Here is a 44,090-nt window from a genome sequence, read left to right on the forward strand (position 1 = left end):
CCCCCCCCCCCCCCCCCCCCCCCCCCCCCCCCCCCCCCCCCCCCCCCCCCCCCCCCCCCCCCCCCCCCCCACTACCCCCAGGCTCAGGGATGGTCCAGCGGTTTCGGCGGCTGCACCCGGTTCAGGCGCTCGCGGTGCAGCAGATAAAGGCCCGAGGCCACGATGATTGCCGCGCCAGCCCAGGTATAGCCATCCGGCAGCTGGCCCCAGAAGGCCAGGTCCCAACCGATCACCCAGACCAGGCCGCTGTACTCCAGCGGCGCGATCATCGACGCCTCGCCCAGCTGGAAGGCGCGGGTCAGGGCGATCTGGCCGAGCGCGCCGGCCAGGCCCATGCCGGCGATCAGCGGCGCATGCGCCAGCTGCAGCGGCACCCAGCCCGGCAGCGCCAGCAGGCCGGCACCGATGGCCATGATGACCAGGAACCAGACCACCATCGACTGCGAGGTGTCGGTGCGGGTCAGCAGGCTGACCGTGATGGCGGCGATGGCGTAGGCGGTGGCGGCGGCCAGCACCATCAGGCCGGGAATGGAAATGAAGCCATCCACGCCGGGGCGCAGCACCACGATCACGCCCAGCAGGCCAACGCCGATGGCCACCCAGCGCCGCGGTCCGACCCGCTCGCCCAGCAGCGGCACCGACAGCGCCGCGATCAGCAGCGGGGCCACGAAGTAGATGCTGTAGGCGGTGGACAGCGGCAGGTCGCGCAATGCGTATACGAAGCAGCCGATCATCGCCATGCCCAGGCCGCCGCGCAGCAGGTGCAGGCCCCAGCGGCGCGGAATGAGCGAGCGCGGGCCGGCACTGGCCAGCACCCAGACCAGCACGAAGGGCAGCGAAGCCGCGCCACGCAGGAAGGTGACCTCCAGCGAGGGATAGCTGGCCGACAGCTGTTTCATGCCGGCGTCCATCAGCGAGAAGCAGGCCACGGCGGCGACCATCCAGGTCACCGCGCGCGAAGGGGAGCGTTGCGCGTTCATGGCCCATTATCGCCGACCGCGTGCCCCGCCGGGCGCCGGGCACGGGTGCCGCGATAGAATGGTGGCCACTGAATTCCGCGGAGCCACGCCCATGCCTTCCTTCGACGTCGTATCCGAAGTCGACACCCACGAACTGACCAACGCCATCGACCAGGCCAACCGCGAACTGGCCACCCGCTTCGACTTCAAGGGCGTGGAAGCCAAGTTCGAGCGCGAGGGCGATGTCATCAACCAGACCGCGCCGACCGAGTTCCAGCTCAAGCAGATGAACGACATCCTGCGTGCCCGCCTGGCCGCGCGCGGCATCGACGTGCTGAGCCTGGAGTTTGGCGACATCGAGACCAACCTGGCCCAGGCCCGGCAGAAGATTACCGTCAAGCAGGGCATCGAGCAGAAGATCGCCAAGAAGATCGCCGCTGCCCTGAAGGAAGCAAAGCTGAAGGTCGAAAGCCAGATCAACGGCGACAAGCTGCGCGTGCAGGGCAAGAAGCGCGACGACCTGCAGGACGCCATCGCGGTGCTGAAGGCCGGCAAGTTCGAGCTGCCGCTGCAGTTCAACAACTTCCGCGACTGATGGATGCCGCCGGGCATGGCCCGGCGCTACCGGGGTGTCGCGCGATGGATGACCGGCGCGCCCCGGGCTTTACGCTGCAGCGGTAGCGCCGGGCTATGCCCGGCGGACCGCCCGCCTAATCGCGCAGCAGCTTGTACAGCGTGGTGCGTGAGATACCCAGCTGGCGGGCGGCCAGGCTGAGATTGCCTTCGGCCGCCTGCGCCGCACGCCGTGCGGCTTCACGCTGCTGCTGGCGCAATGGAACGTCGGCCACGGTCATCGGTGCTGCCACCACCCGCGTGCGGGGCCCACGCGGTGCGCGCAGGTGCTGCAGGTAGACCGCACTGCCCTCGCCCAGCCGCACCCGGTGTGCAGGTCCCGGTTGCAGCAGCCGGCGCCGTTGCGCGGCACTGGCACCGGCAAACACCGTCTCCATCGACAGCAGAGGCAACGGCCCGCGGCGCGGCAGGCCCAGCAGGCGGCGTGCCACGCGGTTGGCGGCGCGCAGCTGCCCATCATCCTGCACCGCCAACAGCCCCTGCAGCGGCGTGGCCAGCCAGCGCGGATCGTGCTGCACGGCCAGCAGGTGCACATCGGCCAGCCCTTGGAACAAACGGTTCTCGCTGGCCAGCGCGGCCTGCCGGAAGTAGCCCTGCAGCAGCGCCGGATCACGCTCGCTCAGGCCGGTGATGTCGATCGCCCCGCAGACCTGGCCATCGAGGTCGTGCAGCGGTTCGCTGAGGCAGAACACCGGCGCGAAGCGCTGCAGGTAATGTTCGTTGCCACGCACCAGCGCGGGCATGTCATCGGCCAGGCTGACCGCTGGTGCCGTGGTGCCGATCTCGGCCTCGCCCAGCCGCCGCCCGACCTGGATCGGCCGCAGCAGTGGCGCATCCTCCAGGCCATGCGCCTGCTGCGCGATGACCAGGCCCTCACGGTTGGCGCAGAACATGGTCCAGCCACGCCCACCGAAGGCGGCCCACAGCTGTTCCAGTTCGGGCTGCACACAGCGCGCGAGGCGGCGGTCTTCGGGATCGCGCAGGCGCAGGCCATCGCCCTGCAGCGGCGGGTAGTAAGGCTCCTGACCCGGCTGCACCCCGGCCGCGCGCGAACGCTGCCAGGAGTGCTGCAGCGGCAGCGGCAACACCGCCAAGGACTGCACATCGCCTTCCGCGAACGCAGCACGCGCGGCGGCCAGCTGTTGTTGCCCGACTGTCGTGGCCATCATGGAAGCAGAGTACACCCGCGCATGCCATGCCCGCGTCACGTCCCGGCAACGGAGTGTTTCCGTTCAAAGACGTGTTCGAACAAGGGGTCGGAGCCGTTTTCCGGTGGAAAACGGATCCGACCCCATGCCGGCCAGGGGCCGGCACTACCGGGCGTTACGACGCGATCCGCAGAATCGGCTTCAGGGTGATCCCGCGCGTGCTGTCCTCGGCCGCCTGGTTGATCTGCTCCAGCGGATAGAACTTCACCAGCTTGTCGAACGGGAACCGTCCCTGCAGGAACAGCGTCACCAACCGTGGAATGAACACCTGCGGCACGCTGTCACCTTCGACGATGCCGCGGATGCTGCGCCCGCCCAGCAGCAGGTTGTTCACATCGAAACTGGCCGTGGTGCCCAGCTTCGGCGCACCCACCACGCCCATCATGCCCAGCCCGCCCAGCGCCTCGATGCCGGCCGACAGCACTTCCGGGCGACCGGTGGATTCCAGCGCGAAATCCGCGCCGCCACCGGTGATCGCACGCACCGCTTCCACCACATCGGTCTCGCGGCTGTTGACCACGTGGGTAGCCCCCAGCTCCAGTGCCAGCTCCAGGCGCGACGGCACCACATCGATGGCGATGATGGTGGTGGCACCGGCCACCTTGGCCGCCATTACCGCACTCAGCCCCACCGCACCGGCACCGTAGCTGGCAAAGCTGCTTCCCGAGCGCACATTCAGCGAATTGAGCACCGCTCCGGCACCGGTCTGGATGCCGCAGCCCAGCGGGCCCAGCAGTTCCAGCGGCGCATCGTCGGGCACCTTGATCGCGTTGATCTCGCGCGCGATGGCGAAGGTGGCGAAAGAGGACTGCGCGAAGAAGTGATCGTGCAGCGGCTGGCCCTGCGCATCGGTGATGGCGGTATGGCCGTGGCCATCGTCGCCGCCGAAGTTGAGCCCGAAGAAATCCTTGCAGTAGGCACCGTGGCCGCCGCGGCAGGGATTGCAGTGGCCACAGGCGCCGTAGGTCAGCACCACGTGGTCGCCCACCTTCAGGTCGCGCACGTTCGGGCCCACGGCCTCGACGATGCCGGCGCCTTCATGGCCGAGCACCGCCGGCAGCGGCACCGGGTAGTACTGGTCGCGCACGATCAGATCGGTGTGGCACAGGCCTGTGGCCACGACCTTCACCAGTACCTCGTCGTCCTGCGGGCCGCGCAGCTGCGCCTGCTCGATGACGAAAGGCTGTTCCTTGCCGCGGACCACGGCGGCGGTGATCTCACGCGTTGCGGTGTTGTCGTTCATCGTGATGGTTCCTTCGATCAGATCGGATAGGCGGGCGCTTCGCCCTTGACGGTCAGCCACTGCCACTGGGTGAACTCTTCCCAGTTCGCCGGGCCGCCGATGCTGGTGCCGTTGCCGGACGCACCGACGCCGCCGAACGGATTGATCACTTCGTCGTTCACCGTCTGGTCGTTGATGTGCAGCAAGCCGGTGCGCAGGCGTTCGCCGAGCTTCAGCGCGCGGCCGACGTTGCTGGACACGATGGCCATCGACAGGCCGTACTCGCTGTCATTGGCCAGCTGCACGGCCTGGTCGTCATCGTCGAACGGCACCACCACGGCCACCGGCGCAAAGATTTCCTCGTTGAACGCCGGGTTGTCGGCGGCCACGTTGCCGAGCACGGTGGGCGCGAAGAACAGGTCCTGGTGGGTGCCGCCGGCTTCCAGCGTGGCGCCGGCCTTGACCGCGTCGGCCACCACGCGGGCGGCATGATCGCGCTGGGTGGCGTTGATCAGCGGACCGATCGCCACGTCTTCGCGTGCCGGGTCGCCGACCTTCAGCGACTTGGCCTTGGCCACCAGCTTTTCCAGGAACGCGGCATGAATCTTCCTGTGCACCAGCACGCGGCCGGTGGCCATGCAGATCTGGCCCTGGTGCAGATACACGCCCCAGGCGGTGTTGGCCACGGCCAGGTCGAGGTCGGCATCGTCGAGGATGATCAGCGAATTCTTGCCACCCAGTTCCAGCGAGACCTTCTTCAGGTGCTTGCCGGCCGCTTCGCCGACCTTGCGGCCTGCGGCGGTGGAACCGGTGAACTGGATCATCGCCACGTGCGGATCGCTGGTCAGCGCGGCACCGGCGGCACCGTCACCGGGCAGCATGTGCAGCACGCCGGCCGGCAGCCCGGCCTGTTCGAACAGGCGGGCGATGACCGCGCCACCGCACACCGCGGTGCGCGGGTCGGGCTTGAGCACCACGGCATTGCCGAGCGCGATGGCCGGTGCCACCGCACGCATGGCCAGGTACAGCGGGAAATTGAACGGCGAGATAACCCCGACCACGCCCAGCGGACGGCGCCGCGCCAGGTTCAGGCGGCCCGGTTCGGATGGCAGGATTTCGCCGGTGCTGCGCGAAGGCAGCGCGGCGGCTTCGTGCAGCGCCTTGATGGTCACCTTGGCCTCGAAGCCGGCCTTGAGGCGGGTCGAGCCGCTTTCGCGCACCAGCCAGTCCACCAGGGTGTCCATGTTGTCTTCGGCCAGGCGCGCGGCCTGGCGCAGCACCTGCGCACGCTGTTCATAGGGGGCGGCGGCCCAGGCCTGCTGGGCCTGCGCGGCGGTGGCGGCCGAGGTGGCGACCTGGGCGGCGTCGGCCAGGCCGACCTCGCCGAGGGTCTGGCCGGTGGCCGGTTCGATCACCGGCTGGCGCTGGCCGGCGGCCTGCCACTGGCCGTCGAAGAAGGCACCGGACCAGAGTTCGTCCGGCAGCCACGGGGAAGATGCAGTCATGAGGTGTCCTCCTGTGTCGTGCGTCCATTGCACGCCTGGCCCGCCGCGCAGGCAATCAGCCATCGGTGCGATCTCGGCAAGGGCTTGAATGGATGGGACTTTCCAGCATCGCCACTGTCCAGTGCGTGGACAGTGAACGGCGCGACCGCGGGCGGCTGCCTGCAATAGCGGCCCCCGACAGCCGATGTGCCCGCCATGACCGATACCGAAACTAGAGCCACTTGGGTATCAAGGCGCACATCAGCGCAGAAGCGTTCTCGGGACTGGCGAGCGGCATCAATTGCACCGAAGTGGGCGACCTCATGGTGATCGTGTGCTACCGCGCTGCCAAGACGAGTAAAGTCACCGGTGTTATCGACGAAAGCGGCGCAGACAAGCGTGCAACGCTGTCCGATTACAAGGCGAAGCCTCCCAATGTTACCTAGCGCTCAAAGGTGAGAGTGATCGGCAACGCACGGAGGCGAACGGCGCCAAAAATCCAGCATCGGCAACGATTGTTCGCCCCCACCCAACGCTTGCTCTATGGCGCCGCGCTATGCCCCGGCTATCTTCCCGACCTGCTTCCAGGCCACTGCATCCCCTGGCCCGGGAACCCCTTGCCAAGTTACTGCATACCCGGAATAGCAGACCTCCCAGATCAATGGCCTTCCGTAAAGTACTTGCGCATCTCCGCAAGCTCCGCACCAGAATCCTGCCACCCATATATCGTTTTTATTACAGCCCCATCCTGAACCAGATGAAAAACCGGAGTTTCGAGAACATCCAGAGCACCCCACCCCACTGCTCCAGCTTGACTTCGCATTGGAAGAAGCTCATTCACCTCATTCCACTCACTGACACCGGGGTAAGGCCAGAACGGCGCCCGACGAACAACCAATCTAATGTTCGGTCTTATCCATGACCACTCAACCTCTTCTGAAATAGACTTCATCGCCACGCGAGAGAAGCCGCAGCTTGGACTAACATAGGCAATCACTTCGTAGCCCTTCCGATAAACCCAATGGCGCCACTCCAACCTGCCATCCTTCGATGTTTGGAGCACACCTTGCTTATCACTCCGTGCCCCGCTTATGACAGGAAGATCGGGAACCGACAAATTCTCTCGCTTTGCCAAAGCACTGGCGCGGTGGAATTCACGATTCTGGATAAGCGCTCCGTACATTGCCAGATGTTCGCTACGACCAGCTATGTTCCTTCCAACCATCTGCAGATAAATTTCTTCAAGATCAAGAAGTGATGATGTATCGCCGAGATATAGGGATACTCGCGCACCTGCCCGGAATGACTCGTGAAGAATGGCATCACTCAAGTGCGAGGAACTGTCCCCTGAAAGATTGCGTCTTTTCCATTCTCTGTATGTTGCAGCCAACTGCTCCGCACGGTCAGCAGCGCCTGCCGCGATCAAGGCGCGGTCCAGCTCAATGATGCGAGAATCTATCGGGTCTGCCGCCCGCAGGTTTACGGGCGACAGGACCAGAAACACCAGAAGTAATGCGCGAACCACCAAGTCAGCAGCTCGACATGCAAATACTATGCGGAGAAACAGTGCAAGTCGCTCGACGAACACAGGCAAATCCGGGGTAGTCGATAATATCATGCACAGGACCACCCTTCTTTGAAAATTCAGCATCCGAAAAATTCATGACTTCCCAGTCAGATGCAGACTCTATTTCCAAGCCCGGCAGCAATGAAAGAGTACGCTGAGCACCAAACAGTGAAAGAAGTCGATATGCCTGAGCAGCGGTCAGTTCAGATGTAATTGGCTCGTAGTCATAGCTAGCCAACCCCTGGCTACCAAACTGCAGCCCCGCCATGAATCTTTCTCTCGCACTTTGCGATAACGCCATCATTGGCGAATCGAGCGTCGGAGCATTCATATGATCATCAAGCTGCTCCAAAGAATTGATAGGAGCGTACGCGAGCACAACATTTTCAGGACCCACACCTTCGGAACGTCCTGACTGCATCGCAAATACTGAAATTGAATAACAACTCACGACCATCAGAATTACGAAAATAAGTTCCTCATCTCTTCAAATCCCATGCCGATGATTGATTGATCGAGCTAAAGATTTCTCATTGCTCGACACCACCCTATAACTCAGAAAAATTGCCGTCAATGAAAACCCCATCAGAATAATTGTATTTTTGGACGCCCTCGCCGCCAGCCTGCCCTAGCGCAGAGAGTGCTACGCACCATAGAGGGAGGGATGGCATTCAGCTCATCGCCCCTGTCCAGCGGCGCGACCGCGGGCGACTGCCTACAATGGCGGCCCCCGCCAGCCGAAGCGCCCGCCATGACCGACCCCGTCCTGCCCACCGACGATCCGATCGCCGCCACCCGCCTGTGGCTGGAGCGCATCGTGATCGGCCTGAACCTGTGCCCGTTCGCCAAGGCCGTGTACGTGAAGGACCAGGTCCGCTTCGTGCTCAGCGATGCGACCACGCCCGAGGCGCTGGTTGAACAGCTGGCCGAGGAACTGGTGCTGCTGCGCGACACCCCCACCGAGCAGATCGACACCACCCTGATCGTGCACCCGCAGGTGCTGACCGATTTCCTCGACTACAACGATTTCCTCGACAACGCCGACGCCGCCATCGAGGCACTGGACCTGCAGGGCATCCTGCAGGTGGCCAGCTTCCACCCGGACTACCAGTTCGATGGCGTGGCCGCCGACGATGCCAGCAACTACACCAACCGCGCGCCCTTCCCCACCCTGCACCTGCTGCGCGAGGAAAGTGTGGAACGCGCGGTGGACGCCTTCCCGGACCCGGACGTGATCGTCGAGCGCAACATCCAGACCCTGGACCGCATCGGCGTGGCCGGCTGGCACCGCCGCCTGCGCGGGGAAGACCTGTCGTGAGCGCGGCCCCGCCCATCGCTGCGTGGCCGGCGGCACCGCTGCAGGACAAGGTGGTGCTGGTCACCGGCGGGGCAAACGGCATCGGCCGCGGCGTGGCGCAGGCCGTGCTGGGCGCCGGTGGCCGCGTGCTGATCGGCGACCTGGACGTGGAAGCAGGCCAGGCCTGCCTGGACGAATGGCAGCGTGGCGACGATGCCGCGTTCCAGCGCCTGGACATCGCCGACGAAGCCAGCGTGCGCGACTTCATCGGCACGGCGCAGCAGCGTTTCGGCCGCATCGATGGCCTGGTCAACAACGCCGGTATCGCCGGCCCGCACGGCACCGTGCTGCAGGACATGGAATGGGACGAGTGGCAGCGACGGCTGTCCTCGCTGCATGGTGCGTTCCTGTGCAGCAAGCATGCGCTGCCGGCGCTGAAGGCCAGCGCGGCCGGTTCGATCATCAACGTGGCCTCCACCCGCGCGTGGCAGTCGGAAGCCAACAGCGAGGCCTATGCTGCGGCCAAGGGCGGGCTGGTGGCCTTCACCCACGCGCTGGCGATCAGTGCCGGCCCGGCGGTACGCGTGAACAGCATCAGCCCCGGTTGGATCACCACCACAGCCTGGCAGGCGCCCTCACGTCGGCATGCGCCGGAGCATTCGGCCACCGACCACGGCCAGCACCCCGTCGGCCGCGTGGGCGAACCCGAAGACATCGGCGCGCTGGCGGTGTATCTGCTGTCGTCGCTGTCCGGCTTCAGCACCGGCCAGGATTTCATCGTCGACGGCGGCATGACCCGGAAGATGATCTACGCCGAATGACCGCTGGGCGGTAGCGCCGGGCCACGCCCGGCGGCTCTTTTTGCCGCGCCGCGCTGCGCGCTCGCCGGGCATGGCCCGCCGCTACCGGGATGCACCGCCTGTTTTGGCAGGAGCATTGCAGTAGATCCACGCCATGCGTGGATGACGCCCCCGCGTTTACGCCATGCCCGAATGGCGCAGCAACGCGTCGATCTGCGGCGCGCGGCCGCGGAACGCCTTGAAGTTCTCCGCCGCCGGACGGCTGCCACCGCGCGAGAGGATTTCGTCGCGGAAGCGCGCACCGGTTTCAGCCAGCGCCTGCGGAGCTTCTTCGAATGCCGCATAGGCATCTGCGCTGAGCACCTCGGCCCACTTGTAGCTGTAGTAACCGGCCGCGTAACCACCCGCGAAGATGTGGCTGAACTGGTGCGGGAAGCGATTCCAGGCCGGCGGATGGTTCACCGCCACTTCGCTGCGCACGCGGTCCAGCAACGCCAGCACGCTGTCCTGCGCCGGTTCGAACTGGCTGTGGATCAGCATGTCGAACAGGCCGAATTCCAGCTGACGCACGGTGGCCATGCCGCTGTGGAAATTGCGCGCCGCCAGCATGCGCTCGTACAGCGCGCGCGGCAGCGGCTCGCCCGTGTCCACGTGTGCGGTCATGCCCTGCAGGTGGTCCCATTCCCAGCAGAAGTTCTCCATGAACTGGCTGGGCAGCTCCACCGCATCCCATTCCACGCCGTTGATGCCGGCCACGCCGAGTTCACCGATGCGGGTCAGCAGCTGGTGCAGGCCGTGGCCCATTTCATGGAACAGCGTGGTCACTTCGTTGTGGCTGAAGGTGGCCGGCTTGCCGTTGGCACCGCGGCCGAAGTTGCACACCAGGTAGACCAGCGGCGTCTGCACGCTGCCATCGGCACGCTCGCGACGGTTGCGGCAATCATCCATCCACGCGCCACCGCGCTTGCCTTCGCGCGCGTACAGGTCGAGGTAGAACTGGCCGACCAACGCACCCTGCGCATCGACCAGGCGGAAGAAGCGCACGTCCTCGTGCCACACCGGCGCGCTGTCTTCCTGCACACGCAGGCCATACAGCTGCTCGATCACCGAGAACAGGCCGCCGAGCACCTTCGGCTCGGTGAAGTACTGCTTCACTTCCTGCTCGGAATAGCTGTAGCGCGCCTGCTTCAGGCGGTCGGCGGCGAACGCCAGGTCCCAGGCCTGCAGGCTGTCGATGCCCAGCTGTTCACGGGCGAACTGTTCCAGCTCGGCGCGGTCCTTGCCGGCGAACGGCTTGGCACGGGCGGCCAGATCACGAAGGAAGGCCAGCACTTCGGCCGGGTCCTGCGCCATCTTGGTGGCCACCGAATAATCGGCGTAGGAGGCAAAGCCCAGCAGCGCGGCCAGTTCGGCGCGCAGGGCGAGGATGCGGTCGATGTTGCCGCCGTTGTCCAGCGCTTCATCGCCGAATTCGGACGCACGCTGTGCGCTGGCGCGGTACAGGATCTCGCGCAGGTCGCGGTCTTCGCCCCAGGTCTGCACCGGCAGGTAGCACGGCATCTGCAGCGTCAGTTTCCAGCCGGGCTTGCCGTCCTTCTCTGCGGCGGCGCGGGCAGCGGCCTTGACGTCGTCCGGCACGCCGGCCAGCCGCGCTTCGTCTTCCACGATCAGCGACCAGGCATCGGTGGCGTCGAGCACATTCTGCGAGAACTTGGCCGACAGCGCCGACAGCTCTTCCTTGATCGCGGCGAAACGCTGCTGGGCGTCGGCGTCGAGTTCGGCACCGCCCAAGCGGAAATCACGCAGGGTGTTGTCCAGCACCTTGCGCCGCGCCTCGTCGAAGCTGGCCGCTTCCGGGCTAGCGGCCAGCGCCTGGTACTGGCGGTACAGCGCCAGGTTCTGGCCCAGCGCGCTGGCGAAGCGGGTCATCCGCGGCAGGTTGCTGTTGTAGGCCTCGCGCAGCTCGGGGGTGTTGACCACGCCCTGCAGGTGGCCGACCAGGCCCCAGGCGCGCCACAGGCGTTCGGTGGCATCGTCGAGCGGGGTCACGAAGGTTTCCCAGCGCACCGGCTGCACCTGCTCGGCCGTTTTGACGGCGGCTTCGGCGTCGGCCAGCAGCACGTCCAGCGCCGGCGCCACATGCTCGGGGCGGATCGCCTCGAAGGGCGGCAGGCCGGAAGCAGCGAGCAGGGGGTTGGCAACGGTCACGGCAGATCTCCAGGAAACGGGCCCGGCAGGCGGGCATCCCGGTCCATATGGCGCTGGCCGGGCCGCCAGACAAGGGGTATCCCCGGTAGATCCACGCCATGCATGAATGGAGCTTTCCACGGAACCCCGGCATTCACGTCGGCCTTACGGGCCTGCGCCGAAGCTGGCACGGCGGGGGAGACCGCAGCGGTACGTCATGAGGAGGCCCACATGGAAGATCTGGCTCCAAGCTCCACCGCGTCATCCGCCCGTTCACTGGCGCTGACCGCCACCACGGACGAGCTGTCCTGGATCGCCGCGCTGTGCGATGTCGGCGACGATGCACCGCGCCACCTGGCCCAGCTGAGGGCCCTGCAACGCCAGGGGGGCCGGCTCAGCGAGACGCAGGAGTGGTACCCGTTCGAGGTGATTGAACGTGGTGCCAGCCGCCTGCAGCCGGGCCACGAGCGCGAGTTCGTGATCTGCGTGCTGCTGTGGCTGAAGGCGCTGGCCCAGGGCCGCGCCAGCGTGCTGGATCCGCACCTGCACCTGGACGACCGCGCGATGGACATCGAGGCGCTGCCCGATGCCCTGCGTGACACCCTGCTCGATGCATTCATGGATGCGGGGTATTGAGCGGCCCTTGAAACCCCGCTGCGCTCGCCGGGCATGGCCCGGCGCTACCTGGCCGGCATCCTGCCGCGTTACAACGCTTCCAGGCTGCACCACGGCAATGCGGGCAGGCCCTGCCCGGCCACGGCCGCGGCCAGCTGCGCGTCGGCGCCGTCCACGTCGATGCCCTGGCGGCCGTACCACGCGGGGTCGTAATAACTGTGCGCATAGCGCTCGCCGGCATCGCACAGGATGCTGACGATGCTGCCCTGGTGGCCAGCTTCGCGCATCCACTGCGCGGCCTGCAGCACGCCGATGAAGTTGGTGCCGGTGGAGCCGCCGACGCGACGCCCGATCTGGCGGCTGACGTGGCGCATCGCCGCCAAGCTGAGTGCGTCGGGCACCTTCACCATCGCATCGACGCTGGTCGGGATGAAGCTCGACTCCACCCGCGGCCGGCCGATGCCCTCCACGCGCGAACCGCCGCTGCAGGTCCGCCCGCGCCAGTCCGGCTCGCCTGCCACGGCGGCCTGGTAGCCATCGAAGAACACCGAGACTTCCGGGTCCGCACAGAGGATGCGGGTGTCATGCCGGCGGTAGCTGACATAGCGGCCGAGGGTGGCTGCGGTGCCGCCGGTGCCGGGGCTGCACACGATCCACTCGGGGATCGGGCTGGGCTCCTCGGCCATCTGCTTGAAGATGGATTCGGCGATGTTGTTGTTGGCGCGCCAGTCGGTGGCCCGCTCGGCGTAGGTGAACTGGTCCATGAAATGGCCGCCGGTCTCGCGGGCCAGCCGTTCCGAATCGCAGTTGAGGTCGCAGGCGCGCTCGACCAGGTGGCAGCGGCCGCCGTGGAATTCGATCGCGGCGATTTTTTCCGGCGAGGTCGTGGCCGGCATCACCGCGATGAACGGCAGGCCGAGCAGGCGCGCGAAGTAGGCTTCGGACACTGCGGTCGAGCCACTGGACGCCTCGATCACCGGCCGCCCCTCACGCAGCCAGCCATTGGCCAGCGCGTACAGGAACAGCGAGCGCGCCAGGCGGTGCTTGAGGCTGCCGGTGGGATGGCTCGATTCATCCTTGAGGTACACGTCGATGCCCTCGAACCCGGCCAGTGCCAGCGGGATCAGATGGGTATCGGCGGAACGGTTGAAATCGGCTTCGATCTTGCGGATGGCGGCGGCCACCCATTCACGCTGCGACATGGCGGGCAATCGTTGTCAGGACGGAACGGTGCGATCCGTCCATTGTACGTCGCAGTGCCGTCAGGTGGCGGCCAGTAGAATGACGCCATCCGGCCATCACGGCCCTGTCTGAAGGACCTTCCCCCATGACCCTTCCCGCCCTGCGCGATATTGCCGGCGTGGCTGCCCAGGCCCCGGCCGAAACCCACGGCTTCGTGTTCAACCACACCATGCTGCGGGTCAAGGACATCACCGCCTCGCTGGATTTCTACACCCGCGTGCTCGGCTACCAACTGATCGACAAGCGTGATTTCGCCGAAGCCCAGTTCAGCCTGTACTTCCTGGCCTACGTGCCGGCTGGCATGGCCGTGCCGGAAGACGATGCCACCCGCCGCGTGTGGATGGCCGGCCTGCCGGGCGTGCTGGAACTGACCCACAACCACGGCACCGAGACCCAGGATGGCCCGGTCTACCACGACGGCAACAGCGACCCGCGCGGCTTCGGCCACATCTGCGTGTCGGTGCCGGAACTGGAATCGGCCTGCCAGCGCTTCGAAGACCTCGGCGTGCCGTTCCAGAAGCGCCTGACCGATGGCCGCATGAAGAACATCGCCTTCATCAAGGACCCGGACGGCTACTGGGTCGAGATCATCGCCAATGCCTGACCGGCCGCGCCAGGCGCTCGCCGGGCATGGCCCGGCGCTACCAGAGCGGCCCCCTTCTGAAGAGGTACGCATGGAAACGATGGAACTGCATCGCGGGCGCCTGATCGACCACCTGCAGCTGGTGGTGCGTGACCTGGCCGCCAGCCGCCGCTTCTACCAGGCTGTGTTCGATGCCATCGGCATACCCATCGCCGGCGAAGGTCCGGATTATTTCTGGGCCGACGAGCTGTTCATTTCCACCGCCAGCAGCGAGGCAGCCGCCGGCCAGCTGACCGGACGCCATCACCTGGCGTTCCAGGCGCGTGATGCGGCCACGGTCGATGCCTTCCACGCTGCCGCACTGGCGGCAGGTGGCACCGACAACGGCGCGCCGGGCGAGCGGCCCTACCACCCGGGCTACTACGGCGCCTTCGTGCTCGACCCGGACGGCAACAACATCGAAGTGGTCTACCACGGCCCGGCGACCTACAGCGCCGACTCGGTGAAAGTCAGCTTCTGATTCCTGCGCTGCGCGCTCGCCGGGCATGGCCCGGCGCTACCAACGAAGAAGCCGGGCAATGCCCGGCTTCGTTCGTCCTGCATGGTCGCCTCAGTGGGCGGCCATGTAGATGTCCTGCAGCACGGCCTTTTCCAGCTCCAGCTCGCCAAGCAGGTTCTTCACGATATCGCCCAGGCTGAGGATGCCGACCAGCGTGTTGCCATCGGTGACCATCAGGTGGCGGCGACGCGAGTACGTCATCAGCGACATGGCCTGCTTGAGCGTGGCCTCCGGCGCAATGCCTTCCAGGCCGGTGGTCGGCACGGTGGAGATCACCCGGCGGCCGGCCTGCGGGCCATCGTCGGCCAGGCTGCGCACGATGTCCTTCTCGGAGATGATGCCGACCGGCACCCCGTCCTTGATCACCACCAGGGCAGCGATTTTATTCGCGCTCATCTTGTGGGCGGCGGCACCGATGGTGTCTTCCGAATCGATGGTGATGACAGCTTCTTTCTTGGATTGCAGGAGTTCGCGGACGTTCATTCTTGTTTCCTGGTGCAGGTCACTGAAGTCAAAAAGTGTGCTCTTCCGAATCGCCCCCTCCCCGGGAACAGACCTTTCAGCGCACGTCTGGCGCACGGTGCGGCCGAGGAACTGCATCGACCAGCTGGTGCTGCAACGCGAACGAGGCCGGTGAAGGAAAACCTGCAGGGGCCTCGGACGATTCGATTCTACGACTGCACCGCGCGGCCACTACCGGCACCGATGGGACGCTTCGTCGTGGAACCTGTCGACGATTCCGAGAATCGCACCTGCGGCAAAACCGGCGCTGAATACAGCCCTTTCAAGCCGCTCAAGTTCGCACCCGCGCGGCCGACGCACGCGCAACCGCCCGACCGTGCAAAGTCAGGGGAACGGTCGCCAGCTGCCGAGCACCGCCTCGGTGGTGTACTGCGCGGCCTCGTCACCGGACAGGTGATGCGACCACGCCACGCGTTCTTCCGGTGAGGCACCGGCACCGACGCTGCCGAACTCGCCGTAGTAAGTGGTACGTTCGGCATCGGGCTTGTCCCAGTTGTGCCAGCCGGCCTGCACGATGTGCGGGCCCAGGTTGGACTGCAGGAACACCGTGCGTGCGAACGGCCGCCACGGCCGGCCCAGGTAGGCGGTGCCCACGCCTTCGCCGCGCAGCAGCGCGCGACGGAACACGTAGCCGAAGCGCTGCCCTTCCGGCGTGGATGCTGCGGTGACCCAGCCCAGCTTGCCCTTGGAGACGATGGTGCAGTCATCGAACAGCGCCGTGGCCGCCCCGAAGATGAAATCCACCGTGCCTTCGATGTAGCAGTCCTTGAAGTGCAGCACGCTGCCTTCGTGCGTGTACAGCGTGTCCTGGTTGCCGAGCAGGCGCACGTTGCGGAAGCCGCCGCGTGGCGGCGCGGCATACAGCGCCAGTGCCTGGCCGACGTTGCCGGCGGTGTTCTCGATGGTCAGGTCTTCGGCGATGAACTCATCGCCATACACGTACACCGTGGCCGAACCACTGGTGCGCATCGCCTTGCCTGTGGCCGGGTCGACCAGATCGGCGTAGTTGTTCCAGCTGAGGACGGACGCACCGGCACCGGCCCCGCGCAACGTCACCCGCGTCTTTTCCTTCGGCACCTTCACCACGCCGCGGTACAGCCCTTCGCGCAGCACGATGACCTGGCGCGTGCGATTGCCATCGGGCACCGCATCGATGGCCGCCTGCACGCTGCGGTAGTCACCGCTGCCATCGGCGGCCACCACCCAGTCGCGCGCGGCGGCAGGCAGCGCGGCCAGCACCAGCAGGCCGGCCAGGGGGAGGGAGAATCGGCGTAGCTGAAGCATGCGGCGTCCTGCGGGCAAGAGGGACGAAGGGCGGCCGGCGTTGCGTGCCGGCCGCGATCCAGGTGCAACGATCAGAACTTGTAGCGCAGGCCGAGCAGGAATTCGCGGCCGGTCTGGGTGTAGGTCAGCGGCAGTTTCCACGCCGAGGTACCCACCCACTCGTTGGTGGTTTCATTGGTGAGGTTGATGCCTTCCAGGCTGACTTCCAGGTGGTCGTCGATCTTCCAGCTGATCGAGGCATCCACCGTGTCCACCGCATCCATGCCGTGGAAGCTGAAGCCCTGCACGCTGGCCGGCACCTGGGTGTAGTAGCCGTCGCGATGGGTGTAGGACACGCGCGCGCCCAGCTTCTCGCCTTCGTAGAACAGCGTGCTGTTGTACGAATTCTTCGACAGGCCGGTCAGGTCGGTCTTCAGCGAGGCCGCACCGGTGGAGGTCAGGTACTGGATCTGCGAATCGACCCAGGTGTAGTTCAGCTGCAGGCCCAGGTTGCTCCAGCGCCCCGGCAGGAAGCTGAAGGGCTGCACGTAGTTGAACTCGGCACCCTTGAGGTCGCCACCGGGCGTGTTCAACGGACGGGTGAAGGTGAAGTCTTCATTGGGCGACACGCCGGTGCCATCGAGCAGGCTGGCCGGCAGGCCGCTGGCACTGAACGGCATGACCGTGCTGGTGCCCTGCACGAAACTTTCGATGTCCTTGTGGAACAGCGCCAGGCCGAGCAGGCCGCCTTCCTGGAAGTACCACTCCACGCCCAGGTCCAGCGTGCGTGCGCGGATCGGGTCCAGGTTCGGGTTGCCGCCGTTGACGTAGCGGTGGCCGCTGGACAGGCTCAGCGTCGTGCCCGGGGTCAGCGAGGACAGGCCGGGGCGCGCCATCACCTTGGCCGCACCGAAGCGCAGCATCAGGTCCGGCGCCAGCTCGGCCACCAGGTTCAGCGACGGCAGCGTATCGGTGTAGTCGCGCGACACATGGGTCAGCACCATCGCGCCATCCACCGTGGAATAACCGGTGGAGGACTGGGTGGTCTTGACCCGGCGCACGCCTACGTTGCCCGACACCGGCACGCTGCCGACATCGAAGCCGAACTCGCCCATCAGCCACGCGCCGCGGTCACGCTCTTCCACGCTGCGGCGGGTCGCGTTGCGTTCGTACAACTGGTAGATGCCCTGCCCGCTGTAGATGCCCAGCAGCTGCGATAACGCGGCCAGGTCGGGCACGGCCCAGGCATCGGGCGAACCGGCCACGCCGCCCAGGCGGGCGATGTCCACCAGTGCCGCCGGCACGGTGTAGCTGCCATCGGCAAAGGCCGGCACCACGGTTTCGCTCTGCCGGCGGTACTCGCTGGTGTCGAATTCATAGTCCTTGGCGAGCAGGCCGCCACGGAGGGTGAACGACGGGCCGAAGTTCCAGGTGAAATCCAGCGCGCCATTGTCGAAGCTGTTGCTGGCGTACTGCGGGCGCAGGCGCACTTCGGCCAGGGTCCAGCCGCTGGTGTCGGTGGGGTCGATGCCGTAGTTGAAGGTCGGGTGGGTGACGCTGTCGCGGAAATCGTAGCTGTAGCCGGACACGTTGGCCTTGTCCATGATCAGCGTGGTCTGCACCGGGTTGGCGTGCTTCGAGCTGGAATGGCCGGCCAGCAGGTTGACCTTGAACGCATCGCTGAAGCGGTGTTCGCCACTCAGCGAGACCTGCTTGAAGGCGGTGTTCCATTCGTCGCGGCGCTGTTCGGAGCGCACGCCGGCACCATCGAACAGGCCGTACAGCAGCGCGCCGGAGGTGGGGTCGATGTAGCCATCGCGCAGCACCATGTTCTGCTTCTGCGCCGAGTAGGCAAACGAGATCGCCTCGATGTACTTCTCGCTGCGCACGGTATCGATCTTCGAATACAGCGCGTCCAGCGCGAACTCGGTGTTGTCGGTCGGCTTCCACTGCAGCGATGCGGTCACGCCCAGGCGCTTCTGGTCGTGCTCCAGCAGCGTGTAGCGCGGGAAATACGGGTGCCACACGCCATCGGCCAGGCCGGCGGTGAACGGCGAGCTGGGGCTGAAGCCACCGTTGCTGCTGGCGCTGTACCAGCGGCCGGTGTTGCTGCCTTCCTCGCGCACGCGGCGTTCGGAATAGGCCACCGACAGCAGGCCACCGAAGCGCCCGTCGGCCCAGGTATCGGCGATCAGCGCAGCCGCACGCGGGCTGGCCTTCTCGGAAAGATCATTGAAGCTGCCCTGCCCGCTCGCCGCGAAGGTGAAGCCGTCGTAGTCGAACGGGCGCGCGGTGCGCAGGTCCACGGTGGCACCCAGCGAACCCTCTTCCACGTCGGCCGAGGCGGTCTTGCGCACGATCAGCTGCGAGAACAGGTCCGAGGCGAACACGTTGAAGTCGAAACCGCGGCTGCGGTTGGTGCCGCCGGACTGGTCGGAGCCGCCGACGGTGGTCAGCGCCTCAAGGCCGTTGATGCGCACGCGGGTGAAATCCGGGCCGAGGCCGCGCACGGAGATGTTGCGGCCTTCGCCGGCGTCGCGGGTGATGGTCACGCCGGGGATGCGCTGCAGCGATTCGGCCAGGTTGAGATCGGGGAAGTTGGCGATGTCCTCGGCCACCACCGCATCGACCATGCCCTTTTCCGAGCGCTTGATGTCCAGCGCCTTCTCCACGCTGGCGCGGTAGCCGGTCACCGTCACCGCATCCAGTTCGGTGGGGTTGGCCGCGGCGGCGTCCTGGGCGGCAGCCGGGCCGGCCAGGGCCAGCAGCACGGCACTGGCCAGCGCGCTGGCGGCAAAGGTAACCGGTGTCTTTTTGCGATTCAGCCTGTGCGTCATGAAAATCCCTTGCAATCACTGCTACTGGCGGTCGAGGGTGTCGTTCAAGAGATGACACCGGGGGACACGAAACGTAGCAGCGTCATGGAACTGACACATCATGCGGTGCAGCAAGACAGCAGCAGGCACTCACAAGTGTCTGCCCCCAAAGGAAATTCGCGCCCCTCCCGGCAAGCGGCCAGGCGGAGGATCAGGCCGTGTGTGCGGCCGGCGGCGCCGGGGGCGCCAGCGGCCGCGCGCGGGTCGCCCACCAGCACAGCAGCGAGCCAGCGGTCACGCAGGCCACGCCCTGCACGAAGCCCATGCCCGGGTGCAGCGACAGCCACACGCTGCTCCACAGCACCGACAGCACCGGGGCGAAGTAGGAGAAGATCGCCATCGAGGTGACGTTGCCGTGCTGCAGCCCATGGTTCCAGCACGAATAGGCGGTGGCGGTGAGCATGCCGAACACGGCCACCTGCGCCAGGCCGCCCCAGTGCAGGAGCAGTGGCGGCGCATCGCCCAGCGCGTACTTCAGCCACAGCACCGCGGCGGTGGCGATCATGAACAACGGCACCGCGTTGCGCGAACCGCCGATGCGCTTGGTCACAAGCGAATAGGTGGCCCACATGCACGAGGCGGCCAGCGCCAAGGCATAGGCCAGCGGGTTGCTGCGCAGGTTGGCCAGCAGCATCGCCGGCGACCACGCGCCTTCGCCGGTGATGACCAGCACCACACCCAGCAGGCACAGCACGGTGGCCGGCAGCAGCAGCCAGTTGCCGCGCTGCATGCGGGTGAGCACGGTCAGCAGCACCGTCAGGCACGGCCACAGGTAGTTGATCATCACCAGTTCCAGCGCCTGCCCACGATGGTGGGCCAGGCCGATGGACAGCGACAGCGAGATCTCGGTGCCGATGAACAACGCACCGCCGATCAGCAGGTAGCGTCGCGGCAGCTGCGCGGGTCGCGGCACGCCCAGGATGAGCGCCGAGAACACGGCAGCGGCAGTGAAGATCAGTGCGGCGCCACCAACGGCACCGAAGATCTCGCTGATCGTGCGCAGCATGCCCAGGGTCGGGCTCCACAGCAGCACGGCGCTGGCGCCGATGAGGGTCGGAAGATGGGGTGACGCGGAGGCGCGCAGGGCGCGGAAGCCGTACATGGGAGCGACGACAACAGAAGGCGATCGGTTGAAAGGCACGCGCAGCGATGCGCCCGGCCCCGACAGCGGGACAGGCAGGTCATGCGGACGCGTGGGTCCTGGGGAGTACGCTGGTCCGTAGCGTCGTCCCCGGAACACCCCGGCACTGTGCGTTGCAGGGGGTACGGCGGGAGGCGGGTTACAGCAGCCGACTGGCCGAAGCGGATTGTACGCTTTCGATGCTGCGCCGCAATATCATCCTGTTCATCCTCTCACCTTTGCGTAAAATTTCCGCCCCCACGCAAAGGAATGACTGTCATGACGTTGTCCCCCACCCGGATGTTCGCCCCGATTCTCGCCGCCCTGCTGGCTGCACCCACGGCGCATGCCGCAACGACCATCGACGCGGCGCAGTGGCAGAAGCTGGCACCCACGCTTCAGGCGGCACTGGAATGCCGCGCGGACCCGGATACCGCAGCCAAGGCACTCGCAGGGCTTTCAGGCAATGTGGAAGGCACCAGCGAACCGATCAAGCCGCCGGTGCCGTTCACCGTGTTCGGCCTGCAGGTCCGCTCGTTCTCGGTCTACATCGATCCCGACGGTGACCTGGGGGCCAGCTACACCAGCCAGCTCTCGGCCAATGCCGCGGCGGTGCGCAACGCCTCCAAGCTGGGCAGGAAGCCCGAGCGCGATACCAGCATGGGTGTGCTGTCGATCGCCCAGGATGGATCGTCACAGCTGACCTGCCTGGTCTATGGCGCCTACGACGAGCGCGACTACCAGGAACCGTAAGCGACCCGTGGAGTGCGCGTTGGCCCTGTCCCGGCAGGGCTAGCGCGCGCTTCCCTCCACATACGGGCGCGACTGCAGGATCAGTACCTCATCGCCGACCACGGCCCATTCGATGTCCTGGTCGGCACCGCCCAGCGCCTGCCTGGTACGGGTACCAATACGCGCCAACCGTGCGATCAGTGCATCGGTCAGCACCTGCCGCGAACCGGTGATGGGCACCTCGCGCACACCGCCACCCGCACGCGCCACCAGCTGGGTGTCTTCGGCCGAACGGCTCAGCACCTGGACCGCCTTCGACCACGACGAGTACATCACCTGCTCGGCCTGGCGCTTGCCTTCCACCACGCGGATGCCCAGCCCACGCTTGGCCGAGATGTAGGTGACGTGGCGGCGTTCGGCATCGAAGGGATCGCGGGTGATCATCACCCCGGAGCTGTCCGACGGTGCAGCCACCTGCACCAGCACGGCCATCGCCACCGCATCCTGCGGCAGGCCCGCCGCCGTGCGCGCTTCGTAGGCCTCGAAGTTGTAAACCGACGCCCAGACCGTCTGCACCGCTTTGGCCACCGCCTCCATGCGGTTCACGTTGGGCACCGTGGTGTACAGCCCAGCCCCGCTGAAACCCGGCAGATCCTCGGAGTTCGACGAGCTGCGCACGAACACCGGCGCGCCTTTCAACTGGTCACGCCACTGGCGTTCCAGCGTACGCACGAAGGCGGAATCAGCGGGCGCGTTCTCGATCTGCGTACGCAGCGACGCCAGCGCATCGCGGCGCACCGCCGGATCGCTGTTGAAACCCGGCCGCTGCTGCAGTTCGCGCAGGCGTTGCGGCACCTGCAGCCGCTGCTGCATGGCCTGGTACTGCGAGAACGGAATGCAGAAGCCATCGGGCACCCGTGCCGCCGGTGGCAGCACCGCACGCAGCGTGCCGAGGTTGGCGGCCTTCACCCCGCAGTGCGTGCTGTCACGCGCACGCAGCGCCTGCAGCGGCTTCAGCGCCACCACGGCCAGATCCGGGCGCGGCAGGCTGCGCTGCACAGAGCGTGCGGCAGTGGCAAATGGGGTGCGTGCCGGCCGCGCAAGCGGGGTCACCCGGTAATCGCTGCCGGTCACCTCCAGCGCCACCCAGCGCCCGTCGTACTGGCGCAACACGTCCTGCGCATCGCGCACGTAGACGTTGGGAATGCCCCAGCCCTTGGCCAGCAGGTTGACGTGCGAGAGCAGGGTCGACGGCTGCTGCGTGACCAGCCCGGCGACCGGGGCCAGCGCGATCGGCACCTCATCCAGCACTGGAATGTCGCGCGGCGACAGCGTGGCCAGCTGTGCCTCCGTGCGGACGATGCGCAGGCGCCCCTCCGCCTTCCCGGTGTTCAGCGGCAGGAAGCGCTGCTCACGCAGCAGGGCCTCCTGGCTGACGTAGGCCAGCTTCATCTCGCCCACCAGCTGCTCATGCGCGGTGGAATTGGTCTTGAAGCGGATCGGATCGGCGAACGAGGCGCGCAGCACTGCATCGGCCTCGCGCAACAGCGGCCCGGTCAGCTGGTCGCCTTCCCAGAATTCGTAGGTGTATCCCGGCAGATCCTGCTGCCAGGCCACGGTCCCGAACAGGAAGCGCCGCTGCGGATCGCGGTACTGCGCGTTCACCGTGGCCTTGTCCATCGAGCGCAGCAGCCGCTGCTGGCGCACGAACTGCTCATGCAGACCGTGGCGGCGCGTGTTGACGTAGTAGATGCGACCATTCTCGCGCCGGTCGATGACGAAGATCAGATGCGGCATCTCCAGCGCCGTGCCGGCGTTGTAGACGCGGGCCATCTGCATGAACTGTGCGCGGCTGTCGATGCGCGAAAGATAGTCTGGCCCTTCGGCCGGCTGCTGTGCCGCGTCAGGACGATGCTCATACGCCGAGGGCTTGCGTGCGGTCTGTGCCAGCGCGGGCGTGGCGCAGGCCAGCACCAACAGCACGATCGCGCGGTGCCAGAGAGAATTCATACGGGATCGATCCTTGATGCCGTTACGGAGACAACAGGGTACTCGGTCCGGTGGCGATGGCCCATCAGCCATCGCCACCTCGAAACGGCTCGCCTACCTTACTTCGAGCAACGCCCGCGCTGGGCCAGGCTGAGCTGCGCCACCTCGCGGCGGCCCTCGGCCTCAGGCATCACCGTCAGCTTGGCGCCACCGACGAACACGCCCATCTTGATCGACTGCTGGATGAAGTAGTTGCGCCCAGCCTCGGTGTAGAGCTTGACGTCGTTGGGCGAGAACTCCGATTCGGTGGAGATCACGTGCTCCTGGTTGCCGGGCACCAGGGTGTAGAAGAACACCTTGTTGGCCGTCTCACCCAGACACTCGCCATCGATGCGCAGATCCTTCTTCAGCGCCTGGCCGACGAAGGAGTTGCGGTACACGTACACGCCCGCCTTGCCCTCCTCCGGAACCGGAAAGCTCTTGGCCACGTCCAGCTGGCCCTTGTCCGACATCGGAACACTCGCACACCCGGACAGCAGGCTGATCGCCGCCGCCATTGCAACCACGTGCCACTTGCTCATCTACAGCCCCCTGTTATGCGTGCCATGCACGCGGATTGAAATCTGCAATCGCGCCCGTGTTGAACGGGCGTGGTGGATCGACGCCCACCCCCGACGCTGCGCCGATTGCGCAGGTGGGTGGACGGATCGGAAATCGAGAGTGGCGCGGGCATCCTCCGTGATGCGTGCAGCGGCGTGCGCAGATGGTGCCATGACGGAATGAAAAAAGGTGGCCCCTGCGGGCCACCCCATGCGTTCCGCGTGCTGGCCCGAACGGCCTTACTCCACCGTCACGCTCTTGGCCAGGTTGCGCGGCTTGTCCACGTCGGTGCCGCGCGCCAGCGCGGTGTGGTACGCCAGCAGCTGCACCGGAATGGTGTGCACGATCGGGCTGAGCACGCCGGCGTGGCGCGGGGTGCGGATGACATGCACGCCTTCGGACTCGTTGAAGTTGCTGTCCTGGTCGGCGAATACGAACAGCTCGCCACCGCGGGCGCGCACTTCCTGCATGTTCGACTTCACCTTTTCCAGCAAGCTGTCGTTGGGCGCGATCACCACCACCGGCATGTCCTCGTCCACCAGCGCCAGCGGCCCGTGCTTGAGCTCACCGGCCGGATAGGCCTCGGCGTGGATGTAGGAGATTTCCTTGAGCTTGAGCGCGCCTTCCAGCGCGATCGGGTAATGCAGGCCACGGCCCAGGAACAGCGCACTGCTCTTGCGTGCGAAGCGCTCGGCCCACGCCGCGATCTGCGGCTCCATGTTCAGCGCGTGCTGCACGCTGCCCGGCAGGAAGCGCAGCTGCTCCAGGTAGTCCGCTTCCTGTGCGGCATCGACGCGGCCGTGCAGCTTGCCCAGCACCACGGTCAGCTGGAACAGCGCGGCCAGCTGGGTGGTGAAGGCCTTGGTCGACGCCACGCCGATCTCGGCGCCGGCGCGGGTGTAGCAGACCAGTTCGCTGGCACGCGGAATCGCGCTCTCCGGCACGTTGCAGATCGACAGCGTGTGCTTGTGGCCCAGCGACTTGGCGTACTTCAGCGCTTCCATCGTATCCAGCGTTTCGCCGGACTGGGAGATGGTCACGATCAGATGCCTGGGGTTGGCATACGCGGCGCGGTAGCGGTACTCGCTGGCGATTTCCACGCTGCACGGCAGGCCGGCGATGGATTCGATCCAGTAGCGCGCGGTCAGGCCCGAGTAATAGCTTGTGCCACAGGCCAGGATCTGCACGCCTTCGATGCCGGCCAGCACGGCCTCGGCATTCTTGCCGAACAGCTCGGCCGGGAAGCCACCGGCGTCGATCGCCGCTTCGAGGGTGTCACCGAGCGCACGCGGCTGCTCGTGGATTTCCTTCTGCATGAAGTGGCGGTACGGGCCCAGCTCCAGCGAGGCCAGCGACACGTCGGACAGGTGCACGTCGCGCTCGACCGGCTGGTCGTGCTCGTCGAACACCTGCACCCCATCGCGGCGGATGTCGGCGGTGTCGCCCTCTTCCAGGAAGATCACCTTGCGGGTGGCCGAGATCACGGCCGAGACGTCGGAGGCGACGAAGTTCTCGCCTTCGCCCAGGCCGACCAGCAGCGGGCAGCCCATGCGTGCGCAGACGAAATGGTCCGGCTCGGCACGGCTGACCACGGCCAGCGCATAGGCGCCGGTCAGTTCCTTCACCGTGCGCTGCAGCGCACCCAGCAGGCTGTCGCCGCCCTTCAGGTGGTGGTGCATGAGGTGGGCGATCACCTCGGTGTCGGTCTGCGACTCGAAGGTGTAGCCCAGCGCGCGCAGCTTCTCGCGCTGCTCTTCGTGGTTCTCGATGATGCCGTTGTGCACCAGCGCCACGCCGGCACTGATGTGCGGGTGCGCATTGGCCTCGGTCACCCCGCCATGGGTGGCCCAGCGGGTATGGCCGATGCCCAGCTGGGAATTGAAGCCTTCCGCCTCGGCAGCGGAGGCCATTTCCGAGACACGACCGGTACGGCGCACGCGGCGCACGTCAGCACGCTCGGCATGGTCGATCACCGCGATGCCGGACGAATCGTAGCCGCGATACTCCAGCCGCTTCAGTCCTTCAATCAGCACCGGCACCACATCGCGATCAGCGATCGCTCCTACGATTCCACACATGTCGCGCATTTCCTTGAAGACGGTCGCCGCATTCTAGCGTGGGTGTCCGCTTCGTCCCTCCTGTCCGCTTAATGAAAGTGTCCGCAACGGTGTCCGCGGACACCCGGACACCCGCAAGCCAAACGCAAGTGACTGAAAATAAATAAGATAAAGTTGGCACGGAGCATGCTTTAACCCTGTCACCACCGACAGGCACGCACCCGATGATCCGCGACACCTCTGCCCAGGACCAGATCGTTTCCGCCTCCTCTGCCAGCGCCCCCCGTGCGGCCTGGCAGCGCTACCGCTGGCCTGCCCTGGGTGCGGTCGCCCTGCTGGCCGCCATCGGCTGGGCGGTGCATGCCTGGTCCAACGCCAGCCGCTCCTTCGACAGCAGCCGGGTGCGCATCGCCGAAGTGCAGCGCGGCGACCTGGTGCGCGACATCGCCGCCGACGGCCGCGTCATCGCCGCCAACAGCCCGACCCTCTACGCGATCTCTGCAGGCACGGTGGACCTGAAGGTGGTGGCCGGCGACGTGGTCAAGAAGGGCCAGGAGCTGGCGATCATCGACAGCCCGGAACTGCGCAGCAAGCTGGCCCAGGAACAGGCCACCCTGGCCGGCCTGGAAGCCGAGGCCAGCCGCGCCGCGCTGGACGCCACCCTCGCCCGCGCCAAGTCGCGCAAGGAAACCGACCAGGCCAGCATCGAACGGCAGGCCGCCGACCGTGACCTGCAGCGCTACCAGCGCGGCTACGACGGCGGCGCGGTGCCGCAGATCGACCTGGCCAAGGCCCAGGACTCACTGAAGAAGGCCGACATCACCCTGGCCAATGCGACCACCGATGCGCGACTGCAGAGCCAGGGCGCCGACCTGGACGCGCGCAACAAGCGCCTGCTGGCCGACCGCCAGAAGGCGGTGGTGGCCGAAGTGCAGCGCCAGGTCGATGCACTGACCCTGCGCGCCCCGTTCGACGGCCAGGTCGGCCAGGTGCAGGCCACCCAGGCCACCAACCTGGCGGCCAACGCGCCGGTGCTGGGCGTGGTCGACCTGTCCAAGTTCGAGGTGGAGATCAAGGTGCCGGAGAGCTTCGCCCGTGACCTGGCGATCGGCATGCCGGCGCAGCTGACCGGCGGCAACGGCAAGCCGTTCCCGGGTGAGATCAGCGCTGTCTCGCCGGAAGTGGTCAACGGCGAGGTCAACGCCCGCGTGCGCTTCGCCGCCGCGCAGCCGGAAGGCCTGCGCCAGAGCCAGCGCATGTCGGTGCGCGTGCTGCTGGATACGCGCCGCAATGTGATGAAGGTCGAGCGTGGCCCGTTCGTCGAACAGGGCAACGGCGTGGCCTACGTGATGGACGGCCGCACCGCGGTGCGCCGACCGGTGGAACTGGGCGTCAGCAGCCTGGGCGAAGTGGAAATCAAGTCGGGTGTGCAACCGGGCGACCGCATCGTGGTCTCCGGCAGCGACCTGTTCAAGGACGCCGAACGCGTCTCCGTCAACTGACACATCCTGGAGAGAGGACACCCCATGTACATGCTCGAAATGCGTTCGGTCGCCAAGGTTTTCCGTACCGAGCAGGTGGAGACCCACGCACTGCGCTCGCTGGAACTGCAGGTCAAGGAAGGCGAGTTCGTCGCCGTCACCGGTCCGTCCGGCTCCGGCAAGACCACCTTCCTCAACATCGCCGGCCTGCTGGAAACCTTCACCAGCGGCACCTACATGCTCGACGGCCAGGACGTCAGCATGCTGGGCGACGATGCCCGCAGCCGCATGCGCAACCAGAAGATCGGCTTCATCTTCCAGGGCTTCAACCTGATCCCCGACCTGAACCTGTTCGACAACGTCGACGTGCCGCTGCGCTACCGCAGGATGGGCGCCGGCGAACGCCGCGAGCGCATCGAGAAGGCGCTGAGCCAGGTCGGCCTGGGTTCGCGCATGAAGCACTACCCCAATGAACTCTCCGGCGGCCAGCAGCAGCGCGCCGCCATCGCCCGCGCCCTGGCCGGCAGCCCGCGCCTGCTGCTGGCCGACGAACCGACCGGCAACCTGGACACGCAGATGGCGCGTGGCGTGATGGAACTGCTGGAAGAGATCAACGCCGCCGGCACCACCATCGTCATGGTCACCCATGACCCGGAACTGGCCGCACGCGCGCAGCGCAACGTGCACATCGTCGATGGCCAGGTGACCGACCTGGTGCGTGAGCCGGTGCTGGCCACCCCGCGCCGCATCGTCGCCGTCAACGAGTGAGGGCCCGAACATGTTCGCCTACTACGCCCGACTGGCGGCGCGCAGCTTCCGCCGCAACAAGGTCCTGACCGCGCTGATGGTGGTTGCCATTGCGCTGGGCATCGGCGCCTCGATGACCACCCTGACCGTCTTCCACGTGCTCTCCGGCGATCCGATCCCGGACAAGAGCGATCGCCTGTTCTATGTGCAGCTGGACCCCGGCCCCCGCGGTGGCTACGTGCCCGGCGAGGAACCCAATTCGCAGATGACCCGCTTCGATGGCGAAGCCCTGCTGCGCGAAGCCAAGGCCGAGCGCCAGGCGCTGATGAGCGGCGGCGGCGGCACCATCGAGCCGGACGGCAGCACCCTGCAGCCGTTCTCGATCGATACGCGCTGGACCTCGGCTGATTTCTTCCCGATGTTTGACGTGCCGATGCAGTACGGCCGTGCCTGGACCCGCCAGGACGACGACGGCCGCGCCCGCGTGGTGGTCATCTCCAAGGCCCTGAACGACAAGCTGTACCAGGGCGGCAACAGCGTCGGCAAGGACATCCGCATGGATGGCCAGAGCTTCCGCATCGTCGGCGTGATGAAGGAATGGAATCCCGAACCGCAGTTCTTCGACCTCACCACCGGCAGCTTCGGCAAGGACGAGGATCTGCTGCTGCCGATGTCGACCTCGATGGACCTGAAGCTGGGCAGCAACGGCAACATGAACTGCTTCGGCGAAAACCCCGACGGCGACAGCTATTCGGTGAATGCCCCCTGCACCTGGCTGCAGTACTGGGCCGAGATGGAGCCGGGCAAGGCCGACGACTACCGCCGCTACCTGGAAAATTATTCCAGCCAGCAGCGCGAGGCCGGCCGCTTCGAGCGCCCGCCGAACGTGCGCCTGCGCAACGTGATGGAGTGGCTGGACTTCAACGGTGCGGTGCCCAGCGATGTGCGCCTACAGCTGTGGCTGGCTCTGGGCTTCCTCGGTGTGTGCCTGGTCAACACCGTGGGCCTGCTGCTGGCCAAGTTCCTGCGCCGCAGCGGTGAGATCGGCGTGCGTCGCGCGCTCGGTGCCAGCCGTGGCCAGATCTTCCTGCAGTGCCTGGTGGAAGCCGGCGCGGTAGGCGTGGTCGGCGGCGTGCTCGGTATCGGCGTGGCCCTGCTCGGTCTGTTCGCCGTGCGCCAGCAGCCCGTGGACTACGCCAAGCTGGCCCACCTGGACGGCAGCATGCTGCTGCTGGCCATCGGCCTGACCCTGTTTGCCAGCCTTGCTGCCGGTTTCCTGCCCGCCTGGCGCGCGATGCAGGTCACCCCGGCCATCCAGCTCAAGTCGCAGTAAGTACCGGAACGAGGACTCCCATGGACATCCGCCCCATCCTCAGCACCCTGCGCCGGCACAAGACCGCTGCCGCACTGATCGTGCTGGAAGTCGCCCTGACCTGCGCCATCGTCTGCAACGCGCTGTTCCTGGTCAGCCAACGCGTGGAAAAGATCAGCATGCCCAGCGGCATCGCCGAGAACGAACTGGTGATGGTCCGCGTCAGCGGCATCGGCAAGCAGACCAACGGCATGGCCCGCACCCGCGAGGATCTGGCGTCGCTGCGCGCGATCCCCGGCGTCACCGGCGCCACCATCATCAACCAGGTGCCGTTCCGCAGCGGCTCGTCCAGCAGCAGCATCCAGCGCCAGCAGGACCAGGAGCGGCCGACCACCGAGGCATCGATGTACACGATGTCAGAGGACGGCATCCGCACGATGGGCATCAACGTGATCGCCGGGCGTGACTTCCTGCCCGACGAGTACATGGATTACGCCGTCGTCTCCAAGGCCGGCTCCAAGGACAAGGCAGTCCCGGTGATCTTCAGCCAGGCCACCGCCGCGAAGATGGAACCCGACGGCAGCGCGCTGGGCAAGACCTACTACATGGGCAAGCAGCCGTTGCATGTCGTCGGCATCGTCGACACCCTGACCACGCCCACCGGCTGGGACGACAACTGGAACGAGTCGATGCTGATGCCGCTGCGCCGCGGCTTCGACGAAGGCGGGACCTACATGCTGCGCACCGCTCCCGAGCGCCGCGATGAAGTGCTCAAGGCCGCCGTCGCTGCGCTGGAGCGCAACGATGCCAATCGCCTGATGCGCGACAAGAAGACCTACGAGGACCAGCGCAACGACTACTTCAAGAACGACCGCGCCATGGTCGGCCTGCTGGTGACGGTGTCCATCGCCCTGCTGGTGGTGACCGCACTGGGCATCATCGGCCTGGCCAGCTTCTGGGTGCAGCAGCGCAGCAAGCAGATCGGCATCCGCCGTGCGCTGGGTGCGACCCGCGGGCAGATCCTCCGCTACTTCCAGACCGAGAACTTCCTGCTGGCCACGCTGGGCATCGTGCTGGGCATGCTCGCCGCGTACGCAATCAACCTGGCGCTGATGAACATGTACGAGCTGCCGCGCATGCCGCTGCTGTACCTACCGCTGGGTGCGGTGCTGCTGTGGGTGCTGGGCCAGGTCGCGGTATTCGGCCCGGCCCGCCGCGCCGCCGCCGTGCCGCCGGCCGTTGCCACCCGGGGGGCGTGAGATGCGCGCCCTGGCCTTGGCAATTGCGCTGGCCCTGCCGCTGCCGGTACTGGCCGGCAGCAGCACGGTGCAGACGATGAACTGGCAGCAGGAGGGCGCGCGGCTGGCACTGCGCTCCAACGAGGGCCAGGTGCAGGTCGAGGCGGCCAGCCCCGAGGCGCGCTTCGGCGTGCGCCGGGGCGACCGCATCGTGCGCGTGGACGACACGCCGGTACGCCAGATCGACCAGCTTGCAGCTGCGGTGCGCCAGGCCGACGCAGCGGGCAAGGCGCAGGTCTTCCTGCTGCTGCTGCGCAACGGCAAGACCCTGAGTGTGCCGGTGGCCGTGGCCACCTGGAGGACCGTGCTGGTGCCACCGCCGGCGCCACCACCTCCCCCACCGCCGCCACCGCCGCGCTGACGTGCCCCGGTCCCTGCGGGGCCACGGGTTTGGCTATGCTTGATGGGTAGTGCTCGCCTCACGGCTCTCTCGGCGCTACCCATCCCTTTCCCAGAACGCTTCCATGCCCGCGATCCTGATCATCGACGACAACGCCAGCGTGGGCACCGCGCTGGACGTGCTGTTTTCCCTGCATGACATCGACACCCTGCAGGCGCAGAGCCCGGCCGACGGACTGGCGATGCTGGAAGCACACGCCGTCGACCTGGTCATCCAGGACATGAACTTCACCGAGGACACCACCTCGGGCGAAGAAGGCGAGGCCCTGTTCGCGCAGATCCGCGCGCGCCATCCCGACCTGCCGGTCATCCTGCTCACCGCCTGGACGCACCTGAGCAGCGCGGTGGACCTGGTCAAGGCCGGTGCCGCCGATTACCTGGCCAAGCCGTGGGATGACCGCAAGCTGCTGACCACGGTCAACAACCTGCTGGAACTGTCCGAAGCGCGTCGCGAGCTGGACCAGCGTCGCGCCCGCGAGGAGCGCCAGCGCAATGCGCTGGAAGAGAAATACGAGCTGTGCGGCGCGGTGTTCGCCGATCCCGCCAGCGAACGTGTCATCGCCCTGGCCTGCCAGGTCGCGCGTTCGGAACTGCCAGTACTGATCACTGGCCCCAATGGCGCCGGCAAGGAGAAGATCGCGCAGATCATCCAGGCCAATTCGCTGGTGGCCAAGGGCCCGTTCGTGGCGGTCAACTGCGGTGCCCTGCCCTCCGAACTGATCGAGGCCGAACTGTTCGGCGCCGAAGCCGGTGCCTACACCGGCGCCAACAAGGCGCGCGAGGGCAAGTTCGAAGCCGCCGACGGCGGCACGCTGTTCCTGGACGAGATCGGCAACCTGTCGCTGGGCGGGCAGATGAAACTGCTGCGCGTGCTGGAAACCGGCCGCTTCGAGCGCCTGGGCTCCAACCGCGAGCGCCAGGTCAAGGTCCGCGTGGTCAGCGCGACCAATGCCGACCTGCCGGCGATGATCCGCGACGGCAGCTTCCGCGAGGACCTCTATTACCGTCTCAACACGGTGGAACTGGTGCTGCCGCCGCTGGCGGAGCGACCGGGCGACATCGTGCCGCTGGCCGAGCGCTTCCTCAGCGCCGGCAAGCCGCTGTCCACCGCTGCTGCCACCGCACTGCAGCGGCATCCGTGGCCGGGCAACGTGCGCGAGCTGCGCAACGTGATCCAGCGTGCCGAGCTGCTGGCCAGCGGCAACCGCATCGAGGTGGCCGACCTCAACCTGCCGCGTGCAGCGGCCGCGCCGCGCCCGACCCCGAGCGCGGGCAACGATCCCGACCGTGCACGCATCGAGGACGTGCTGGCCCGCAACCACGGCGTCATCGCCCAGGCCGCGGCCGAGCTCGGCCTGAGCCGCCAGGCGCTGTACCGGCGCATGGACCGCCACGGCATTCCGCGCGAATGAAACGGCGCTCCTTCACCTTCCTCCTGTTCCTGCGCCTGCTGCCGGTGCTGGCGCTGGCCGCCGCGCTGCCGTGGCTGCTGGCCTATTGGATGAACCACGGCTGGTGGGTGACGGGGATCTCCTCGGTCGTGCTGCTGTCGCTGATGTGGTGGTCGCTGCGCCGCGCCACCGCGCCTGTGCGCTCGCTGATGCGCGCACTGGCCGGCACCACCAGCAGCTATCGCGATGGTGAGTTCAACTTCGGCGTGTACTGGCCGGGCAACGACGAACTGGGCGACCTGGTGGACGCACACCGCGAACTGGGCGACGTGCTGCGCGAGCAGCGCCAGGGCCTGGTGCAGCGCGAACTGCTGCTGGACACGATGGTGCAGAACACGCCGGTGGCGATGCTGCTGATCGCGGCCGGTGGCGATGGCATTTCCCGCGTGGTGTTTTCCAACCTGGCCGCACGCAAGCTGCTGCACGGGGGCTGGAAGCTGGAAGGCCAGCGCATGGAAGAGGTGCTCGAACAGCTGCCAGTGGAACTGCGCGATGCCATCGCACGCGGCGGTGACAGCCTGTTCGCGGTGCGCGCGGAGGTCGAGGAGGGCGTCGAGCCCGATGAGGACGACGAGCAGGTCTACCATCTGTCGCGGCGCGCGTTCCATCTGAACGGCCGCCCGCACGATCTGCTGCTGGTGCGCCAGCTGACCGCCGAACTGCGGCGGCAGGAAGTGCAGACCTGGAAGAAGGTTATCCGGGTGATCAGCCACGAACTGAACAACTCGCTGGCACCGATCGCCTCGCTGGCCCATTCCGGCGGCGAGCTGGTCAAGCGCGAACGCTTCGATCGCCTGCCGGAAATCTTCAGCACCATCGAAGACCGCGCACGCCACCTGGAAGGCTTCATCCGCGGCTATGCGCGCTTCGCCAAACTGCCGCAGCCGCAGCTGCAGACCGTGCACTGGGCACCGTTCCTGTCCAGCCTGCGCCAGCAGATTCCCTTCGGCATGGACCGCGAGCCGGACGAGACGCTGAGCAGCCGCATCGACATCGCCCAGTTCGGCCAGGCGCTGTTGAACCTGCTGAAGAACGCACACGAAGCCTGCGCCGAAGCGGAGCCGCCCAACGACGACGTGCAGGTGCAGCTGACGCGGCTGCCGCAGTGGCTGCGCCTGGACGTACTGGACAGGGGCAAGGGCATGAACGAGCAGGTGCTTCAGAACGCGCTGATGCCGTTCTATTCAACCAAGCGCAACGGCACCGGCCTGGGTCTGGCGCTGACCCGCGAGATCGTCGAGGCGCACGGCGGCCGGGTTTCCCTGCAGAACCGCGGTGATGGCGGCTTGTGCGTGTCGATTCTGCTGCCGGTGGGTTGACCGGTTGGCCGCATCCACGCATGGCGTGGATCTACTGCAACGCCGCCAACCGTCCACCAAGGTAGCGCCGGGCCATGCCCGGCGGCCTCTCCTCAGCCCTTCTTCACCGGCCGCTTCCAGCCGTCGATCGTTTCCTGCCGCGCACGGGCCAAGGTCAGCTTGCCGTCCGGCGCATCGCGGGTGATGACCGAGCCCGCCGCGATGGTCGCGCCTTCGCCGATCGTCACCGGCGCCACCAGCGCACTGTTGGAACCGATGAAGGCCTTGTCGCCGATGGTCGTGGTCGACTTGTTCACCCCGTCGTAGTTGCAGGTGATGGTGCCGGCGCCGATGTTGACCTTGCTGCCGATCACTGCATCGCCCAGGTAGGTCAGGTGGTTGGCCTTGCTGCCCACGCCCAGGGTGACCTTCTTGGTTTCCACGAAGTTGCCCACGTGCACGCCGTCGGCCAGCACGGTGCCCGGGCGCAGGCGCGCGAACGGGCCGATCTGCGCGGCGCCCTCGGTCACCACGCCTTCCAGGTCACAGTGCGCGCGCACTTCAGTACCCGGTCCCAGGCGCACATCCTTCAAGCGGGTGAACGGCCCCACGGTCACGCCGTCGGCCAGCTCCACCCTGCCTTCCAGGATCACATTGACATCGATCAGCACGTCGCTGCCAACCGTGACCTCGCCGCGGATATCCAGTCGCGCCGGATCGAGCGCGCGCGCGCCCTGCGCGCACAGGGCACGCACCGCGCGGCGCTGCCATGCACGCTCCAGCTGCGACAACTGCCAGGGATCATTCGCGCCCTCGGCTTCCTGCGCGTCGGACACCAGGGCCATCTCTGCCGGGGTGTACTCGTGCGCGGCAAAGGCAAACACATCGGTCAGGTAGTACTCGCCCTGTGCGTTGCTGTTGGAGAGCTGCGACAGCCAGCGGCGCAGCGCGGTCGATTCGGCGGCAATGATGCCGGTATTGATGGTGCGCACCCGCAACTGGTCGTCGTTGGCGTCCTTCTGCTCGACGATCGAACCGACCCGGCCTTCGGCATCGCGCAGCACGCGGCCATAGCCGGTCGGGTCGTCGACCTCGGCCACCAGCACCGCAAGGCGACCCGGCTGTGCCAGCAGGTGGCGCAGGGTGTCCGCGCGGATCAGCGGCACGTCGCCGTACAGCACCAGCACCTGCGCTGCATCCGGCACCTCCGGCATGGCCTGCGCCACTGCATGGCCGGTGCCCAGCTGCTGCGCCTGCTCGGCCCACAACAGATCGGCCTGGTCGGCAAAGCGCTGCCGCACGGCTTCACCGCCATGCCCGTACACCACATGGATGGCGGCGGGCTGCAGTTCGCGTGCCGCGGCGATCACATGGGCCAGCATCGGCTGGCCGGCAATAGGCTGCAGCACCTTCGGCAACACGGATTTCATGCGCTTGCCAGCGCCGGCGGCGAGGATGATGACGTGCAGGGCTTGAGTCATGGGGCAGCGGTCCGTGGTTCGTTGCCGGTGATTCTAGAGCGTCGGCCGTTAACATGGCGGCCTGCCCGCCTTGATTGCCGCCATGTGCCTGCTCCGCCAGGGAAGCGCCTACATCGTCATCGGCCTGCTGCAGCTGCTGCTGGACTGGCTGGTGTTTGTCGCCGTCACTGCGGCGGGCGTTCCGGTGGCCCCGGGCAACATCGCCGGGCGCGTGGCCGGCATGCTGCTGGGCTTCTGGTTGAACGGGCGGATCACCTTCGCCGATGCGCAGGGCCGGCAGCGTCTGGGCTGGCAGCGCTTCGCCCGCTTCCTGCCGGTGTGGCTGCTGCTGACCGCAGCCAGCACGCTGCTGGTGTCCGCCGCCCACCATGCGCTGGGCCTGCAGTACGCCTGGTTGGCCAAGCCATTGGTGGAAGCGGCGCTGGCCGCGGCGTCGTTCCTGCTGATGCGCTACGTGGTCTACCGCTGACGGCACAAACAAAAACGCCGGCACGAGGCCGGCGTTTCTGCGGGTGTGGCGCGAACCTCAGTGCTTGAGGGTCTTGCGCAGGCGCTCCAGCGCCTGCAGCTGCACCACGGCTTCAGCCAGCTTCTGCTGGGCTTCGGCCACTTCCATGGCTTCACCGCGGTTGGCCAGGATGCGCTCGGCTTCTTCCTTGGCCTTGCGGACCGAGGCTTCGTCGATGTCCTGCGCGCGGATCGCGGTGTCGGCCAGCACGGTCACCACCTGCGGCTGCACTTCCAGGATGCCGCCGGAAATGGCGAAATCCAGCTGCTCGCCGTTCGGCGTGGTCACCACGACCTTGCCCGGCTTCAGACGGGTGATCAGCGGTGCGTGCTTGGGCGCGATGCCCAGTTCGCCGAGCTCACCCGTAGCCACGACCAGAGTCGCTTCACCACGGAAGATTTCCTGCTCGGCGCTGACGATGTCGCAACGGATGGTGCTCATGATCAGGCCTTCTCAGCCATCTTCTTGGCCTTCTCGACCGCTTCTTCGATACTGCCGACCATGTAGAACGCCTGCTCCGGCAGGTGGTCGTACTCGCCATCGACGATGGCCTTGAAGCCACGGATGGTGTCCTTCAGCGACACGTACTTGCCCGGCGAGCCGGTGAACACTTCGGCCACGTGGAACGGCTGGCTGAAGAAGCGCTCGATCTTGCGGGCGCGCGACACGGCCTGCTTGTCTTCTTCGGACAGTTCGTCCATGCCCAGGATGGCGATGATGTCCTTCAGTTCCTTGTACTTCTGCAGGGTCTGCTGGACGCGCTGGGCGGTGTCGTAGTGCTCGTGGCCGATGACCAGCGGGTCCATCTGGCGGCTGGTGGAGTCCAGCGGATCGACGGCCGGATAGATACCCAGCGAGGCGATCGAACGCGACAGGGTGACGGTCGAGTCCAGGTGGGCGAAGGTGGTCGCCGGCGACGGATCGGTCAAGTCATCCGCGGGAACGTAGACGGCCTGGATCGAGGTGATCGAACCGTTCTTGGTCGAGGTGATGCGTTCCTGCAGGACGCCCATTTCCTCGGCCAGGGTCGGCTGGTAACCCACGGCGGACGGCATACGACCCAGCAGTGCCGAGACTTCGGTACCGGCCAGGGTGTAGCGGTAGATGTTGTCGACGAACAGCAGGACGTCCTTGCCCTTGCCGTTTTCGTCCTTCTCGTCGCGGAAGTACTCGGCCATGGTCAGGCCAGTCAGGGCGACGCGCAGACGGTTGCCCGGCGGCTCGTTCATCTGGCCGTACACCATCGCCACCTTGTCGAGGACGTTGGAGTCCTTCATTTCGTGGTAGAAGTCGTTGCCCTCACGGGTACGCTCACCCACGCCGGCGAACACGGACAGACCGCTGTGCGCCTTGGCGATGTTGTTGATCAGTTCCATCATGTTGACGGTCTTGCCGACGCCGGCGCCGCCGAACAGGCCGACCTTGCCGCCCTTGGCGAACGGGCACATCAGGTCGATGACCTTGATGCCGGTTTCCAGCAGTTCGGTAGCCGGGGACTGGTCTTCGTACGACGGGGCCGCACGGTGGATTTCCCAGTTGTCGCTGGCGGCCACCGGGCCGGCTTCGTCGATCGGACGGCCCAGCACGTCCATGATGCGGCCCAGGGTGCCAGCGCCGACCGGCACCGAGATGCCGCGGTCGGTGTTGACGGCCACCAGGTTGCGCTTCAGGCCGTCGGTGGAACCGAGGGCGATGGTACGCACCACGCCGTCGCCCAGCTGCTGCTGGACTTCGAGGGTGATTTCGGTGTTTTCGACCTTCAGTGCGTCATACACCTTCGGCACCGACTCACGCGGGAATTCGACGTCGACGACCGCGCCGATGATCTGAACGATCTTGCCCTGACTCATTGCTGCATCCTCTAAATGTGTGCTTTGAACGAACGCGGTCAGACTGCTGCCGCGCCGCCGACGATTTCGGAGATTTCCTGGGTGATCGCTGCCTGGCGCGCCTTGTTGTAGACGAGCTGGAGGGTGCCGATCAGCTTGTTGGCGTTGTCGCTCGCCGCCTTCATCGCAACCATGCGTGCGGCATGCTCGGAGGCGACGTTTTCCAGCAGTGCCTGGTACACCAGCGACTCGATGTAACGCGTCATCACGTGCTCCAGCACGGTCGCGGCATCGGGTTCGTACAGGTAATCCCAGTCGTGGTGAGCGACCTGCTTCTCAGCCGGCGGCAGCGGCAGCAGCTGATCGAAGCTGGCCTTCTGCACCATGGTATTCACGAAGCGGTTGTAGACCAGGTACACGCGGTCGACCTTGCCTTCGGTGAAGGCGTCGAGCATGACCTTGATCACACCGATCAGCGATTCCAGCTTCGGCACGTCGCCGATGTGGGTTACGCTGCCGACCATGTTGACCTTCACGCGGCGGAAGAAGGTCGATGCCTTCTGGCCGATGGTCACCAGGTCCACTTCAGCACCCTTGTCCTGCCATGCCTTGGCTTCGCCCAGCATCTTGCGGAACAGGTTGTTGTTGAGGCCGCCAGCCAGGCCGCGATCGGAGGAGATCACGATGAACCCGACCCGCTTGACCTGCTCGCGCTCGACCAGGAACGGATGCTGGTAATCGGTGCTGGCCTGGGCCAGGTGGCCGATCACCTGCTTCATCGCCTGCGCGTACGGACGCGAGGTCTTCATCCGATCCTGCGCCTTGCGGATCTTGGAGGCCGAGACCATTTCCAGGGCGCGCGTCACCTTGCGGGTGTTCTGCACGCTCTTGATCTTGGTTTTGATTTCGCGTCCGCTTGCCATCTCTTGTTTCCCGTGGCGCGGGGCTGTTGCCCCGCGTTGTTCAACCGTTTGAGCGGGGCGAGCCCCGCTCTACGAGCGCTGGATTACCAGCTGCCGGTGGTCTTGAACTCGGCGATGCCCTTCTTGAAGGCACCTTCGATGTCGTTGTCCCAACCGCCGGTGGCGTTGACCTTGCCGATCAGCTCGCCCTGGGTGTTGGCGAAGTGGGCGTGCAGGCCCTCTTCGAAGGCCAGCAGCTTGTTGACCGGCACGTCGTCGAGGTAACCCTCGTTGACGGCGTAGATCGACAGTGCCTGGTTGGCGATCGACATCGGCGCGTACTGCTTCTGCTTCATCAGCTCGGTGACGCGCTGGCCACGCTCCAGCTGCTTGCGGGTCGCTTCGTCCAGGTCCGAGGCGAACTGCGCGAACGCAGCCAATTCACGGTACTGGGCCAGCGAGATACGGATGCCGCCCGACAGCTTCTTGATGATCTTGGTTTGGGCCGAGCCACCGACGCGCGACACCGAGATACCGGCGTTCACGGCCGGGCGGATGCCGGCGTTGAACAGGTCGGTTTCCAGGAAGATCTGGCCGTCGGTGATCGAGATCACGTTGGTCGGAACGAAGGCGGACACGTCGCCAGCCTGGGTTTCGATGATCGGCAGCGCGGTCAGCGAACCGGTCTTGCCGGTGACCTTGCCTTCGGTGAACTTCTCGACGTACTCCTCGGACACGCGGGCAGCGCGCTCGAGCAGACGGGAGTGCAGGTAGAACACGTCACCCGGGTAGGCTTCGCGGCCCGGCGGGCGCTTCAGCAGCAGCGAGATCTGGCGGTAGGCCACGGCCTGCTTGGACAGGTCGTCGTACACGATCAGCGCGTCTTCGCCGCGGTCCATGAAGTACTCACCCATGGTGCAGCCCGAGTAGGCGCTGATGTACTGCATGGCAGCCGATTCGGAAGCGGTCGCGGCAACCACGACGGTGTGGGCCAGGGCGCCGTTCTCTTCCAGCTTGCGCACGATGTTGGCGATGGTCGAAGCCTTCTGGCCGATCGCAACGTACACGCACTTGATGCCGGTGCCCTTCTGGTTGATCACCGCATCGATGGCCATCGCGGTCTTGCCGGTCTGGCGGTCGCCGATGATCAGCTCGCGCTGGCCACGGCCGATCGGGATCATCGAGTCGACCGACTTGTAACCGGTCTGCACCGGCTGGTCGACCGACTTGCGCCAGATCACGCCCGGAGCAACGCGCTCCACCGGAGCGGTCAGGTCGGTGCCCAGCGGGCCCTTGCCGTCGATCGGCTCGCCCAGCGCGTTCACGACGCGGCCCAGCAGTTCCGGACCAACCGGCACTTCCAGGATGCGGCCGGTGGTCTTGGCGACGTCGCCTTCGCGCAGGTGCTCGTAGTCACCCAGGACCACGGCGCCGACCGAGTCGCGCTCCAGGTTCAGGGCCAGGGCGAAGGTGTTGTTCGGCAGTTCGATCATTTCGCCCTGCATCACGTCGGCCAGACCGAAGATGCGCACGATGCCGTCGGACACGCTGGTCACGGTGCCTTCGTTGCGCGATTCCGCGGCCAGCTTGACCTTCTCGATGCGGTTCTTGATCAGTTCGCTGATTTCGGAGGGGTTGAGCGTGGTTGCCATCGTCAAGTCCTAGTGCCGGCAGCGGGGCCGGACGTTAAATGAATTCAGTTAGCGAGCGCGGTCTGCAGACGGGCCAGCTTGCCCTTCAGCGAACCATCGATGACCACGTCGCCGGCGTCGATGACGGCGCCGCCGATCAGCGAGGCATCGACCGCAGTGGTCACGTCGACCTCGCGGTTGAAGCGCTTGCGCAGCGCGACCTTGATCGCGTCCAGCTCACCGGCCGACAGTTCGGCCGCCGAGGTCACCGTGGCCTTGACCACGTGCTCGGCTTCGGCGCGCAGGGCGTCGAACATGCCAGCGATTTCCGGCAGCAGCGGCAGACGATGCGATTCGGCCAGCACGGCGAGGAAACGCGAGTAGGTCTCACCGTGGGTTTCCGGTGCCAGCAGTGCGACGGCTTCGTCGCGACCCAGCTCCGGGTTGGCGAGCAGGGCCGCCACGCGCGGGTCGGCGGCGACGTGGGCGGAGAACGCCAGGGCGTCCGACCACGGCGCGAACGTGCCTTCGTCACGCGCGGTCGCGAAGGCGGCGCGGGCGTACGGGCGGGCAAGCGTGAGGGCCTGGCTCATCCTTAGATCTCCGAGGCCAGCTCGTCGAGCAGCGCCTTGTGGGCGTTGGCGTCGATTTCGCGCTTGAGCAGCTTTTCGGCACCGGTCACGGCCAGCGCGGACACCTGCTTGCGCAGATCTTCACGGGCACGATTGGCGGCGGCGTCGATCTCAGCCTGGGCCAGTTCCTTCTGACGGGTGGCTTCGGTGATCGCTTCGTTACGGGCAGCATCAACGATCTGGTTGGCGCGCGCGTGGGCCTGGTCGATGATCTCGTTGGCCTTGGTGCGTGCTTCTTTCAGCGCTTCGTTGACCTTCTCCTGCGCCTGGGCCAGATCTTTCTGGCTGCGGTCGGCAGCAGCGAGGCCTTCAGCAATCTTCTGCTGGCGCTCTTCGATCGCGTTCATCAGCGGCGGCCAGATCTTGGTCGCGATGATCCAGATCAGACCAGCGAAGGCGAGCGCCTGCGCAAGAAGGGTGAAATTGATATTCATGGTTAGCTCGATCGCTGGTTTCGGGGTGGATGCGCCGCCGAAGCAGCGCATCCGGCCTTCATCCGAAACCGGGTGCATCAGCACCCGGTCGTCTCAAACCGCTGTATCAGCCGGCCAGAGCCTTGGTGACGGCGCCAGCGAAGGCAGCCGACAGCGGGTTGGCGAAGGCCAGCAGCAGGCCGACGGCGACCGAGATGATGAACGCGGCGTCGATCAGGCCCGCGGTGATGAACATGCGGACCTGCAGGACCGGGATCAGTTCCGGCTGGCGGGCGGCCGACTCCAGGAACTTACCAGCCATGATGGCCAGACCCAGGCCAGCGCCCAGCGCGGCCAGGCCGATCATGATGCCGACGGCAAGGGCGGTGGAGCTCTGAATCTGCGCGAAGTTGGTCAGGACGGCGAAGTACATGGTTATCTCCAGGAACTAAGTTGCTAAGGGTGATGAAACGGATGAAGGTGAAACTGGTTGAAGCTTGGAACTTTAGTGAGCGTCTTCCGACAGGCTCAGGTACACGATCGACAGCATCATGAAGATGAAGGCCTGCAGCGGGATCACCAGCAGGTGGAACAGCATCCAGCCCAGACCGAATGCACCACCGGCAATGGCACCGAAGAAACCGGCACCACCCAGCACCCAGATCAGCAGGAACACGATTTCGCCGCCGAACATGTTGCCGAACAGTCGCATCGCCAGGGAGATCGGCTTGCTCAGCCACTCGACGATGTTGAGGATCAGGTTGAACGGCATCATCCACTTGCCGAACGGCGCCGTCAGGAATTCCTTGATGAAGCCCAGCAGGCCCTTCGACTTCAGCGCGAAGAACAGCATCAGGAAGAACACGCTGAAGGCCATGCCCAGGGTGGCGTTGACGTCAGCGGTCGGCACCGGCTTCCAGTAGTGCACGCCGGCCATTTCCAGCGGCTTGGCGATGAAATCGGCCGGGATCATCTTCAGCAGATTCATCAGCAGAATCCAGAAGAAGATGGTGATGGCGATCGGCGTGACCAGCTTGCTCTTGCCGTGGTAGGTGTCCTTGGCCTGGCGGTCAACGAACTCCAGGCAGATTTCCACGAAGGCCTGCCACTTGCCCGGCACGCCGGCGGTAGCCTTGCGGGTACCCATCCAGAACGCGACCACGATCACCAGGCCCATCAGGACGGCGGTGAGGAAGGTATCGACGTGGATGTGCCAGAACATCCCTTCGCCGTTGCCGACCGGTGCGGTCAGGTTCTGCAGGTGATGCTGGATGTAGCTGGTAGGGGTTAGAGCCTCGCCCGCCATGTGTCCGGAACCTTAGTTAATTGAATTCTGTCAACGCCTGGCCAGAGCCAGGACCTGGAACATCAAACCGACGGCGATACCGGCCAACAGCGCCAGTGCAGGCAGCTTGAAGACCAGGAAACCCGCCAGCAGGACGCCGAAAACGACTGCCCACTTCGCAACGACCGCAATGATCAGACGCGCCATCGCCGAACCTGCTGCAACTGCGCCCCCGCTCAGCGCCATCCGTGCCGCGACCCAGCCCCCGGCCGAGACCGCCACGCCGGACAGCAGCGCACCCAGTGCGGCCTTCTGCCCCGCCAGCAGCAGGAATGCCAGGGCCAGGACAGCCACTGCGACCAGCGGATAGACCGCGGCGCGCAGCATCAGTCGCCGACCCGCTTCAACGGAGTTCAGCACAGGATGTCCCACATGGTTCTTGTGAAGGGCGGAGGCCGTTACAACGTGTGTGCCTCATCGAGCCGCCAAATTATAGCAATGGGACAATTTGTGAGACAACCGCTGCCTGTTCATCCACGGAGCCGCAAGTTGCCGAATCGGCAGGATTTTTACGGCCCGCAGGGGGGACAATAGCGTCCGCGCCATGTTGCGACGCAGCGTATTCAACTTTGGTCGCAGGCCACGGAACTTTCCCATTCGCCGCCTGTCCTACCTTTCGACCTGCCCGCAGCAACCTCGTCGACGCTTCGCCCCGCAGGTCCCAGGATGGCCCCGTAGTCCGCTCCGGGGCCATCTTCTTTGCAGCGTCATGACGGCGCTGAACCGTCTACACGGCGTGGACCATACGTTCACGTAGGGTGGACGCTCACGTCCGGCACAGTGGCCTTCATTCCGAATTAACCACTGCAAGGACTCTGCGATGCGCTCCGTACCCACCCTGCTCGCCCTCTCGCTGCTCGCCGCCGGCGCCTCGTTCGCCACTGCCGCCCATGCTGCCGAGGGCGATCCGCGCTTCACGCTGCGCGTGGGTGCCATGAACATCGAGAACGACAACACCATCCGCGGCAACACCACCGTTGCCGGCCAGGATGTCAACGTCAGCGAAGACTTCAAGATGGGCGGCAAGGAATGGGAGCCGCGTATCGACGGCGTGTTCCGCTTCAGCGACCGTCAGCGCCTGATCTTCGACTACTTCAAGTGGGACAAGGACCGCCGCGAAACCCTGGATGATGGCATCGCCTTCGGCCAGATCAACGTGCCGGAAGGCAGCTTCGTCAAGGCCGAGTTGAAGTACCAGGTCGCCAGCCTGGTGTACGACTACTCGGTGGTGGATACCGAAAAGTTCGACATGGGCCTGCAGCTTGGCGCCGAGTGGGCGAAAGTCAGCGCCAAGGGCTTTGCCGACCTCGGCAATGTGTACAGCGGCCGCTTCTTGGACGAGAGCGAGAGCGGCGTGGCCCCGGTGGTCGGCGCCCGCCTCAGCTTCACCCCGGCAGACCGCTGGCTGATCAACATCCAGGGCCAGTACCTGAACACCAAGTGGGGCAGCTTCGACGACTACGACGGCGACCTGAGCCGCGCCAACGCCATCGTCGAATACCGCTTCACCGAGACCTTCGGCGTATTCGCCGGCTATGACTGGTTCAAGCTGGACGTGGACCAGAAGGGCAGCGACGGCGTGATCGGCCTGAAGCAGGAATTCAAGGGCCCGGTGGCCGGCATCAGCATGACCTTCTGATCGAGCGTCACACGATCTCTCCAACGCGGCGCCCGGGCAACCGGCGCCGCGTTTTTCTTTGCCTGGGCAGTAAAGTCGACCGTTGGTCGACCATCGCGCGCAGCGCGGGCAACAAAAAACCCGGCTTTCGCCTAATGCTGTTCACTTAAGCGGTGCAGCCTTGCGATCTACCGGATAGCGGGTCTTGGAAATCTTCACCGTCCTCGGCG

42 protein-coding genes are annotated in these 44,090 nt (G+C 66.2%); 17 read left to right on the forward strand and 25 right to left on the reverse strand.

Annotation, left to right across the window (positions count from 1 at the left end):
- Positions 1-83: 83 nt before the first annotated feature.
- Entirely contained in the window at positions 84-980 is an 897-nt protein-coding gene (locus tag NQ204_RS15500; RefSeq protein ID WP_116865383.1) for a DMT family transporter, read from the reverse strand.
- A 91-nt stretch (positions 981-1,071) separates the two neighbouring features.
- Here NQ204_RS15500 and NQ204_RS15505 point away from each other — a divergent pair, with 91 nt between their 5' ends.
- Positions 1,072-1,554 carry a YajQ family cyclic di-GMP-binding protein gene (locus tag NQ204_RS15505; protein WP_108747403.1) on the forward strand — a complete coding sequence of 161 codons (483 nt, stop codon included), beginning with the start codon at positions 1,072-1,074 and terminating at the stop codon, positions 1,552-1,554.
- A gap of 115 nt (positions 1,555-1,669) precedes the next feature.
- On the opposite strand, the gene NQ204_RS15510 is transcribed toward NQ204_RS15505, so the two are convergent.
- The 3 genes from NQ204_RS15510 to NQ204_RS15520 all read right to left on the reverse strand — a co-directional run bounded on the left by NQ204_RS15510 (position 1,670) and on the right by NQ204_RS15520 (position 5,527).
- Positions 1,670-2,758, reverse strand: a complete 1,089-nt coding sequence (locus NQ204_RS15510; protein ID WP_256644335.1) for a helix-turn-helix domain-containing protein — start codon at positions 2,756-2,758, stop codon at positions 1,670-1,672.
- Between the two features lie 157 nt (positions 2,759-2,915).
- Complete coding sequence (locus NQ204_RS15515; protein ID WP_116863480.1) at positions 2,916-4,043, reverse strand: NAD(P)-dependent alcohol dehydrogenase; 1,128 nt, start codon at positions 4,041-4,043, stop codon at positions 2,916-2,918.
- Positions 4,044-4,060: 17 nt separating this feature from the next.
- Positions 4,061-5,527: a benzaldehyde dehydrogenase gene (locus NQ204_RS15520; RefSeq protein ID WP_116863481.1), complete on the reverse strand. Its 1,467-nt coding sequence runs from the start codon at positions 5,525-5,527 to the stop codon at positions 4,061-4,063.
- Between the two features lie 221 nt (positions 5,528-5,748).
- Here NQ204_RS15520 and NQ204_RS15525 point away from each other — a divergent pair, with 221 nt between their 5' ends.
- Positions 5,749-5,952 (forward strand): hypothetical protein, encoded by a 204-nt coding sequence (locus NQ204_RS15525; RefSeq protein WP_256644336.1) that lies wholly within the window; start codon positions 5,749-5,751, stop codon positions 5,950-5,952.
- A 212-nt stretch (positions 5,953-6,164) separates the two neighbouring features.
- Here NQ204_RS15525 and NQ204_RS15530 read toward each other — a convergent pair whose 3' ends face one another.
- Together NQ204_RS15530 and NQ204_RS15535 are read right to left on the reverse strand one after the other, a co-directional pair.
- The gene (locus NQ204_RS15530; protein WP_256644337.1) at positions 6,165-7,010 is read right to left on the reverse strand and encodes a hypothetical protein; all 846 of its coding nucleotides are present in this window, start codon (positions 7,008-7,010) and stop codon (positions 6,165-6,167) included.
- Positions 7,011-7,035: 25 nt separating this feature from the next.
- Entirely contained in the window at positions 7,036-7,524 is a 489-nt protein-coding gene (locus NQ204_RS15535; protein ID WP_256644338.1) for a hypothetical protein, read from the reverse strand.
- A 300-nt stretch (positions 7,525-7,824) separates the two neighbouring features.
- Between NQ204_RS15535 and NQ204_RS15540 the strand changes: the two genes are divergently transcribed.
- Together NQ204_RS15540 and NQ204_RS15545 are read left to right on the forward strand one after the other, a co-directional pair.
- Positions 7,825-8,391, forward strand: coding sequence for a DUF1415 domain-containing protein (locus tag NQ204_RS15540; RefSeq protein WP_116863483.1), 567 nt, complete (start codon positions 7,825-7,827; stop codon positions 8,389-8,391).
- Positions 8,388-9,191: an SDR family oxidoreductase gene (locus NQ204_RS15545; RefSeq protein WP_256644339.1), complete on the forward strand. Its 804-nt coding sequence runs from the start codon at positions 8,388-8,390 to the stop codon at positions 9,189-9,191. The genes NQ204_RS15540 and NQ204_RS15545 overlap by 4 nt, the downstream gene beginning before the upstream one ends.
- A gap of 156 nt (positions 9,192-9,347) precedes the next feature.
- Here NQ204_RS15545 and NQ204_RS15550 read toward each other — a convergent pair whose 3' ends face one another.
- Positions 9,348-11,378 (reverse strand): M3 family metallopeptidase, encoded by a 2,031-nt coding sequence (locus NQ204_RS15550; RefSeq protein WP_256644340.1) that lies wholly within the window; start codon positions 11,376-11,378, stop codon positions 9,348-9,350.
- A gap of 210 nt (positions 11,379-11,588) precedes the next feature.
- On the opposite strand from NQ204_RS15550, the gene NQ204_RS15555 reads away from it, so the two are divergent.
- Positions 11,589-11,993 carry a hypothetical protein gene (locus NQ204_RS15555; RefSeq protein ID WP_256644341.1) on the forward strand — a complete coding sequence of 135 codons (405 nt, stop codon included), beginning with the start codon at positions 11,589-11,591 and terminating at the stop codon, positions 11,991-11,993.
- Positions 11,994-12,061: 68 nt separating this feature from the next.
- Here NQ204_RS15555 and NQ204_RS15560 read toward each other — a convergent pair whose 3' ends face one another.
- Positions 12,062-13,174, reverse strand: a complete 1,113-nt coding sequence (locus tag NQ204_RS15560; protein WP_256644342.1) for a PLP-dependent cysteine synthase family protein — start codon at positions 13,172-13,174, stop codon at positions 12,062-12,064.
- A gap of 125 nt (positions 13,175-13,299) precedes the next feature.
- On the opposite strand from NQ204_RS15560, the gene gloA reads away from it, so the two are divergent.
- Positions 13,300-13,818 (forward strand): lactoylglutathione lyase, encoded by a 519-nt coding sequence (gloA, locus tag NQ204_RS15565; protein WP_256644343.1) that lies wholly within the window; start codon positions 13,300-13,302, stop codon positions 13,816-13,818.
- A gap of 70 nt (positions 13,819-13,888) precedes the next feature.
- On the forward strand, positions 13,889-14,317 hold the full coding sequence (locus tag NQ204_RS15570; RefSeq protein WP_108770073.1) for a VOC family protein: 429 nt from the start codon (positions 13,889-13,891) through the stop codon (positions 14,315-14,317).
- A 90-nt stretch (positions 14,318-14,407) separates the two neighbouring features.
- Here NQ204_RS15570 and NQ204_RS15575 read toward each other — a convergent pair whose 3' ends face one another.
- The 4 genes from NQ204_RS15575 to yddG all read right to left on the reverse strand — a co-directional run bounded on the left by NQ204_RS15575 (position 14,408) and on the right by yddG (position 20,119).
- Complete coding sequence (locus tag NQ204_RS15575) at positions 14,408-14,839, reverse strand: CBS domain-containing protein (RefSeq protein WP_053461435.1); 432 nt, start codon at positions 14,837-14,839, stop codon at positions 14,408-14,410.
- A gap of 363 nt (positions 14,840-15,202) precedes the next feature.
- The gene (locus tag NQ204_RS15580; RefSeq protein ID WP_256644344.1) at positions 15,203-16,162 is read right to left on the reverse strand and encodes a pectinesterase family protein; all 960 of its coding nucleotides are present in this window, start codon (positions 16,160-16,162) and stop codon (positions 15,203-15,205) included.
- Between the two features lie 71 nt (positions 16,163-16,233).
- Positions 16,234-18,978 (reverse strand): TonB-dependent receptor, encoded by a 2,745-nt coding sequence (locus NQ204_RS15585; RefSeq protein WP_256644345.1) that lies wholly within the window; start codon positions 18,976-18,978, stop codon positions 16,234-16,236.
- Between the two features lie 190 nt (positions 18,979-19,168).
- A complete protein-coding gene (yddG, locus tag NQ204_RS15590; protein WP_256644346.1) occupies positions 19,169-20,119 on the reverse strand; it encodes an aromatic amino acid DMT transporter YddG in 951 nt (316 codons plus the stop codon).
- Between the two features lie 297 nt (positions 20,120-20,416).
- On the opposite strand from yddG, the gene NQ204_RS15595 reads away from it, so the two are divergent.
- Complete coding sequence (locus NQ204_RS15595) at positions 20,417-20,890, forward strand: hypothetical protein (protein ID WP_256644347.1); 474 nt, start codon at positions 20,417-20,419, stop codon at positions 20,888-20,890.
- A 39-nt stretch (positions 20,891-20,929) separates the two neighbouring features.
- Here NQ204_RS15595 and NQ204_RS15600 read toward each other — a convergent pair whose 3' ends face one another.
- The 3 genes from NQ204_RS15600 to glmS all read right to left on the reverse strand — a co-directional run bounded on the left by NQ204_RS15600 (position 20,930) and on the right by glmS (position 25,536).
- Positions 20,930-22,879 carry a PEP/pyruvate-binding domain-containing protein gene (locus NQ204_RS15600; RefSeq protein ID WP_256644348.1) on the reverse strand — a complete coding sequence of 650 codons (1,950 nt, stop codon included), beginning with the start codon at positions 22,877-22,879 and terminating at the stop codon, positions 20,930-20,932.
- A gap of 98 nt (positions 22,880-22,977) precedes the next feature.
- The gene (locus NQ204_RS15605) at positions 22,978-23,439 is read right to left on the reverse strand and encodes a DUF2846 domain-containing protein (RefSeq protein ID WP_207776474.1); all 462 of its coding nucleotides are present in this window, start codon (positions 23,437-23,439) and stop codon (positions 22,978-22,980) included.
- A 258-nt stretch (positions 23,440-23,697) separates the two neighbouring features.
- A complete protein-coding gene (gene glmS / locus NQ204_RS15610) occupies positions 23,698-25,536 on the reverse strand; it encodes a glutamine--fructose-6-phosphate transaminase (isomerizing) (RefSeq protein ID WP_116863509.1) in 1,839 nt (612 codons plus the stop codon).
- A gap of 203 nt (positions 25,537-25,739) precedes the next feature.
- Here glmS and NQ204_RS15615 point away from each other — a divergent pair, with 203 nt between their 5' ends.
- The 7 genes from NQ204_RS15615 to NQ204_RS15645 all read left to right on the forward strand — a co-directional run bounded on the left by NQ204_RS15615 (position 25,740) and on the right by NQ204_RS15645 (position 33,522).
- Positions 25,740-27,017, forward strand: a complete 1,278-nt coding sequence (locus NQ204_RS15615) for an efflux RND transporter periplasmic adaptor subunit (RefSeq protein WP_256644349.1) — start codon at positions 25,740-25,742, stop codon at positions 27,015-27,017.
- A 24-nt stretch (positions 27,018-27,041) separates the two neighbouring features.
- Positions 27,042-27,764 (forward strand): ABC transporter ATP-binding protein, encoded by a 723-nt coding sequence (locus NQ204_RS15620; RefSeq protein ID WP_116863495.1) that lies wholly within the window; start codon positions 27,042-27,044, stop codon positions 27,762-27,764.
- 10 nt (positions 27,765-27,774) lie between these two features.
- Positions 27,775-29,076 (forward strand): ABC transporter permease, encoded by a 1,302-nt coding sequence (locus NQ204_RS15625; protein ID WP_256644350.1) that lies wholly within the window; start codon positions 27,775-27,777, stop codon positions 29,074-29,076.
- A gap of 20 nt (positions 29,077-29,096) precedes the next feature.
- Positions 29,097-30,314: an ABC transporter permease gene (locus tag NQ204_RS15630; protein WP_108770083.1), complete on the forward strand. Its 1,218-nt coding sequence runs from the start codon at positions 29,097-29,099 to the stop codon at positions 30,312-30,314.
- A gap of 1 nt (position 30,315) precedes the next feature.
- Positions 30,316-30,714: a PDZ domain-containing protein gene (locus tag NQ204_RS15635; protein WP_116863498.1), complete on the forward strand. Its 399-nt coding sequence runs from the start codon at positions 30,316-30,318 to the stop codon at positions 30,712-30,714.
- 103 nt (positions 30,715-30,817) lie between these two features.
- Positions 30,818-32,164, forward strand: coding sequence for a sigma-54-dependent transcriptional regulator (locus tag NQ204_RS15640; protein WP_200753006.1), 1,347 nt, complete (start codon positions 30,818-30,820; stop codon positions 32,162-32,164).
- A complete protein-coding gene (locus NQ204_RS15645) occupies positions 32,161-33,522 on the forward strand; it encodes a sensor histidine kinase (protein ID WP_116863500.1) in 1,362 nt (453 codons plus the stop codon). Before NQ204_RS15640 ends, NQ204_RS15645 begins: the two co-directional genes overlap by 4 nt.
- A 92-nt stretch (positions 33,523-33,614) precedes the next feature.
- Here the strand turns inward: NQ204_RS15645 and glmU are convergent, their stop codons facing one another.
- The gene (glmU, locus tag NQ204_RS15650; protein WP_116863501.1) at positions 33,615-34,982 is read right to left on the reverse strand and encodes a bifunctional UDP-N-acetylglucosamine diphosphorylase/glucosamine-1-phosphate N-acetyltransferase GlmU; all 1,368 of its coding nucleotides are present in this window, start codon (positions 34,980-34,982) and stop codon (positions 33,615-33,617) included.
- A gap of 82 nt (positions 34,983-35,064) precedes the next feature.
- Here glmU and NQ204_RS15655 point away from each other — a divergent pair, with 82 nt between their 5' ends.
- Entirely contained in the window at positions 35,065-35,451 is a 387-nt protein-coding gene (locus NQ204_RS15655; RefSeq protein ID WP_256644351.1) for a GtrA family protein, read from the forward strand.
- Between the two features lie 57 nt (positions 35,452-35,508).
- Here NQ204_RS15655 and NQ204_RS15660 read toward each other — a convergent pair whose 3' ends face one another.
- The 9 genes from NQ204_RS15660 to NQ204_RS15700 form a co-directional block, all read right to left on the reverse strand.
- Entirely contained in the window at positions 35,509-35,931 is a 423-nt protein-coding gene (locus NQ204_RS15660; RefSeq protein WP_005411127.1) for a F0F1 ATP synthase subunit epsilon, read from the reverse strand.
- 2 nt (positions 35,932-35,933) lie between these two features.
- Positions 35,934-37,340 (reverse strand): F0F1 ATP synthase subunit beta, encoded by a 1,407-nt coding sequence (atpD, locus tag NQ204_RS15665; RefSeq protein WP_116863503.1) that lies wholly within the window; start codon positions 37,338-37,340, stop codon positions 35,934-35,936.
- 38 nt (positions 37,341-37,378) lie between these two features.
- Entirely contained in the window at positions 37,379-38,242 is an 864-nt protein-coding gene (atpG, locus tag NQ204_RS15670) for a F0F1 ATP synthase subunit gamma (RefSeq protein ID WP_010481324.1), read from the reverse strand.
- A gap of 83 nt (positions 38,243-38,325) precedes the next feature.
- Complete coding sequence (gene atpA / locus NQ204_RS15675) at positions 38,326-39,873, reverse strand: F0F1 ATP synthase subunit alpha (RefSeq protein ID WP_079223558.1); 1,548 nt, start codon at positions 39,871-39,873, stop codon at positions 38,326-38,328.
- A 44-nt stretch (positions 39,874-39,917) separates the two neighbouring features.
- The gene (locus NQ204_RS15680) at positions 39,918-40,445 is read right to left on the reverse strand and encodes a F0F1 ATP synthase subunit delta (RefSeq protein WP_079223560.1); all 528 of its coding nucleotides are present in this window, start codon (positions 40,443-40,445) and stop codon (positions 39,918-39,920) included.
- Between the two features lie 2 nt (positions 40,446-40,447).
- Entirely contained in the window at positions 40,448-40,918 is a 471-nt protein-coding gene (locus NQ204_RS15685) for a F0F1 ATP synthase subunit B (RefSeq protein ID WP_005419512.1), read from the reverse strand.
- A 106-nt stretch (positions 40,919-41,024) separates the two neighbouring features.
- Positions 41,025-41,330 (reverse strand): F0F1 ATP synthase subunit C, encoded by a 306-nt coding sequence (gene atpE / locus NQ204_RS15690; RefSeq protein WP_005411133.1) that lies wholly within the window; start codon positions 41,328-41,330, stop codon positions 41,025-41,027.
- Positions 41,331-41,402: 72 nt separating this feature from the next.
- Positions 41,403-42,203 (reverse strand): F0F1 ATP synthase subunit A, encoded by an 801-nt coding sequence (atpB, locus tag NQ204_RS15695; protein ID WP_079223562.1) that lies wholly within the window; start codon positions 42,201-42,203, stop codon positions 41,403-41,405.
- 30 nt (positions 42,204-42,233) lie between these two features.
- Positions 42,234-42,569: a hypothetical protein gene (locus NQ204_RS15700; protein WP_079223564.1), complete on the reverse strand. Its 336-nt coding sequence runs from the start codon at positions 42,567-42,569 to the stop codon at positions 42,234-42,236.
- 493 nt (positions 42,570-43,062) lie between these two features.
- Between NQ204_RS15700 and NQ204_RS15705 the strand changes: the two genes are divergently transcribed.
- A complete protein-coding gene (locus NQ204_RS15705) occupies positions 43,063-43,881 on the forward strand; it encodes a hypothetical protein (RefSeq protein ID WP_116863505.1) in 819 nt (272 codons plus the stop codon).
- Positions 43,882-44,090: the final 209 nt, after the last annotated feature.

It is taken from the genome of Stenotrophomonas testudinis (assembly GCF_024499815.1).
Classification (GTDB): Bacteria; Pseudomonadota; Gammaproteobacteria; order Xanthomonadales; family Xanthomonadaceae; genus Stenotrophomonas.

Excerpts from the sequence above, each read along its gene's own strand:
- NQ204_RS15645 (WP_116863500.1), top strand. The coding sequence starts at position 32,161 with ATGAAACGGCGCTCCTTCACCTTCCTCCTGTTCCTGCGCCTGCTGCCG.
- NQ204_RS15510 (WP_256644335.1), bottom strand. The coding sequence starts at position 2,758 with ATGGCCACGACAGTCGGGCAACAACAGCTGGCCGCCGCGCGTGCTGCG.
- NQ204_RS15685 (WP_005419512.1), bottom strand. The coding sequence starts at position 40,918 with ATGAATATCAATTTCACCCTTCTTGCGCAGGCGCTCGCCTTCGCTGGT.
- atpB (WP_079223562.1), bottom strand. The coding sequence starts at position 42,203 with ATGGCGGGCGAGGCTCTAACCCCTACCAGCTACATCCAGCATCACCTG.
- NQ204_RS15705 (WP_116863505.1), top strand. The coding sequence starts at position 43,063 with ATGCGCTCCGTACCCACCCTGCTCGCCCTCTCGCTGCTCGCCGCCGGC.
- atpD (WP_116863503.1), bottom strand. The coding sequence starts at position 37,340 with ATGAGTCAGGGCAAGATCGTTCAGATCATCGGCGCGGTCGTCGACGTC.
- NQ204_RS15615 (WP_256644349.1), top strand. The coding sequence starts at position 25,740 with ATGATCCGCGACACCTCTGCCCAGGACCAGATCGTTTCCGCCTCCTCT.
- NQ204_RS15680 (WP_079223560.1), bottom strand. The coding sequence starts at position 40,445 with ATGAGCCAGGCCCTCACGCTTGCCCGCCCGTACGCCCGCGCCGCCTTC.
- NQ204_RS15585 (WP_256644345.1), bottom strand. The coding sequence starts at position 18,978 with ATGACGCACAGGCTGAATCGCAAAAAGACACCGGTTACCTTTGCCGCC.
- NQ204_RS15620 (WP_116863495.1), top strand. The coding sequence starts at position 27,042 with ATGTACATGCTCGAAATGCGTTCGGTCGCCAAGGTTTTCCGTACCGAG.
- NQ204_RS15560 (WP_256644342.1), bottom strand. The coding sequence starts at position 13,174 with ATGTCGCAGCGTGAATGGGTGGCCGCCGCCATCCGCAAGATCGAAGCC.
- NQ204_RS15580 (WP_256644344.1), bottom strand. The coding sequence starts at position 16,162 with ATGCTTCAGCTACGCCGATTCTCCCTCCCCCTGGCCGGCCTGCTGGTG.
- NQ204_RS15660 (WP_005411127.1), bottom strand. The coding sequence starts at position 35,931 with ATGAGCACCATCCGTTGCGACATCGTCAGCGCCGAGCAGGAAATCTTC.
- glmS (WP_116863509.1), bottom strand. The coding sequence starts at position 25,536 with ATGTGTGGAATCGTAGGAGCGATCGCTGATCGCGATGTGGTGCCGGTG.
- NQ204_RS15630 (WP_108770083.1), top strand. The coding sequence starts at position 29,097 with ATGGACATCCGCCCCATCCTCAGCACCCTGCGCCGGCACAAGACCGCT.
- NQ204_RS15595 (WP_256644347.1), top strand. The coding sequence starts at position 20,417 with ATGACGTTGTCCCCCACCCGGATGTTCGCCCCGATTCTCGCCGCCCTG.
- yddG (WP_256644346.1), bottom strand. The coding sequence starts at position 20,119 with ATGTACGGCTTCCGCGCCCTGCGCGCCTCCGCGTCACCCCATCTTCCG.
- atpE (WP_005411133.1), bottom strand. The coding sequence starts at position 41,330 with ATGTACTTCGCCGTCCTGACCAACTTCGCGCAGATTCAGAGCTCCACC.
- NQ204_RS15555 (WP_256644341.1), top strand. The coding sequence starts at position 11,589 with ATGGAAGATCTGGCTCCAAGCTCCACCGCGTCATCCGCCCGTTCACTG.
- atpA (WP_079223558.1), bottom strand. The coding sequence starts at position 39,873 with ATGGCAACCACGCTCAACCCCTCCGAAATCAGCGAACTGATCAAGAAC.
- glmU (WP_116863501.1), bottom strand. The coding sequence starts at position 34,982 with ATGACTCAAGCCCTGCACGTCATCATCCTCGCCGCCGGCGCTGGCAAG.
- NQ204_RS15700 (WP_079223564.1), bottom strand. The coding sequence starts at position 42,569 with ATGCTGCGCGCCGCGGTCTATCCGCTGGTCGCAGTGGCTGTCCTGGCC.
- NQ204_RS15605 (WP_207776474.1), bottom strand. The coding sequence starts at position 23,439 with ATGAGCAAGTGGCACGTGGTTGCAATGGCGGCGGCGATCAGCCTGCTG.
- NQ204_RS15540 (WP_116863483.1), top strand. The coding sequence starts at position 7,825 with ATGACCGACCCCGTCCTGCCCACCGACGATCCGATCGCCGCCACCCGC.
- NQ204_RS15625 (WP_256644350.1), top strand. The coding sequence starts at position 27,775 with ATGTTCGCCTACTACGCCCGACTGGCGGCGCGCAGCTTCCGCCGCAAC.
- NQ204_RS15500 (WP_116865383.1), bottom strand. The coding sequence starts at position 980 with ATGAACGCGCAACGCTCCCCTTCGCGCGCGGTGACCTGGATGGTCGCC.
- NQ204_RS15640 (WP_200753006.1), top strand. The coding sequence starts at position 30,818 with ATGCCCGCGATCCTGATCATCGACGACAACGCCAGCGTGGGCACCGCG.
- NQ204_RS15505 (WP_108747403.1), top strand. The coding sequence starts at position 1,072 with ATGCCTTCCTTCGACGTCGTATCCGAAGTCGACACCCACGAACTGACC.
- NQ204_RS15575 (WP_053461435.1), bottom strand. The coding sequence starts at position 14,839 with ATGAACGTCCGCGAACTCCTGCAATCCAAGAAAGAAGCTGTCATCACC.
- atpG (WP_010481324.1), bottom strand. The coding sequence starts at position 38,242 with ATGGCAAGCGGACGCGAAATCAAAACCAAGATCAAGAGCGTGCAGAAC.
- NQ204_RS15655 (WP_256644351.1), top strand. The coding sequence starts at position 35,065 with ATGTGCCTGCTCCGCCAGGGAAGCGCCTACATCGTCATCGGCCTGCTG.
- gloA (WP_256644343.1), top strand. The coding sequence starts at position 13,300 with ATGACCCTTCCCGCCCTGCGCGATATTGCCGGCGTGGCTGCCCAGGCC.
- NQ204_RS15515 (WP_116863480.1), bottom strand. The coding sequence starts at position 4,043 with ATGAACGACAACACCGCAACGCGTGAGATCACCGCCGCCGTGGTCCGC.
- NQ204_RS15600 (WP_256644348.1), bottom strand. The coding sequence starts at position 22,879 with ATGAATTCTCTCTGGCACCGCGCGATCGTGCTGTTGGTGCTGGCCTGC.
- NQ204_RS15520 (WP_116863481.1), bottom strand. The coding sequence starts at position 5,527 with ATGACTGCATCTTCCCCGTGGCTGCCGGACGAACTCTGGTCCGGTGCC.
- NQ204_RS15570 (WP_108770073.1), top strand. The coding sequence starts at position 13,889 with ATGGAAACGATGGAACTGCATCGCGGGCGCCTGATCGACCACCTGCAG.
- NQ204_RS15635 (WP_116863498.1), top strand. The coding sequence starts at position 30,316 with ATGCGCGCCCTGGCCTTGGCAATTGCGCTGGCCCTGCCGCTGCCGGTA.